The organism is Paenibacillus allorhizosphaerae (assembly GCF_042659105.1).
GTDB classification, from domain to species: Bacteria; Bacillota; Bacilli; order Paenibacillales; family NBRC-103111; genus Paenibacillus_G; species Paenibacillus_G allorhizosphaerae.
This window is the reverse complement of record NZ_JBHSRV010000006.1, coordinates 283,394-340,308: the sequence shown is the minus strand read 5'-3', so window position 1 is coordinate 340,308 and position 56,915 is coordinate 283,394. Positions and strand designations below refer to the sequence as shown.

Below are 56,915 nucleotides of genomic sequence, written 5' to 3'. Positions count from 1 at the left end.
TGCGTACGTTCCTTCAGAAGCTCAAGCGCTTGCTGCGGCGTCAAGTGAGCGAGAAACGACAGCCCGGCGGCAAATTGCGGATATTCCTTGATCGGCGTACGCAAGAGGGATTGCAGCCAATCGAAAAATTCTTCGCGGCCGGCTTCCGTCGGTTCATAGACCGTTCGTTCCGGATGCTTTCCCTCCCGTTCCGTGCCTACCGGTTGGATAAGGCCGTTCTTCACTAACGTTTCCATGACCGCATAGAGGGAGCCTGTGTTCAAACGAATGCTGTCCGATAAGCCGCGATGGCGCATCGTGCTGCCGATTTCGTATGGATGCATCGGTCGTTCATTAAGCAGAGATAAGATCGCGAGAGCGAGCAAATTGCTCCGTTTTGGTTTCGGCATCGAATGCACCTCCTTGTTGTTCCGTTTTTCTTAAACCATAGTATAAACGAAATAAAATGCATTTCAAACTAATTGACAAAAACTACTCTAAAACATATAGTTTAAATAAACTATATCGGAGGGATTTTGATATGAGTGAAATAAATCAAGAAAACAGAAAAGCTCTGATCATCGGTTGTGGCATTGCCGGGCCCGCCGTGGCGATGTTTCTTAAGAAAGCGGGGGTTGAATCGATTGTGTACGAATCGGACCAGCAGCCTGATCACTTCTCCGGTTTGTTCCTTAATGTAGCGCGCAATGGACTGCGCGTCCTGGATGAATTAAACGTCTCTGACCAAATCAAACAACATGGGATAGCCCTCCATGCGATGCGCATGCTGAACGGAAAAGGGAAGCATCTCGGCGATATCGGTCAGCCCTCCGGGCAGCCGCAAGGATACACCATCTTGCGTGGTACGCTGAACAAAATTTTGCGCGATGAAGCCATCCGGCAAGGCATTCCGATCATGTACGGGAAGAAACTTGTTGCGATCGCCAACAACACGGAGACGGAAGTCACGGTACAGTTCGATGACGGAACCTCCGAAACCGGGCAATTTCTAGTCGCTTGCGACGGCATCCACTCCCGGACACGAAAAATCGTTCTGCCTGCCGCCCCGGAGCCGACGTACACGGGTTTGCTGAGCTTCGGAGGGGTACAGCAGAACCGATCGGTCCGGAATGAGGCAGGCGTTCAAACGATGGTTTTCGGCAAAAAAGCGTTTTTTGGTTACATGGTGAGAGAACAGAGCGAAACGTACTGGTTCGGCAATATGGAATATCCCGGAAAACCGACCCGGCGGGCATTAATGAACATTCCGCAAGAGCAATGGCGACGTACGCTAGACGGTTTGTATGCAGACGACATTGCGCCGATTCCGGACATCATTCGGTCCAACCAACAAGAAATCGGCATTTTCCCGATTTATGACATGCCTCCGGTGCCGCAATGGCATCATCGATCGGTTGTATTGATTGGCGACGCGGTTCATGCGACTTCGCCTAATGCAGGGCAAGGCGCGTCGATGGCTGTCGAGGATGCCATGATGTTAGGAAAATGCATTCGCGACATTCCGAATATTCAGCATGCCTTCGCGGCTTTCCAAGCGATTCGCCGGGAGCGGGTCGAACGAATCGTAAAATACTCGCGAACGATCGGACAGCGAAAGCATGCTACGAATCCGGTGCAAGTGTTTTTTCGCGATTTGATGATGCCGATCTTTCTGAAAGCTGCGAATAAGGACGCTCATACCTGGATGTATGATTTTCGGATCGATTGGAATGAGAAGGTGCATGCGTGACGGGAGCGGGCGAGTACCCCCAGCGGCGTAGTCATACAACAAAAAGCGACGACATATTGTAAATCATAATGTGATCGCCCGGGAGAACGCGGGTTGTACGGCTTGGCCGGTTGCTTCACGGTGTAAAAGGATGGGGAAGGAGGCGTGATGCAATGTCTTTTCAGGAAGAGGGAGTGCTCGCGGTCGGATCCGGTCCCATCCTGCTCTCGCTTATTGAGTCATGGTATGAATCCGGTTCATCCAAGCTCGCAGTATTCGTAACAAGCTTCCAGCCGACAGACATGGCAGCCCTCACGAAGCTTGCAGAAGATGCGCAGCGCAGCAACCCGGATGTAACCCTGCATATTGCGGCCGCCGCGGGCGGCGAGGTACCGGATTGGCGGACGATCATACGGCCGTTTTCGTTTATTTTGTATGTGTCGCATTGCGGCGACCTGGAGGAGCTTCGGCAGCTGCAGCATGCCTGTATAGCGGAACGGAAACCGATGCTTCCCGCCATCGTCTTGAAAGGAATCGGCATGGCAGGTCCGCTGCTTCATTCGGACGGAAACGGGAGCTGGGAATCGGCATGGCGGCGCCTCCATCGTACGGTATTCCCCCGGGATGGCGAACCGCATTGTTTTTCTGCTGCGGCTGCGGCCTTATTATCGAATATTCTCGTGCATGAATGGCATATAGCGGCTGCGGGAGCAAAAGAACCGAACTGCGTAAACCAATGTTTTGTACTGAACCCGGCCGCGTTAACCGGAAGTTGGCATCCGGTTACCCCCCATCCTCTTGTATCCGGTTACGAGCCGGCTCGTCCAGTAGAGCTTGAGCTTACCATAGGAGCAAATGATGAGCCCGAGGATCCGGAAGAATGGTATGCCGGTTTCAACCGTCTGACTTCACAGGTGACGGGCGTTTTCCATGTGTGGGAGGAGTGCGATTTAATCCAGCTTCCGCTGGCGCAATGCCTTGTGCAGGCCGCGGACCCACTGTCGGAAGGACCGGCGATGCTTTTGCCGCCGCTTGTCCGCAGCGGACTGACGCATGAAGAGGCGCGGCGCGAATCGGGGTTGGCCGGACTCGAAGCTTATGCCGACCGCATGATCCCGCTGTTGTTTTCCGGATGGTCTTCATCCCGGCACGATGAAATCGGTGTCGGGACGGGGTGTTCCATCGCCGAAGCGGTTGGGCGCGGGCTAACCTCTTGTTTATCCAAAACATGGGGGAAGCGGACGGTTTCTGATGAGCGGGCGATCACGCGTATACATTGCACAGCGGTCGAAGATGTGCGATGCCGGTTTTATTTGCAGGCGCTGAAACGGATAGAAGGCAAACCTCTGATTGCCGTCGGCGAGCCGCTGCTCGGCTTTCCGGTCGTATGGGTTTATTCGGGGTCCTCGTGGTATGGAAGCGTAGACCTTCATTTCACGCTTGCGCTTCGTCGGTCGCTGCAGAAGGCGCTGAGCCAAACCGAAGCGGTAGCGCCTGCTTCAATCGTCTGCGGCCAACAAGAGACACGGACCGTCACGATTGCCGATGGCGAACCGCTAACGTATGCATCGCTGATACAATCGGCTGTTCAACTATTGAAGCAGAGCCATAAACGCCTTCAGCCGTTTGATCTGCGGAACGAATTTTTCCTGGGTACAGGACCGTTCGTAACCTATGGAGTAACAATCGGAGAGGGGGCGTCTCCTTGAATACGGTAGTCGTCATAGGGGAAGGAATGCTTGCGGATAAAGTGTGCAGGCGTTTGTCCGGGTTCTCCGTTGTCCGCAGATCGGATTTCGGTGAAGACATCCCGGCGGCACAGCTGGCACTGGTACTTCAGGATCAAGAACGCTCCTCCTTGCATCTTGAGGCGCAGCAGGCGCTTGAGCCGTTAGGTATTCCTTGGCTATGCGCCTACGTTTCTATGGGGGAAGGAGTCGTTGGGCCGCTGCTTCGTCCGGGGATGATCGGGTGCTTGCAATGCGCGGAAACACGGCGCTCTTTGGCCGGAAGCAACCGTCAAGAGACGGAAGAGATGCTGATGAAGCTCGTTTCACCCGATTATATCCCTAGTTTTGCCAAGGAGATATCTCCGACGGGATTCGGTTATATGGCGCATATGGTTTCGGAGGAAGCGGCCAAGGTGCTGCGCGGTGACCATGCGAATACGGAAGAGCATGTCTACTTGATTAATCTCGGCGACTTGAGCACCACCCTTCATTATGTTCTGCCTGACGGAGCTTGTCCGGTTTGCGGCCGATTGCCGGACGATTCACCGGAAGCGGCCGAAATAGCGCTCAAGTCGTGCCGTAAGCTCGGCAACAGTTACCGCTGCCGTTCGATGAGCGACTTGCAGGAGGTATTGTTCCAGGAGTATTGGGACCGCCGCACCGGGATGTTTAACGACAAGCGATTCGATTTTGCATCGGCTTTTGCCGGGGTGGCCGTAAATCTTCCATTAGGCTATCACGATGAGGTGACGGGAGGCCGTTCGCTTTCGTATGCGGATAGCGGGCTAGCCGCGATTCTGGAAGGTTTGGAGCGATTTTGCGGCATCACTGCCCGCAGCAAACGAACGGTCGTAACGGGCAGCTATTCCCGTCTTCAGGCAGCAGCGCTAGATCCATCCAAGGTGGGGCTTCATACGAAGGAGCAGTACGAGCAACCGGATTTTCCTTTCACACCGTTTGACCCCGAGTCCGAGATGGAATGGGTTTGGGGATACTCGTTCCTGCAGCAGCGTCCGATCCTGGTTCCCAATCTGCTCGCTTATTACAGTCTGGGCTTCGGCGGGGGCTTTGTATACGAGACCTCCAACGGCTGCGCGATAGGAGGAAGTCTGGAGGAAGCTATCTTGTACGGGATTTTCGAAGTGGTCGAGCGGGATTCCTTCCTGATGACCTGGTATGCCCGATTGCAAGTTCCGCGGCTCGATCACAGCACGTCGGGGGACCGGGAGCTGTCGATGATGATCGAGCGGTTTGAGGCGGTCACGGGGTATGAAGCGTACTTGTACGATACGACGATGGAAAACGGAATTCCGAGCATATGGGCAGTGGCCAAGGGTGCAGCGGAGCACAATGCGAACCTGATTTGTGCCGCCGGAGCTCATCTCGATCCGGTTCGAGCGGCCAAAAGCGCCATGTATGAACTGGCGGGCTTGGTTCCGAGGATCGAAGAGCGACGGAGAGAGCGGAGGGCGGAAGCCGAAGCGATGGTTGACGATTCGTTCCTTGTGCAGCACATGGACGATCATGCTTTGCTGTACAGCTTGCCGCAAACGGAAGAGCGGCTTCGGTTTTTGCTGGAGGATCGGCGCCCCGTTCGTACATTCGCTGAATCGTTCCCGGCCGTACCGGCGCATGAAGATTTAACGGATGATTTACAACAAGTGCTTCAGACGTTTCGCAGCTTGCAGATGGACGTCATTGTAGTCGACCAGTCGTCCAGCGAGACACTCCGCAACGGCCTGCATTGCGTGAAAGTGCTGATCCCGGGCATGCTGCCTATGACGTTCGGACATCATCTTAAAAGGCTGACAGGTATCGACAGAGTCCTTGAGGTGCCGAAGAAGCTAGGTTATGCCGATCGCAGGCTGACGCCGCAAGAGCTGAATCCTTACCCGCATCCGTTCCCATAGGCAGATGGCAGACACCTTGCATCATTCGCCGTTATATTTGCACATTTTACTCAAAGCGTCCAATCCCGGAACCTGTTACAATCATACAATTTAGCATGAACCCGGAGGGAGGGCGTTGATATGGGATTGTTTGGTGGTGTAGGTAGCTGCAGCTGTGCAGGTTTGTTCACAAGCACGGCGGTCATTCTCGTACTTTTCATCTTGTTGGTCATTGTTTCTCGTGCATTTGTCATCTAATTTCGGTAAGGTCAGGGGGAAATCCCTCCTGGCTCAGCCTTACATAGGGCAAAGACGGCAGAAATGCCGTTTTTTATTTTGTTTGGAATCCGCTGCGCGATGCCATAGGACATGAGGATGCCCGTTTATGTTAAAATGATAGGCATAGCTGTGAAATCACCGGAAAATCGAGGAAATATTATGTCCAAAGCGGATCATATGCTCGGCATTTTAATGCTGCTCCGAGCCCGAAAAAAAATGTCGGCCCATCAGTTGGCTCAGGAACTGGAAATTCATATTCGAACCGTCTATCGATGTATCGATGCCCTTTGCATTAGCGGCGTGCCGATCGTGTCGGAAACCGGACGCGACGGGGGGTACTATATCCCGGATCATTTTAAGCTGGAACCGCTGTTCTTTGACGTCGACGAACAAAAGTCACTCCTACATGCCGCTCAGTTTGCACGGGAGTCCGGCTATCCTTATGAAAAAGCGTTGAACCGGGCCGTTGCCAAAATTAAGCGGTATGCGGCGTCCGAACAATCCAAACGGCTGGATGCTCAGGAATCCCATCTCGAGGTTGTCCATCCGCCGGCCAATGTGCAGCTCGCTCCCAAGCTGTTGGAGATTGAAAAAGCGGTAGACGCGCAAACCCGTCTCGAGCTTCAATATTACACCGGCTACGAAGGGTCCATGACGATGCGTATATTTGATCCTTACGGCCTCGTCAATTGGAAAGACAAATGGTATGTCGTCGGCTTTTGCCATTTGCGCGGCGAAATCCGCCATTTTCGCGTCGATCGCATTGGCCGGATTCGACTCACCGATTCCGTTTTTGTTCGTCCGTCCTCCTTTTCCGCCCGGGAATCTTTGCTGGAGAGCCTGCTCCCGGAGACGGGCGATGAGTCAAGTGAACATCTCGTTTCGGTTCAAATTCAGGGACTTCCTCAAGCAATGAACGATTTGTGCGGTCACTGGCTGTTCGCCCGCACCCTCGTCGAGCGTACGACGAATTGGGCGCATTTCAAGCTGGACGAGCATAGCTTGTACCTTCATGCACCTTACTATCTTTTATCGTTCGGGGGCAAAATACAAATATTGGAGCCTATGGAGTTGAATGTTTGCCTAATGGAAATCGCCGAATCGCTGGCACAATATTATCAAACGTGACATGGAAACACTGGCCTGGTTTGTCAGTGTTTTTGTTTTATAATAAGGCTATACAGGATTGAAGGAGGGACACAGGTGGCCGGCTCTATCTTTAAACAGGACGTTAAGGAAGCAACTGGATTGGAGTGGGAACAATGGGTCATGAAACTTCAACAGACGGTGAATGCATCGTGGTCGCATGAGCAGATCAAAGATCACATCGGCGAACAATTCGGCGTCACGGACGATTGGGCAGAGTGGCTCGCCGTCATGTACGGCGAATTGCTGGGTCGCATCCCCGTTGGCGTTACGAAGGACGCGGGCGTACAAATTGGCGTTCGAAGAACGATAGACATGACCAAAGAACAAGCTTGGCACTTTCTGACCTCTCCGCAAGGAATGGCTCTTTGGATCGGGAACGTTACCTCATTTCAGTGGCATAAAGGCTCTGAGTTCGTTTCAGAGGAAGGCGTCTCCGGCAAATTGACGGTCGTCACGCCTTTTCAAAAGCTCCGCTTGACATGGAAGCGCCCGGAATGGGACAAGCCGTCGCGATTGCAGATCTATTTGTTATCTACGAGTTCCGGTAAGACGACGATTGCGTTTCATCAGGAAATGCTGGAAGACATCTATATGAGGGACATGATGAAACGTCATTGGGAACAAGTATTGGGTCAAATCAAAAATGAGGCGGAGCTTATGTGATGAACAAATTCAGTCATATCGCATTTGAGAGTGAACTCTTGGGAACAAGACCCGTGCGGCAATACATTCAAAATGGTTCATCGCCTCAATTAATGTAAGCTATAACAATAGCAATCGGGAAGAAATGCCTTGATTTGATCTATGGTATATTTGCGTAGTCAAGTAAATCGAGGAGGGTGAATGATATGCATGATTGCGAACGATTGATTGCAGAACTGAAACAGGAAGCGGCGTTAACGCGAAGCGTGCTCGAACGGGTTCCGCAAGACAAGCTTTCCTGGAAACCGCATGAAAAGTCGATGTCGTTGGGTCAACTGGCTTTGCATACCGCCGGGGTAACGGGAGGCGTAGCCGAGCTATTGGATGAACGCATTCGCGAAGCTCCGGTCGTTCCTTTGCCTGAAGCAGTGTCGCTGGACGAGATTTTATCGGCGCTTGACCAATACGTAACATTGGCCGAAAACAAGCTTCTGGCGTGGGGAGAGGCCGGTCTCACGGAGACATGGAAGCTCACGAGCAAAGGCACTACCATCGTGGAAGCGCCGCGAATCGATATGGTGCGCACCTTGATGCTCAATCACTGGTACCATCATCGGGGACAACTCACGGTCTATCTTCGGCTGCTTGAGGTGCCGGTCCCGGCGATTTACGGTCCTAGCGCCGACGAGAGGTAGAGGAAGAATCTTTGACTGCTTCATGGACAAGTTCCGGGAACGATATGTTTCGGGAACTTGTTTTTGTTTTCTAACGCAACAAATTCTCCCCCAACATCTCGCATCTCGCTCGCTAGATTTATGTGAAAAGCAGTTTAGCTTTTCTTGTTATCCCGCGTAACAAACGCGTTCCTCCAGTATTAATAAACGTTCCGCATAATCCGGGTCCTCTAATAAAGGGCGGCCGATGGCGATACAATCGGCTAATTGATCCTCAAGTATACGGTTGGCAAGAGTGCGGGTATATATTTTTCCGACGGCAATGACCGGAATGTTGAAATGTTGTTTGATCGCAGCCGCGTGTGGCAGCTGGTAAGCGGTGTATACGTCGTTTGGCTGAATGGGGAGAAGCCCGCCCGTCGAGACATGAATCCCATCCAATTCGGGTTCGAGCGGTTTTAGCATTCGCGCCCACGCTTCAGGAGTCAGCCCCCCTTCGCAATAGTCGGTGGCCGAAACCCGTACGATGACGGGATAATCCCTGCCCACTTCCTCCCTAATCGCGAAAAGAACCTCTTTCAAAAACCTTGCCCGGTTCTCCGCAGCACCGCCGTATGCATCCAACCGTGTATTGGATAGCGGCGATAAAAACTGGTGAATTAAAAAACCGTGCGCCGCATGAATCTCGATTCCGTCAAACCCCGCCTCTACGCTCCGTTTCGCCGCCAGCCGGTATTCTTCGATGATGTGTGCAATACCTTCAAGAGACAGTGCCTTCGGAGTGCCGTAATGATCGTCGAACGCAATGGCGCTAGGCGCAACCAATGAATCCGTGACTTCAGGCGAAGATTTTCTTCCGCCGTGCGACAATTGGATAAAAACCGGGGTTTGGTGGGCGTGGACGGCGTCCGTGATTTTCCTCAAAGGTTCCACGTGCCGATCCGTATAAATGCCAATATCGTTTTTCCACAGTCTTCCATTTGATGAAACGGCGGTCGATTCCAAAATAACGAGCCCTACATGTTTGGCTCTTCGGCCGTAATGTTCAATGTGATGGTTAACGGCGTACGCTTCGGGAGTACCCATGTACTGCTGCAATGGCGCCATGATCAGCCGGTTTTTCAAGCTTAACCCGCCTAAGCGGATGGGATCATTTACGGTTAAAGTCATAATGGAGTCTCCTTTGTAATGTGATAGTGATATTTTATTATGGATGAACGGAGATTCACATATCATTATTAATGAAAAATGATTCGTTTAGATTAATTAATAATTTAATTTAGGTATTAAAACTTAAATAATGAGCGATACGTCAAAAGCAAACGCATCGTCTCCGATTTGCTTCTTCCCGGTTACCTCGAACGCTTGATGATGCGGATTGGACACGCCGGTAAAGCGCGCATCATATCGAATCCGGAAGTCTCGACGTTAACAGCTCGCCGAGAATGGATGGAGATGTACCGTAAAAAGAGGCGGCTCTTTGACGGGCTGTCCTCTCTTTAATGAGTTTTATTTTGCGATCGGAAGATGCTAGGGGACATGCCGGTCTTTTTCTTGAATAGATTGGAAAAATATTGCGGATCCGCGTATCCCAAATGATAACAGATTTCGTTAACGGTAAGCGGTGTATCCAGAAGCATCATTTTTGCCGCATCGATTTTTTTCATAAGCACATAATTGTAAACGGTCGTGCCTGTTTCCTTTTTAAACAGCCGGTTAATTTGTTTAAAGGAAAGTCCTATATGCTTGGACAGTTGATTGGAATTAAAGGGGATCTGGATTTGATTATTCAAAAAATGTTTAATTTTTTGTACTTCTTCGGAATAGGAGTTTTTTCTTTCGTTTTTCGTATTCGACAAGCGAATAACAATCTGAAGAAAAATAATCGGCATTATATCAAGCATTTCCTGGGGCTTTTCGCTTTGTGCTAGCTGAATCGCTCTTTGAAACAAAAGTCCTGCCGACATATCGGACACCACAATGCTCTCCGACAGCCTATAAGCATGCAATAATGCAACCGCTAAATCTCCCTTGATATTAAACCAAATATAGTTCCAAGGTTCTTCGCTTTCGGGATTTGCGAAAACCCGGTGATAACGCCCGGCGGGCAAAACGAATACATCTCCTTTTTTGGGGTGAAAAGACGAATCGTCCAAAGTGACATTTCCTTCTCCCGACAACACATACCCGAGTACGGTAATCCTCGATTTTTTTCTGATGTTCAAGTAGTTGGAGTTACAATAATTGATTCCGATCAAAGCTATAGTGATTGGCAGATCGTGATCAGCCGAGGGGAACTGGTAGATTGGACCGCGTTTCATTTCCATTTAGCTCACCGCCTAAGTCCGTCCGATTATAGTGATATCTTGAATTTCTCCAAATCTTATTGATTTCCTCTCTTACGTTCCCCAAGTTTCCTTTTTTGTCTTTATTCCTCATATTAATGTCTTTATTAAAGGGTTCTTTTATCAAAAAAAACATGTAAAGATAAGATTAATAAACGAAAGCGCTGTCATTAGTTTGTAAGGAAATGCAGCGCTTTAACATCACGTGGCTCGTTCATAGTCATATGACTAGAAAGCGGGATCAGGGAAGAATGGAGAGCAAGAACAGAGCTTATGACCTGGCAAATAAAGGGGGAGGTCTTCACAATGGTTAAGGTTAATAAAACGGCAAGTCTCATCTTGGCTACTGTTTTGGTGTTTTGTGCTTCGGCAGGCTGCACAGCAGGCGGGGGTGGCAGTAAAGACAACGGAAATGAAAAGCCAATCGATCGTCAAGAGCCCGTAACATTGACGTTTTATTCTATGCCCGCATTCAAATTGGACCAGATTCAAACCCATATTATCGAGCCTGTGCGCAAGAAGTTTCCGCATATTACGATCGAGGTTGTGGACAACACTTCCGGAAAGAAGATTGATGAAGTTGTTAATCAATTCGTTACGGCGAATGCCATTCCGGATTTTATGCTCACGAATTACAGTACGGTTCGAACCTTAAAGTCGCTGGGAATTGCTTTTGATTTATCTTCTTTAATCAAGGGCAATAAGGTGGATGTTGCTAAATTTATGCCGAGAGCGATTGAGTACTTAAAACTGTACAGCGAACAAAATGAACTGTATTCCCTTCCGTTTTTCATCAATGTGAACACGATGTCTTACAATAAAGACATATTCGATAAGTTCGGAGTGGCCTACCCTCGCGACGGGATGACTTGGGAAGAAATTTCAGATTTGGCCAAAAATTTGACGAGAAGCGTGGATGGCGTGGATTATTTGGGGGTAAACCCTAACAGACCTTACGTTATAGCACCTCAGCTTTCATTGGATGTGATCGACCCGAAGACAGGCAAAGCTGCCGTAAATAACGACGGCTGGAAGCGGGTATTTCAATTGTTCCAAAACATTTACAGCATTCCAGGCAATGTACCCAAAAATCAGAACGATTTTTGGGGAGCCAAAAATTCGTTCTATAGAAATCAAAACCTTGCCATGAATTTACTGTGGTGGGATCAAACCGTCGGCGGCTTGCAGGAGTTGCAAAACGGCAATAAGGAGTTTAAATGGGATTTGATCACGGTGCCCATATTTGCCGAGAAGCCGAAGATGGGGCAGTGGCTGGATCAATTCGATATGACCATATCTTCCCAAAGCAAGCACAAGGAGGTGGCTTTTCAAGTCATCGATTATTTAACCTCCGCAGAATATCAAATGGAGCTGAGCAAGAACGGCTACATTAGCTCATTAAACTACCCGGCTATAAAAGAGCAATTGGGAGCCAACTTGCCGTTTCTGAAAGGGAAAAATGTACAGGCCTTGTTCAAGATGGATTACTCTAAGCCGTTGTCGCGGTTAAATTTCGATGTCAATGAGCTTATGAACCCTTTCTACGTTGGGATGGTTTACAACAATAAAGACGTCAATACGACACTCCGGGAGCTGGAGGAGAAGCTTAATCAGGCCATTCAGGAAAGCGGCAGGTAAAAGCAGGATCGAAGAGAGCGGGCTAACACGGATACGGAGGAGAACATATGGCAGCAATGATTCATGTCAAGAGGCCGAATATTTTACTTATTTTGACGGACGCCGCAAAGGATCAGAGGAGCGATTTATATCCCGGCCAAACTGTATAATGTCACCAGATGTGGAAGTATTACGACTACGCTGTAATTGAGCGGGATCTCGGAGATGCGAAGCAGTTGAACCTGAACGCGCTGCGGATTTGGCTGAAAACCGGCCCGCGAAATTATTTGCACAGATAAATTGAAGGAGAAATAACTTCATTATTTAACGGGAACGGGAGCATCACATCGATAGTAAGAAGCTTGGCTATGTGCTGCTATCAGGGAATGCAATCTATTTAGCTCAGGATGGAGAGGATTCGAATTGAATCATAATCAAAGTGAAACGAACCGTAAACCGAATGTCATTATTATACTTGCAGACGATATGGGCTATTCTGATCTGGGCTGCTATGGCGGATTTGCCGAGACGCCGAATCTTGACAGACTGGCCTACAACGGCATCCGCTTAACCGAGTTTTACAACACGGCGAGGTGCTCGCCGTCAAGAGCATCGCTGCTTACCGGTCTGCACCCGCATCAAGCCGGCATGGCCCACCTTCAGGGCCGCTATGGTCCGTACACGAAGCAACTTAACCAAAATTGCGTCACGATTGCGGAAGTGCTGAAGGAGAATGGCTATGGAACGTATATGTCGGGCAAATGGCACGCAGGCGTCATACCGCCGCACGAGAGAGGCTTCGATAAGGCGTACGTCTATCCGGGAGGAGATTTCTTCAAACAGGAAGGCATTGCCCTAAACGGGGAGAAGCTGCCGGTTGGTGGCGACCCCGATTACTATTCTACCGACGATATGACGGACAAGGCTGTAGGCCTGATTGAACAGCATACCCGGCAAAAGCCCGACCAGCCTTTCTTCTTGTACATGGCTTATACGGCACCGCACTTTCCGCTGCAAGCGAAGGAAGAGGATATCAAGAAATATAAGGGGCGATTCGACGAAGGCTGGGATGATCTTCGCGGGCAGAAATACGAGCGGATGAAGCGAATGGGCCTCATCAAACCCGGCTGCGAGCTATCGCCGGCAGACACCTCGGCAGCGGAACCATGGGAGAATGAACCGCACAAAGAGTGGCGACTGCGGGCGATGGAGGTTTATGCGGCGATGATCGATTGCATGGACCAGAATGTCGGGAAGCTGCTGGCGACGGTCGAGAACTCGGGGCAGCAGGACCATACGCTGATCATTTTCTTATCCGACAACGGGGGCAACGGGGAGTTTCCGGTCATTAAAGATCCGAGCCTACTGCCGGGCGGTCCGGAATATTATGCGCGCAACGGACATTACGGCTATGGCTGGGCTAACCTGTCGAATACTCCGTTCCGTATGTATAAGCACTACATTCATGAAGGCGGTATTGCTTCTCCGTTTATCGTTCATTGGCCGGAGCGGCTCAAAAGCAAAGGAGCGATTTTAGGCACGCCGGTCCAGCTTCCTGATATTATGGCAACGGTCGTTGATGCCACTGGCGCCGTATATCCCGAAACGTACCATGATTTCCCGATCATCCCGATGGAAGGCGTCAGCATGCTGCCGATCTTCGAAGGCGGCGAATTCTCGAAGGAGCTGTTATTCTGGGAGCACGAAGGCAACTGCGGTGTAAGACGCGGCAGCTGGAAATTGGTTAAGTTTTTCTCGAAGCCTTGGGAGCTGTACAATCTGGAGACGGACGGATCGGAACTTCATGACGTGTCCGGTCAATACCCGGAGATTGCCCAAGCGCTCGGCGAAGAATATGTGCGATGGACGCAAAGGGCTAATGTTTACCCGAGAGAGCATTATCAACTGTACGATAAACGGAATGTGCAGAACGAACAGGTCGTCGACCTGACGAACGTGAAACGCCCCGGCTAAGGCGCGGAACCGAATGGCGCAGGCAGCAGTAGAAGCGAGCGATACGTTCGATCCGCAGTTCGACGCCAATCTTAACCGCATTCGTTCGAATTATTTCGGCATGCTGCGGTTGATTGACGACCTGCTCCAGCGGCGCTTGTGAACAGTCTGGAAAGCAGAGGGCTGCTCAAGAACACGATTATTGTTTTTCTGTCCGATCACGGCGACTTTGTAGTGGAATACGGTTTAATTAAAAAAGGATTGGAGCTGCCTGACATGCTGCTGCGTATCCCGCTGCTGTTTACCGGTCCCGGCATCCGGGCCAGCTCAATGCCGCATGACTTTCGGACGAACCTATTAATATGAAAGACGCCAAGTAATTAATATAACTAGAAAAATTCTGAGTAATCTGCCCGTTCGAAAACAAGCGATGGATCGGTTCCATCGCGACGCTATCGTAACCAGTTAGGTCAACGCCTCTATTGAATAGAATCGGTAATAGGGAGGATTATACATATGAACGAATGGGGAAATGGAGCAATTCAATTGCAGATGACCGATATTTCAGACTCCAAATTTAATCAAGTCGATGCTAAAAGGCTCACGTTTCAAGAAGTGGACTGGGCTGGAACACAAATCAACTGTGCAAATTTGGAAGGAGTATCTCTAAACGATGTGAATTTGACGGGGGCCAAAATATCTATTGCAAATATGAGCGATATTGTTTTTGAGAAAGCGCAAATGACCGGTAAGCTTCCCAAATAACTCTGTTTAATGGGATGTCAAGCTTAAAAAAATTACATAAAATTTAGGGAAAATGGATTGACGATGTATAGGGTATCGACTAAGATAAAAATAACTCGGTGAATATTACAATCAAAATTTTGATTATATTTTTCATAATAATGAAAGATTGATTGAAGGTGATTATGGATTCAATAGAGGATGATCCTCATTTTTCGGTTCAGTCATCGGATTGAAGAACAACCATCGGATCACGACGGATTGGGATGCTGCTGATGAGAAATATCGGAAAGGGACAACGCTCCCGCCAAGTGATCGAAAGTTCTGGCAAATCAACTACGTGCGGCCATCGGAAAGCGGTACTACCATTCTGCTCTTCATGGAGGGTCATAATGAGGAAATTTGCGTTGATCTGTGCAAGCGGTATGCTTGGAACGTTGTTTTTGGCGGGATGCGGAAACGAGGCGACGACGACCGGCGAACCGGAGAAAGTAAAGGAAAAGCCCTTGGAACCGGTAACCTTGAAATTTTATCAAAGCGGTGCTTATTTGTCCGATCAAGACTTTAAAGATTTGCTGGCTGAACCCGTAAAGAAGAAATATCCTCATATTACGGTGGAAAATGTACTGACCAAGAACGATTTGCCCCAGCTGGTAGCGGCCGGAGAGCCAGCGGATTTCTTCATCACCTGGAACGGGGGCTTATCGTATTATAAAGACCTGAATGCTTATTTCGATTTGTCGCCGCTTGCGAAGCAGCATAACTTCGACTTGAACCGGTTTGATCCGGGAACGCTCAATGCGATAAAAGCCGTTTCCGATAAAGGAGAGCTGTATGCACTCCCCTATGCGATAAATTTGAATGCGCTATACTATAATAAAGACATCTTCGATAAATTCGGCGTATCTTATCCGAAGGACGGCATGACCTGGGAGAACGCCATTGAGTTAGCCAAGCTTGTCTCGCGGACGGACGGCGGCAACAAGTACCGCGGCCTGGAGATTGATAGCTGGCAGCGTGTTGCATTTCCGTTATCGCTCGTACCCGTAGACGCGAAGACGAATAAAGCGACGGTCAATAACGAGCAGTTTAAAAGGGCGTTTGAAACCGCCAAGCAAATGTTTTCCGTGCCGGGCAACGACTATATCAACAGCAGCTCCGCGGCTTGGGATCGTTTTATTAAAGACAAGAACGTGGCTATGACCGCAACCGTCAACTTATTTTTGCGATTTAAGGATACGCCCGATCTGAAATGGGATGTCGCCCAGTTCCCCAGCTACAGCGACAAGCCGAATACTTATGGCATGTATGATCTGCACGTCATGATTCCGCTGAAATCCAGCAAGTCGCGGGACGACCAAATGCGGGTGATGGAAGTTCTGTTCTCCGACGAAGTCCAGACGGCACTGGTCCGGAAAACCGCCAGAGTGTCTCCGATGAAGGATCCGAAGTATGCCGAAAACTTCGGGGCCGACGTTGCTGTGATGAAGGGGAAAAATGTGGCCGGTATTTTCAAAAGCAAGCCTGCGCCGGCGCCTGAGTTTTCGATCCACTATACGAAGGCAGCCAGTCTGGTCACTGGGGAATACGATAAGTATCTCAAGGGCGGCCAGGACGTGAACACGGCTTTAAGGATCGCGGAAGAAAAAATTACCCAATACATCGAATCGCAAAAATAGGCTGCATGACAAAGGGAATCTTCCATCCTGCTTAGATCGCGGGTGTGGAGGCAATGTGGGTTTTTGAAAATCCCACATTCGAAAACAAACAAGTAAGAGATAACGTAGATCATTACGTTTCAAGGCTGACGATCTAAAATATTGAATAATTTTAAAAACATCTAAAATCACCGTCAGGCTGGCGGTGATTTTTTAATTAAAACGAATAATCCGGGAATGTGGTAAAGTTCTTGTCATTTATGTCCTCAAGTTCTTGTCAAAATTTGAATTCGTATGTAAACCCGTTGGTGGGGAGTTGTTAACTGTTAGCAATTAATGGTTGGAAGGAAATCCCTCCGAGCCAAAATTCAAAGCGGCCTTCGGCGCAGACATGCCGGTTCTAAAAGGAAAGAACATTCAAAGTATAATTAAAAGCCAATCGGCCTCGGCTCCTCCATTCTCGATCCATTACCCGTGACATCCTCAGTAATCGATTTCAGCAATATGCTGACGGCAAAAAGGATATGAACACATCACTGTGGGACGCTGAAGAGCAAACCAATCAGTATATTCTGGAAAATACAAAGTAATTTACACCCAGAACATGATCTCATTCCCCATGCGTTTCGGCTGAAAATGAGGTAACTCCCCTATAACTAAGATATACGCCCCCCATAAGTATGTTGGAAATTATTGATATAATGATGTAACGGTTTTAATTTGAACCAGAACTGTCCAGAGATAACGTTTTTTCGCTTCATGAGAAAACAGGCCTGGTCAAATATTATAAAGCGGCGAAGATTCTTCATACATAACTGAAAGGACAGTCGCGGACAGAGGAAGGAGGCTTTCGGTAGAAGATTGATCCGTTCGAATTCGCTTTGTTTAAGCCATTGCGCGGTTTTTACGAATGTAAAGGAGGATGTGTTCATGCTTAAACGGAATATGTCAAAAATGAAGAGGATCTGTGGAATTTCAGTTTTCCTATCGGCGGCCTTATCGTTAATCGGGACGACCGGTATCAATGTCAATGGTGCAGCAGCTGCAACAAATGATATCGTTGCTTTTCCAGGTGCAGAAGGCGGAGGAAAGTTTGCCACCGGTGGACGCGGAGGTGATGTTGTTTATGTTACTAATCTTAATGACAGCGGACCAGGTTCATTTAGAGATGCAGTAGGCACCTCTAATAGAATCGTTGTTTTTAAAGTTGGAGGAACCATCGAATTAAAAAGCGACGTAGTTGTCAAATCAAATGTGACAGTAGCGGGTCAGACAGCACCCGGCGGCGCAGGAATTACATTGAAAAACTATAAAATCGGTCTTGGCGGCGATAATATTATTCTTCGCTTTATCAGTTCTAGGCCAGGTGAAAGAGGGGTTCCGAAGGATTATGATGCATTTGGAGGTTCAAACGGAAGCAACTCTATAGTAGATCATGTTTCGATAGGCTGGGCAAATGACGAACAATGGGGACTTTATTCAAATAATAACAATTATACGGTACAGTATTCCATCATCGGTCCGTCTAATTCATTTTCATACCATTCTAAAGGGATTCACGGGTTTGGGGTTATGCTCGGTCGGGCTAATGCTTCATGGCATCATAATCTAATTGTTCACAATGTATCTCGAAATTTCAGAGGAAAAGTGGTAGGAACAAATACAATTGATTTTACTAATAACGTTATTTACAATTGGGGCTATCAAACGGCTTATGGAACGCTTGGGCATGAAAATTATGTAAATAACACTTTGAAAATGGGCGTTTCAACCAAAGGCGGCTTTAATTATATAAGTGTTGGCGATAGTGGCACAAGTCCTGAAAACTATTCTATTTATCTAAAGGGGAATCGTTTTCTTACTAGGGACAACACAGATTACAGCACGTTTACCTCAGATAACTGGACAGGAATTAGTTATGGCTCTGGAACAACGGAACAAAATACCCGTTCCGATGTTCCATTCGAAATGGTTGTAAACGGTGTAAACGTTTCCACCGCTGTCTATGCGGAAAGGTCAGAGGATTCCTACAATCATGTGCTGCATTATGCCGGTGCAGCGATAAGTGCGAATCAAAGGACCGATATCGACAAGCAGGTTGTTCTTGAAACAAGGACGGGGAAAGGATCGCTTACAGGTGCAAGACCTTATTCCGAAGCTTCCGATGAACAAAAAGCAGAGCTTGATAAATACCATATCGAGACCGGTATTGTATATAAATATCCCAATGCAGTGTTGAGCGGCGCACCAACCGACACGGATGAAGACGGTATGCCTGATGACTGGGAGAAGGCGAGAGGGCTTAATCCAAACAGTGCTTATTCATCTGATGGTACCCTCGAAACCAGAGGCGACTACTGGGGGAAGGGCTATACAAATATTGAATATTATATCAATGATTTAACAGTTCATGCATTCCCAGCCAATATGGTGCAGCTTTCTCCCAAGAAAGGAAAGTAATCATTTAGAGTATTTAGAGTGGATAGCTTAAAAAATAGCCAATAAAAGCCTAAAAGGTGTAGTTTCCTTTCTTGAGAAAAAGGAGGCTGCACCTTTTTTCTGTCTACTGTATTCGTCTAAAACCTAAAGCGTAATGTACGCCGTTATTCTCCGATTAGGTAGTACTCGGAGAAACAGGTAGCAATGTAGCCGCGTTGTGCTAACTGGCAGTTTACATTATAAAGATGTACTTCGAAAGAAATAATTTCATCTCTACAAACGAACATACGCTCGGTAAAATCGACGTGAAATGGTAATTAATGGGTATATGTTTTTGGGAGGAAATGAAATGGACCAGATAAACGCCTCGTGTCAAATCATTAATCAGGATATTCTCAAAATGATTGTCTAAGGAGCAGACGTGGCGCTGTACTGCGATCCTGGACGAGGTATACATAAATCAACTTACGAGGAGAACTTATTTTGAACCCTATTATAAACGTCCAACTCGAACAGTCCCCAACTAAGATTGCCACAACGATGCATGCCGTACTTCAGTCTACGGATAAAGCAAAACTATCCTTATCTGAAGTGATGCGCTATACCTCGCATGCGTTCCGCATTAACGTTCGATCGAATACGATCGAGACAGACAGCCTCTATCGGTTCCATGGGGGACAGTCCTTGCGGCGCGGCTTTCTTGCTCTGGGTTTTAAGCCGTTAAATTTATGTCCTCCCGTCAAAACGATAACGCCAACTTTATTGACTAATATCATCGATACGATCCGCGAACGAATGTGCTGCGGTATCCCAGTGGTGGGGTGGGACTTTTTTTCCAAACAATTTGGCGTGATCTATGGTTTGGATGATGAAAAACAGATCCTCTACGTGAAGGACAGCAAAAGGGATGGGGCGATCCCCTACGAACAGTTGCCGAATCGCCGCATCTTATGTCTTGCAAGCGTTCAGGAGTCCTTGAATACCGATCGTCAGGACATGTTTAAAATGGCTCTTGAGGCGATCCTTGATCACGCTTACAGCCGGGATGGGCTTTCGTTTATCAACATGGAATCCGGATTTCGCGGCTATGATGCCTGGCTAGAGGCTTTTATTTCCGGGAATAAGATCAGGCATAAAGGCAATGCCTTAAACATTCATATACTGTCAGATGCTAGACGGCATGCGACCGCCTTCCTAGAGATAGTTTCAAAACAATGGGAGGATCACCCTTGCCATGGTGAGCTTGTTAGTCAAATGGCAAAGGAGGCTGCCTCGTCTGTATTGAAGAAAGTTCCGAGTTTGATGAGTACCGGAATAAAATCTCGCTTCCGATGGTGGTTTTCCGCTTGTTTGAGTGAGGACTATGGCGTGCCGGATCACCAGGTTCCAATTCCAAAAATAAATTCGGAACATTTGTTCAAATCCTTGTGGTTACTGCATTCGTTAGGCGTTTACCATATATTTCAATTTACTTTGCGGTCTGTGTCAGCTTCGCCTGGGCCTAGTTCGCGATAGTTCAACGAACTCTAGCTACCTGATTACGAAAACCGGATTCCTTTGTGAAGTAAAGTGTAAACGAGATATATGGTTTATTGCCGGACGGCATGGCAGCGATCATCCGCGGTCTCCGAAGTAATCATGCGTTCGACTTATCGCAGCCGATTTTTTGGTTTAAACGATTCCGTCACTGGTATTTGACAGGGCAGCGCTTATAATTAACCGTGGCGAGGTCGTTCTCGAGTCTTCCAAAGTAAAGCGATGGGACACAAAGCGGATACGGGAGGTAAATGATGCCAGACGAACCGATGGAACAGCTATGCCGCAAATTGAACTTGGGCACAATACTTGCTGCGCCGGAGCCCGTGTTCGGGGGCCTTTTGCATCAAATGATGAAAGTCGAGACCGACCACGGGGCGTATGCCGTTAAAGTCTTAAATCCTCGTATCATGAAGCGGGAAACGGCGGTCGGCAAATTTATATTTTCAGAAAACGTTGCGCGAACAGCTTGCCTTAACCAGATCCCCGCCATTACGACCATTGATAGCCACCCTTGCTTGAATGAAGTAGAAGGCCGTTATTAAGAGCGGAAGAAGCCCGCTGCAGTTCCGATCGGTTGGAAAAAGTACACAGGCAGCGAGCAAAGCTGGACGAATGATTTAATAAATCTGGAGCCTCTGCTGACGAAATGGAAACGGCAAGCGGACGAAGCGTCGGAGCGGTTGCTTACGCGTCAAGTCATTAGTCATAGAGATATGGATTGCAAAAATGTATTGTGGGATCGCCGTCATCGCCCGTTCATTATTGATTGGGAGGCGGCAGGCTGCACGAACCCGCTGCAAGAGCTCGTTAATGTCGCTTTAGCCTGGTCGGGAGCGGATACGGAGGCTTTGGATCAAGAACGATTTGAAGCCGTAATCGAAAGTTACGTTCAAACCGCCGGACCTATCGTTGATGATATTTCCGCTGCGCTGCGAGCGTAAAGGAAAACTGGATTGGCTGGAATACAATATGAAACGGTCATTAGGCATGAAGAGCGATACGATACAGGAGCAAGAGCTCGGGACAAAAGAAGTGATCTGCACGATGAAGGCGTTAATGTACTATGACAAACGGATCCCTGAGTTAAAACATATCCTGACGAAATATGCCGGCTCTTAAGTTGCTTCGTTCGGTCCAGATGGTTCTTCTGCCGCTTCATCATGATGTGGATTGCAAATACCGCCGTATACTCTACGGCATAAACCAATGGAAAGGGTGTTTACGATGAGAACAAGACGGCACGTACTAACGAACATAATCAGGAGGGCTATCGCACGGTAACCCTCCGCAATAACGGAGGAAACCGAATTGAACTCTCGAACGAGGAAATTTTTGTCTTATTACAAGCCGTATTTGGGTTTGCTGTACGCAGACTTGGCGTGCGCATTCATTGTATCGGCCATTACGCTGATCCTGCCGCTATGTATAAGATACATCACGATCAATGTGCTGCAACAAGAGATGCCCGATGCGCTGAACCGAATTTACGCGATGGGCGCTCTGATGGTCGTACTCGTAATCGTTCATACGTTTTGCAACATGTTTATTTCATATCAGGGGCACTTGATGGGCGCCAAGATGGAAAGCGACATGCGTAGCGAGTTGTTCGATCATTTGCAGAAGCTGTCGTTCCGCTTTTACGACGAACAAAAAACAGGCCAACTAATGACCCGGACGACGAACGATATTTTGTCGCTTACGGAATTATATCATCACGGTCCGGAAGATATCGTCATTTCCGCGTTGAAGTTTGCCGGTGCATTCGCCATCCTTATCCATATCGATGTGAAGCTTACGCTCATCGTCTTTCTGTTTTTACCCGTCATGGCGGTTTATGCCTTCTACTTTAATAAGAAAATGAATGTCGCCCTGCGGGAAAGCAAAGACCGGATCGGCGATATTAACGCGCAAGTGGAAGATACCCTGTCGGGCATTCGGGTCGTAAAGTCATTCACCAACGAGCATATCGAAAAAATGAAGTTCGCTTACGCAAACGACCGATTCGTGCAGAGCCGGGGAGCCGGATATAAAAGCGAGACGCTGTTTCACGAAGGGCTGATCGCGTTCACCCAGCTCATTACGATCGCCGTGATCGTCTTTGGCGGAGCCGCTATGGTTCATGCGTCTTTGGACTTGGCCGATTTGCTGACTTTCTTTTTATGCATCGGCATTCTGATCGAGCCGATTCAGAGGCTGGTGAATTTCGCCAGGCTGTACCAGGAGGGCATTACCGGGTTCGACCGGTTTATGGACATTTTGGAAGTCGAGCCGGAAATCAAGGACTCCGACGATGCGTTTGAACTGACGCGCGTTCGGGGAGAGGTGGAGTTTCGAAATGTAAGCTTCAAATACAAAGAGGACCACGATGAAGTATTGAAGAACGTGTCGCTGCATATTCAAGCCGGAGAATACGTTGCCTTCGTGGGCCCTTCCGGCGTCGGCAAAACGACGTTATGCTTTTTGGTTCCCCGCTTTTATGAGGCGAACGAGGGGGAAATCCTTCTGGACGGCAACAATATCAAAGATATCAGCTTATACGCATTGAGAAGGAACATAGGCATCGTCCAACAAGATGTGTATTTGTTTGCCGGAAGCGTCCTGGACAATATTCGCTACGGCAACATGGATGCGAGCCAGGAAGAGATCATCGAGGCGGCCAAGAAGGCGAATGCGCATGATTTCATTATGGAACTGCCGAACGGGTACGATACGGACATCGGTCAACGCGGCGTCAAATTATCCGGAGGGCAGCAGCAGAGGCTGAGCATTGCCCGCGTTTTCTTGAAAAATCCGCCCATTCTTATTTTGGATGAAGCGACAAGCTCGCTCGATAACGAAAGCGAAAAGGCGATTCAAGCGTCACTGGAGAAGCTAACCGATAATCGCACCACGCTGGTCATAGCCCACCGTTTGTCCACCGTCAGAAATGCACAGCGTATCGTTGTGCTTTCCGATAAAGGGATTGAGGAGCAGGGCACGCATGAAGAGTTAATCGCATCGGATGGTACCTATGCGAAGTTATATAATATGCAGCTAAAGCTGTAGGCTACAGGACAAAAACGTCACTACATGATCGTAATGGCGTTTTTGTCGAGCCTTAGGGAGCGGACCGCGAGCGTTCCGTGCGCGGACGGGAAGACGTGAATTTTAACCTCGGAACACTCGCTAACGCTTACGAAAGCTTTCTGATGATGGAATCATCTTCCTCCATGAACGGCCACGCCGGGTACTCGATCGGCAAGCGACTGACTTCGTCGAGCCGGGATAACTCATCCGGCTGCAGCACGATGCCGCTTGCCGCCAAATTATCGTGCAGCTGCTCGGGGCGCTTCGCTCCGACGATGACGCTGGTCACGGCCGGCTGATGAAGCAGCCAAGCCAGAGCGACTCGAGCTACCGTCGTTTCGCGGGCTGCAGCAATGTCGCGGAGCACATCAAGGATCGGGAACACCTTTTCGAGGTCTACCGGCGGGAAAGCGAGTTTGGCATGACGACCAATGCTGTCATTCAAATTGTCCCGGGTATACTTGCCGGATAAAAAACCGCCCGCCAGCGGGCTCCAGACGATTAAGCCCATATTCTGATCCCTCAGCGCCGGGATGATCTCCCGTTCAATTTCGCGCGCAGCCAGCGAGTAATAGGACTGGCTGCTTTTGAACGCATGCAGTCCATGAAGCTGCGAGAGCCCGCGCGTTTTCATCAGGCTCCACCCGGTCATATTGGAAGAGCCGATGTAGCGCACCTTGCCGCTGCGAACCAGATCGTCGAGCGCCCGCAGCGTTTCTTCCCAGTCCGTTAATTGATCCGGGTTATGAATTTGATACAGATCGATATAGTCCGTTCCGAGCCGCCGCAGACTTTCTTCGACTTGGCGGATAATATGCAGCCTCGATAAACCAAGCTCGTTCGGGCCGGGTCCCATCCGACCTCTTACCTTTGTGGCGATGACGGCTTGGTGCCTTTTCGTTTTTAACGTTTTCCCGAGAATTTCCTCCGAACGTCCATCCGCGTATATGTTGGCCGTATCAAAAAAGTTGACGCCCGTATCCATTGCCTGATCGACAAGCAGCCCGGCTTCTTGTTCGTCAAGCGAACCGAAGACGCCCCATTGGCTGCCGCCTCCAAATGTCATCGTACCTAAGGCGATTTCCGACACCAGCACTCCCGTATTGCCAAGCAAATTGTATTTCATTTCTTTTCACCCTCCTGAATTTGGTTTACACTAATGGGGACGGAGGCCAAACGAAATGGACGCAAAAGAACGAAATAATTTTTGGCGTAGGGAGAGATGGCCTATGAAGCTGGAGTCGCTATGGGATGAATATTATGAGCACGTGCGGAATTTCGTCCGGTTAAAAACGAACGATCACGCCGACGCTGAAGATATTGTGCAAAATGTGTTTATGAAGGCTTACGAAGGAATGGCCCTGTTGAAGGACGAGGACAAGCGGCGCGCTTGGCTTTTTCAAATCGCCCGCAACTGTATTGCCGATCATTACCGGAAGGTGCGAAGGACGGAGACGCTGCCGGATGGCGTTGTTGCCGCGGAAGAAGAGCCTGTCCCCGATTATTCGCCGGAAGCGACGGAAGGCATGATGTCGATCCTTGCCCGATTGCCGGATAAATACCGGGAAGCGCTTGAGCTGGCCGACCTCAAAGGGATGTCGCAAAAGCAGCTCAGCGAGCATCTGGATATTTCGTATTCCGGAGCGAAATCGAGAGTTCAGCGAGGCCGCGAGCTGGTGAAAGAAATGATGACCAGCTGCTGCGAAGTTAAGTCGGACCGGTATGGTAATATTATCGACTATAACGTTGTGCTGGACCAGCCGCGTGCAAAGCGAAAATCGAAGCCTCGTTCAGCGAAGTGCAACTAACGATTGCGGGAAATGCTGCGCCTGCTGCGATAAGTCCCGTGGTGACATCCATATGTATACGCAGAGACGCTTTCATCCCGATTACCTAGTGGACTTGAAAGCGTCTTTGCATATGCTTCGGGACGGATTCATTCCCCGCTTTCCTTTTGAAACCGCTCCAACACCTGCAAATAATGCGGGTTATACATGATGCCTACAATGTTCCCGAACGGATCGACGACGGAAGCCGTGACGAAACCGTGGCCGCGGTCCGTGATCGTCTCGTACACGGTCGCCCCCATCGACAGCAGCTTCTCAAGCGTCGCAGCCACATCGTCGACATGCCAGTAGACGATAAGGCCACCGGGTGTAGCCGCCGCACCTTCGGGCGCATAACGTCGATTGATCAGACCCAGCTCATGTTGATAGTCGCCGATGCGAAACTCGCAATATCCGTCCGCTACTTCAAAGTAAGGCTCGATTCCCAGTAGCTCGCTATACCACCGTTTGGCTGCCGCCAGATCATCCGCCCATAAAGTGACGGTAGTAAGTCCTCGTAATGTGTTCGAACTGCTCATCGCCAGTTTCCTCCTCAAAATATAACCAAATTAACGCCCGCAGGCTGACTGCTAAGCTGCTTTGTTAGTTATTATAGCTGCGGAGGGCTGACAACAGTATGTCAGTGTTTTTTGCGAAATTTTGATTTCAGGACCTCGCTTTTGCGATTGGTTTTCGAGTTTGGCTCGACAGCGCATGCCTCGCCGATACGTTCGTTCCGATTACTCCGGCGATAATGAAGGCGGAACCGACGAGATGATACCACGTCACGGCTTCCTGCAAAAATACGGCTCCCGAAGCAATGGATACAACCGTGGACAAGTTGGCGAACACGCTCATTTTGGACGCTTCGATTTTGGAGAGGATGTAGTTGGCCATGAAGGCCGTTGCGAACTGCACGGCACCGAGAGCAACGATGATTGCAACAAAAGCGCCGTTCGCGAGCGGAGCGACGAATGCGCCAAGCGTACCCATGGTCGCATGGGTCGTAAGGGATACAACCAGCATCGAGACAAAGGCGGCGCCCACCATAAAACAGCTGATTTCCGCCGAGCTGAACTGCCGAGTAGCCGCGCGGGCCAATACGCTGTATCCGGCGAAGAGAACGCAAGCGATCAGGAGCAGTACGATCCCGGTCATGGTCGACACATCGATCCCGCTGCCCTTCATCGCGAAGATGAACGAGACGCCGAACGTGGACAAAGCAATGAACAGCTTTTGCAGCAGGGTCGTCTTTTCTTTTAAAAAGACGGAAGCCAGCACCATCGTGGCGATGGGCGTAAAAGCGCTGATGATGCCGCCTTCCGCGGAAGTGGCGTATTGCAGTCCGCATGTTTGCAGCAAGAAATATCCGATGGGGTATAAGGAAGATAGCAGCAGTAAGACAGAAAGCGGTTTGCCGCGGTACCTCAGTTTGACGATACCCAATGCTGCCGGAAGGATCATGATGACAAAAGCGGCGGCAAAACGGTAAGTCAGCGTATCGAGCGGATCGGCGTAAGTTAAGGTCAGCTTGACGAGCAAAAAAGAAAGGCCGATCACGACGGCGTTGAGCACGGCGAGAACGTGGGCCAGCTTCCGTCTCCCAAAGCTTGCAGGCTGAGTTGCATTACGGGCGTTATCGGTTGCCGGCTCTGCCGATTCGCTGCCGTGAACCTGATCAATGTTAGGTCGTATCGTCATGTGCTTTCATCCTCCATCATCGGATGTGGTTTGCCTCCATGCTGCAGGCAAACATTCGATTTGCAATATATGTTACCATTTAGTCACTTTATTATATGTTACTAAAAAGTAACATGTCAATGGCAACCCATCCGTACATTCAATTTTTCTGAAAGCGGGAGTATCGTAGTACGGTTCGGAAGGAAGACAATCATTGAGACAAGAGGGATGCGATCACGTATTACTCCGCATGGCCGGTTGACGGGTTATGATGGTTGCGTCCAAGCAGCGGAATGACGTACAGGAGTCCGATGAAGAAACAGAAACCAGCCAATTCATAGATGATCGTAAGCGGGTGCGCGTTTATTAATATGCCGGACGATTTACCGATTTCTATGTCGAGCATCGATCCGGCATCATCTCAGGCTACTGCATTCACCATGCGCTGATGGACGTCAAAAATTACATGGAGCAAGGTCGGGGCGCCATTTTGCTGGATGGCAAAAGCCGGGTTATCGGGATCGGATGTTTTGTACTCGGATTGGAAGCAAATCGGTTTATGAACAAAGAAATTGCTGTGCTGGGCAACTGCTATTTCGTGGAGGAATACCGGAATAACCGGACGTTTGTGCGTGGATTGCAAGTATTGGCGGATCAGATTCGGGACGCAAACCGCGACGTACAGGAAGTGAGAATTCCTACAGCCGCGGACAATGCTTACACCAACCGGTTGTACCGGAAGCTGGCGACGAAACATCACTCGATTGAATCTTCTTATGGAACGATTAACGTTTACTCGACGCCCTTTACCGCATTCGCCGGCTTCTGCAGCCGATTCCGTTGATCCCGTATCGCTTTACGATCAACAATGCCGGCCGCGTTCTGCGGATGAGCTTACATGACCACATCTTGAAGGTGTGGTTATTTGTTTGCTCAGGAAACAAAATGGAGTATGATAGGGGCGAGCCGTAAATATAACCAATGCTTACTTTGAAACGGAGCCCGCCTGCAAAAAACATATGACCGATGAAAAGGAGGGACGCGATAGCATTTAGCGTCGCGTAACGTTATGCTGCTGCGAACCTATGATCCACGATATCCGTTATCGATGTTCGTCGATTATTTTTGGTATATGCAAGATTATAGTCCTGGACATTCCCGGGAACTCGCACTGCCCGACGGATCGGTGGAGATCGTGATCGATCTAAGGCAAGACAACGTTCGTTTGTACGATAGCGGCCATCGCGAGCTGCTGCTCCGCAGTTCTCTCGTTTGCGGGCCTCATACCGAATATTTCGTGATCGATTCCTCCGGGGAATCAACGGTCATCGGCATCCATTTCAAGCCCGGCGGCATTCGTCCGTTTATGAAACAATCACTTGACGAATTGTTGAACGCGCACGTTTCTTTAGATATGCTTTGGGGAACTAGGGCGGACGAAGTACGTGACGAACTGCTGGAATGCGCGGAACCGGAAATGATGTTTCGAGCGCTTGAACGCAGATTGTTATCGTTGGCCTGCCATCCTTTGGAACGACACGCGGCGGTACAGTATGCGTTGGACCGCCTGCAACGTTCGCACGTCGGCGATATCATCGAAGGCATCGGGATGAGCCACCGAAAATTCAATCAGATCTTCAAAGAAGAAGTAGGAATGACTCCCAAACGGCTCAGCCGATTGTTTCGCTTTCAGGAAGCGTTGAACAGGATCATTAGCGGCGAGGAACTCGTATGGACGGATGTGGCTATCGAATGCGGGTATTATGATCAAGCGCATTTTATTAAAGACTTTCAATCGTTCTCGGGGATCAGTCCGAGCGCCTACCGTCCGATCTCTGGCCGGCATCACAATCACTCCGTAATATCGGAATGAGGTCAAAAATTTACAATACGCAGCTCAAGCCTTCGGCTACAATGAGTACAGGCTGGATGCAGCCTGATTCGATTTCGACGTTGGGAGGAAAAATCCAAATGAGCCATACCCATTACGCGCCTCACGGATATCGCAGCGTAACGCCGTATTTCACGGTAGAAGATCCTCAGAAGCTGATCGAGTTTATCCAACATGTGTTTGCCGGGAGACTAATGAACCGGTCATCGAACCGGGAGGGCACGGTCACGCACGCCGAAATGCAGATTGGCGATACGATCATTGAATTGTCGGCCGGAAGCGACCGGTTTCCTCCGCGTACCAATACGCTTCACGTGTTTGTGGAAGATGCCGACGGTTGTTACGGGCGCGCTTTGCAATTCGGGGCGAAGTCGTTGTACGAGCCGGCGGATATGCCGTATGGCGAGCGAAGCGGCGGGGTGGAAGATCCTTTCGGAAATCATTGGTATATCGCCACTTTTGCCGGCGGGGAAGGTCAAGGGTACTACAAATGATGCTTTATCGGTGAGTGCTGCTGTTAAGGAATCGAAAGAAATACGTACTGCCGCGGTGAGTATGCGGTCATATACAAGGACGCCTTTAAAACCGCTGAAGAAGCGGATGGATGGAGGCGTCTTTTTCTACGGCGGCCCGGGCCCGGATCTGTTAATAATGTTCACGCACACGAATGTTCAGGCACAGTTGACAACAAGATAAAAAAGGAATATGATTTATGTAAAATAATAATGAATGAATTATTCATTTATGGAAAAAGGAGCGAGCAGCTTGAACCCAACCTCAGACAGCAAAAGAGACGCATCCGGCGATGCCCGCCGAGAGCAAATCAAGAGAGCGGCGCTTAAAGTGTTTGCCCGCAGGGGTCTGGATGGCACGAAGATGAGCATGATCGCTGCCGAAGCCGGCGTCAGCGACGGCCTCGCCTATCGGTATTTCAAATCGAAGGATGACATTTTCGAAATGCTGGTGCGCGAAGCGATCGATGGGGCGAATGAAGCGTTCGAAACGATCGGCCGGCTGTCGGTCTCTCCACTCGAGCGGTTCCGTGCGCTTACGAAAGAAATTATTGAGGACGAGAACAACGACTATTTCGTGCTGGTCCAACAGGTCATGTCGGCCGACAGCCTCCCCAAAGAGGTGGCCCAGCTAATAGAGGGTTATTCGACGTTACGGATGATCGATCAGATGGCGCCCGTATTCGCCGACGGTCAGCGGGACGGCGTATTTATTGACGGCGACCCGCGGGAACTCGTCATGTGGTATTTGACGGTGCTGAGCGGCCTCATGCTGGTGGATCGATCCTTATTGAAAGATTACCGTCCGCCGCAGACCGATTTTTTACTGAATCTGATTGTCAAACCACGACAAGAACAAGGGGTGTAACGGTGGTTATCCAACAATCCAACAAAAAACTGGTCCTGATCGGTCTTCTGCTCGGCCTTATTTTTTCGGAGCTTGATCAGACCATTGTGTCTACGGCGCTGCCGACTATTATCCGCGATCTTCACGGGTTGTCTCTGTTCGGCTGGGTTGCTGGAATCTATATGCTGGCGATCACCATCTTCATGCCGCTCTTCGGCAAGCTGGCCGACCTTTACGGGCATAAACGAATCTATATGATTTGCATGGCGCTGTTTATCGCCGGGTCGATTATATGCGGCTTTGCCGGCTCTATGATTATGCTGCTCGCCGGTCGATGCATTCAAGGGATCGGGGCCGGCGGACTTATGCCTTTGGCAATGATCATTATCGGGGACATCTTCCCGCTGGAACAAAGGGCGAAGATCCAAAGTACGGTTGGCCCGCTTCTCATTTTGCCGCAGCTGATCGGACCTGTCATGGGAGGCTATTTCGTCAGCCACGTGAACTGGCACTGGATTTTCTTAGTCAACATTCCGGTAGGCCTCTTCGCCGCTTTTCTAGTGTTCAGGAGCCTCCATCTGCCGATCCGCACCGAGCGTAAAGCGATAGACTGGGCCGGAGCACTCACGATTACGCTTGCCATACTCTCGCTGCTGCTGGCGCCCGTACTAATCGATATTCAAAGCTTGAGCTGGTCGTCTCCGGTCGTACTCGGTCTTCTGGCCCTGTCCGCCGTACTTATCGCATTGTTCATATGGATCGAATCGAAGGCGGAGGAACCGATCATTCCGCTGAGACTGTTTCGCAACCGCTCCGTCGTCGTGCTGTCCGTCATTGTATTCCTGACTATGCTTGGCATCATGGGGGGCACGTCTGCTCTTCCGTTTTTTGCTCAAAATGTGATGGGGCTAACCCCTACCGCCTCCGGTTATCTTAACCTGGGTTTTATGGCCGGCGCCATTCCGGTCAGCATTCTTTGCGGCTTCCTGATCACCCGAATCGCCTATAAGTATCTTTTCATTGCATCGTTTCTATTTCCGATCGGGAGTTATTTCATGCTGTCTCGCATCAGCGTCGATGTGACCGTCATCTACATTCTTGTTGCTTTCTTCATCCTGGGACTTGGCATCGGCGTCCTGTTCGGCTCCGACAATCTGATCGTGCAGGAGTCGGTGGACAAAGAGCATAGCGGGGTCGGATTGGCGACCGTTCAGTTGTTCCAGTCGCTTGGCGCGACGCTCGGGTTCAGCATTTTTGGAAGTTTGCTTTCCAAAGGCATCGGCGACGGCATTGCTGGGTTGTCGGACCACATTCCGGATGCCATGAAGGCATCGATTATGAACGGCGGCATTCCAAGCGAATTGCCTGCTGAGATGGTGCTGAAGGTGAAGACGGTGTACGCGGATGCGTTTCAAATGATTTTTACCATTAGCATTTCCTTTGCCGTTGTTACGTTTCTGGTATGCTGGCTGCTCAAAAACGAGGTCCTGTCGTCCAAAGAACAAGTGCCGGCGTCGAACGTATCCGTTGGCCCGGGAACATAAGTCCGTTTTTTACAATCTTGGTTCGGCGTCGATCGATTATTATTAAATCGGAGGCACAATCATAGGGACGAGAGCCATCGATACGATGGATCGATCGCGCGACGTTCAAAATACGAAGGAGGTACGAACCATTATGAAGCCGCGGATTACCGTATTAACGCTAGGTGTGGACGATTTGGAAAGAGCGGTGACATTTTACCGCGACGGGCTGGGGTGGCCGACGGAAGGCATTATCGGGACGGAGTTCGAGCATGGCGCGGTCGCTTTTTTCGACTTGCAGGCGGGCGTAAGGCTGGCCCTTTGGAAGCGAAAAGATATCGCCCATGAGGCGAAAATTCCGCTGGCGGCTTCGAGCCCTACCGAATTTACGATCGGTCACAATGTAGGCAGTCGAGAAGAAGTCGATCAGATCTTGGAGCTTGCCGCAAAGGCGGGAGCTACAATTACAGATCCGCCGCATGAGGCCTTCTGGGGCGGCTACTCCGGCTACTTTCAAGATCCGGACGGCCATCTATGGGAGGTCGTTTGGAATCCGGCGTGGGAGATTGAGAGTTAGTTTTCCATCGTTGAGAGGTCACGAGTTCATATTTGCAAACCCGATGGCGTGAGTCGCTATCGGGTTTGTTTTGTTGCGAATCATTCTCCGCGACAATACGCCAGTTCCATCGGAAACATTGGCAGGATTTGCCTATTTAACATCGCCCGTTATCTTTCTGGGGTGTGATCATGTATGATGAAGTTGCCGGGCTTCTTTTCGGCGAAGCTTTATTTTGCACATTGCACATGACAATCCAATAAAGGAGGCGGTCTTCTCATGAAAGAAGGCTGGGAAAGGCCGGAAGCACCCGTATCTATCGATCTCAGGCAGCTGAATGAAATGATCCAACCCGCCTTTCCGGGGAAACGGGTAACGGCGGCCGAGCGTATCGGCACCGGATTCAGTAACTCCAATTACAAAATTTATCTGGAAGGAATCGCCGTTCCGTTCGTATTTCGGTTGTTCAGCGGGGACGGGGAGGTCGCAGACAAGGAACTCGCCATTTCCCGTCTCGTGCGCAAAACCGTACCAGTCGCCGACTTTATCTATGCCGATTCGAGCTGCAGCGCATTCGGGAAGCCTTGGGCGGTGCTGGAGTGGAAGGAAGGCGTCCTGCTGCGCGACGTATTTCGAACCGGAACAAGCGAGGAGATGGCTTCGGCGGCTGCCTCGGTAGGAAGCATTCTGGCGCACATACATGCCTTTATGTTCCCGGAAGCCGGTTTTTTCGGCAAAGATTTGACGATCCGTACGCCTTTCCGAATGAACGGCGATCACTTTATTTCATTCATCGAGAACAGTTTATTCCACAACCGATGCGGCCGGTGGCTGGGGGAAGAGCTAACGCAAGCGGTGTGGTCTTTTTGCAGGAAATATGGTCCTTGCTTATCGGAAAGCGGAGAAACGCCGGTGCTCGCTCATTCGGATTTCAACGGTTTAAATATATTGATGCGGCGAGAAACGACAGGCTATTCGGTAGCGGCGGTTCTCGATTGGGAGTTCGCCTTTGCCTGGAGCCGGAACGTCGATATCGCCAACATGCTGCGGTATGAAGAAGACGGTTCGGCCTTTGAACATCATTTTATTTGGGCATATCTTGACCAAGGCGCAAGGCTGGAAAGCAACTGGAAGCTTCTTGCCAAGCTCGAAGACCTCATTGCCTTGTGCGACATGCTGAACCATTCCAGCAAGGATACACCCAATCGGATATGCGATCTTCAGCGCTTAATCGCAGGAACCGTCCAGACCTTTAGATGAACGTTCTTGTCAAAAGCGGATGCACCAAACGCCGTTACACATTTGGCGCCGCACCGTTTTCTTTCACGCGTTCCAGACGTTCGTACGATCTGGCCATGAGCATGGGGAGCTGAAGCTCTTGCGCCAGCCGGAGCGCCTTTTCGAAATGCGCTTTTGCATGTGATGTTTGCTGCCGGGCGGCCAGAATATCCCCGAGACTTAACAGCGCGGAGGCGATCGTTCTTTTGTAACCCAGTTGCTCCGCTATTTCATATGCTTTCTGCGCGTGGGATTGCGCTTGTTCGAACTTTCCAAGCTTCAAATATATATCGCACAGCAAAAGGTGATCAAGTGGCTCATATGGCATGAATCCGGTTTGTTGGCGCAGCGCCAGTGCTCGGTGTGCATAATGCAGCGCCTGGTCCAAATCGCCCTTCATCATGGCATGGTATGCAAAGTGACGAGTAGGCTCTGTTTTCTCGTACAAGCAGCCCGTTCGATCGGCGAGCTCGAACGATTCGGTGTAATGTTCGATTGCTTTTTCATGCTGCTGCCAACGTTCATACACCGTTCCGATGTGAAAAAGCGATTCGCATATTCCCCTCGTATCGCCTACTGCATTCCGCAATTGCAAGGCTTGCTGCTGATAGTCGAGCGCTTCGCGATATTTCCCCCCAGTGTCCACTACGGAGACGCTGGTGTTTAAATCGGCAAAATAGTGTGCAGTTCCAAGCAGACTCAGAGCATTCGCCATTTGTTCGCGATCGCTCGCCTCGTGGGCGAGCCGCGTTGCTTCTTGCAGGATGGCGAACATGTGATCGGCATCTTCGTTGGTGATTACGTATTCTAAGGCGAGAATTTTGCCTTCCAGCAGCAGCAGCTTCAGTCGGAGCTGCTGAGCATCGCTTGCCACAAGCTCGAGTGCGTTCCGCAGCAGGCGCCTTGCATCGGTTGACCGGCCGGTTTTAAAGTAGCTCCAGGCAATACGGCACATCGGTTCGATAGCCGCTGCATACTGTTCGTTTATTTCCTCATTTCTTTTTTTAAATTCCATTGCGGCGTTCCCCTTTCGGATTGGAGTAGATCGAGATATGATGATAGTAAAGCAACGCCATGACCCGAACAATAATCAGATGTTCCGATGTGTTGAGTAATGAACATTGAAGCGCATTTGTTGAGAAAATGAGTGTGCCGGTCCAGGGGAAGGAGTAAGTTATGTCAACGGTAACGAACCGCAAAGACCGACGTACGCAGCGTACGCTTGTGCTGCTGCGGAACGGTTTTATCGAAGCGATGCGCGAGAAGGGCTTTGCTGCGATGAGCATTCAGGATATCACTGACCGGGCTAACGTGAATCGCGGAACGTTCTATATTCATTACGCCGACAAATACATGTTGCTCGACGAAATCGTCCGCGATAATTTCAGGAATATGCTGCAAAAACAAGCGCTATTGCCGGGGAGCCGTTGGGATAAGGAAACGTTGCAGCGGATCATCGTAACCGTGCTGAGCTGTTTCGAAGGCAAGTATCGGCATCGTCCGCCATCCGCCCGATTCCCGGCAGCGCTGCTTGAGCAGACGATTCACGAGGAATTGAACGGCGCTATCTTGCAATTGATCGAGCAGGATAAGGGACGTGAATCGAATCCATCGCAACAAGCGGAAGCGAGGGCGCGAGTCATCGGCTGGGCGATCTTCGGGACGGCCATCCAGTGGAGCCAGGAGCCGGTCGGCGTGCCGATCGATCAAATGGCGAATACGATTCTCTCCGTCATTACCGACGGTGGCCCGACTTCTTGATGTGTAAAGACGGAACGAATAAGCGTGAAGGCATGGCTCTTGGGTGATATCTTTTTCGTTGTCGGGGATTGCCCATCAGCTACAGCTTTGAAAACAATCGTTCCGTTTTCACCAAATAATGCTGGCATCGTTCGGCGCTGCGTTGTTCCATTCCGGCGTAATTATGCCACTTGAGATTGTGAATCCCCATTTTTCGAAATATGCCGCAGCGATAAGCGAAATCGTATCAATGCTCCGGCAAATCGATGCGCGGAAACTGAAAAAAGCAAAGGATTTAATTCAAGTTGTATTCTTCGACTGACTTGACTGCCGCAGCGATTATTAGAGTCGGGTCGGGGCTGGCCCGATTATTTTTTTTCTTCAGAAGTATGGCCTTAAGAGGAACGGCCTTATTTTTGTCGAAGTACTTCTTACAACTTTTTCCTTTCATTCAACCATACAAGGAGGAGAATCTATGAGTAAATTGCAAGAGCAAAGCTATCGTAATCATAAAATGTTTTCGCCTTTGTATCATTTCGGGGTAGCTTTGGTCGCACCTATCGTATGGATCGCGTCGATTGTTTACCTTATTATGGAACGGTTCAGCTTTGCGTCCATCCTGCTATTCGGACTTTCCGTCTCCGTAATGCTGCTCACCGTGCTTGTGCGCTTATTCGCAACCAAGCTGCAGGACCGTATCATTCGGCAGGAAGAGAACTTCCGGCATTTCGTTCTTACGAACAAACCATTGGATGCAAGACTCTCTTTGAACCAAATCATCGCCCTTCGGTTCGCCGAAGACGACGCTTTTCCGGCTCTTTGCTTGAAAGCAGCCGAAACGGGAATGCAGCCGGATGAAATCAAAAAGTCCATCACGCACTGGCGAGCGGATCAACTCAGGGTGTGAGGACTGCTTGAGACTACCTCTCGTCGTATGGAGGCACAACATCGGCCGGTTGTGTTCAGAGGATTGCCCCTAATACGATGCGAAACGCCGCTAAGATCGACTTTAGCGGCGTTTTTTCATGTGTGTGTGCGGACTGCCGAACTCACATCTACATTCGAGCGATCTAATACGCGCAGCGTCAACGATGATATCGCTCAAGCCAACTTGGAACCGAGCCGCTTTACTTTTTCCAGCCATTTGGCGCGCTGTTCCTCGCTTGATGGCCGTACCGGGCTAATTTCGGTGATGCGTACCGGCGTAATCCCGCAAAACTGCAATATATTATGCTTCATCACCCGATGCCCCGCATGCCTGTAGATCCATCGGTTGTACCAGGACGGGGTGTCCATCGTGACGATCAAATGCGCGGACTTGCCCGTCAACAGCTTATCCCACAGCGGTGAATGTTCACGGTATTTGTAGGCGAAGCCGGGCAGGAAGGTACGGTCGATAAATCCTTTCAGAATGGCCGGCATCGCGCCCCACCATGTCGGATAGACGAACACCAGATGATCCGCCCAGCGGATTCGATCCTGCGCCTCGATCAAATCTTTCTCCAGCTCCGTTCTTTGCCTGTAACCGAATTTTAAGTTCGGATCGAAGTGGATTTGGCTCAAGTTAATGGTTTGAATCTCGGCATTACAGCCGGCTGCGCCTGAACTATAAGCCTCCGACAAAGCGGAGCAAAAGCTTTGCGGATCGGGATGGCCGTTAATAACGAGAATTTTTGATTTCATCATGTGGTATTCCTCCTTCGGATAATCGCATAAATGCGGTTGAACGCTGAATTTCACGCCGGTTTGCGGTATGATAGATGGAACCGGAATTACATTCAGTGTAGATCCATTTGGAACATAAATGAATGATCAATGATGCAAAAAACTTGCGAATTTGCGCAAGGAGGGGGCGCACGTGAAAAATCAGGGAGTTGCCGTCTCGATGGTATACCCGATCATGAAAACGCTGGTTCGCAAAGGATATGACACCGAGCAATTTTGCCGTTATGTCTCGTTTGATGCCGGCCTGCTGCAGGATGTGGAGGCGCGCATCCCCGCGGAGGAATTGGAGCGGGTCATGATCGCGGCCGCCGCTTATGCGGAAGACGAACATTTCGGATTGTACCAGGGGCAAGTGATGGAATTCGTCGATATGGGCATTCTCGGTTATGTGATGATGCATTCGCCTACGATCGCCGATGCGCTTGCCGCTTACCAGCGATATAACGTGATTTTGTACAGCGGATTCAAGCTGGAGTGGGAAGTGCAAGGGGACGATGTGCTGCTCCGGCTGTCCTTGCAGCATTCCGGACCGATGTCCCGCCATTGCGCGGAGGATATGGCGTCTTCGGTATATCACTTGATAAGCCGGCTTAGCGACCGACGCATTCCGCTGCGCGGCGTGCAATTCGCTCATGCAGCCCCAGCTGATACGAGTCCGTACTTGCCTGTGCTCGGGATCACGCCCCGATTTGGCGGCGAGCACAATGTTCTGCGCATGAGCAAAGAGGTTATGGACTATCCGGTGCTGTATTCCGATTCGAAGCTGCTTGGCCTATTCGAGGGCATTGCACAGGAAACGAAAGCGGAACTGACGCAGTCCGGCTTGTTGTCGGAGCAGGTCGTTCTGTGGATGAAACGATGCATTCCGTCATTTTTCCCGACGCTGCAGCAAACGGCCGAATCGTTCAGAACAAGCACAAGAACGCTGCAAAATAAATTGAAGCTGGAAAACACCTCGTTTAACGATTTGTCTACCCGCGTACGCAAGGAATTGGCCATAAGCTACTTGAAGCGGCAGGAGCACTCCGTTGGCGAGATCGCTTATGTGCTGCATTTTTCGGAACCGAGCGCATTTCAGAGCGCGTTCAAGAGATGGACCGGGGTAACGCCGGGGCAATATCGGGCCAATGTGAGGAAGGAGCTTTCCGGCGCGAAGCGGTGAGCGTATCGTAAAATTTGATAAAAGGTTAATGAGAAAAACGTTAAAACGCTACTGACAGCATGATGGCAGCAGCGTTTTTGTGTACTTGGCATAAATGCGAAGAAGAGAGAGGAAAACAATCATGCGATTGAACGAAATCAGCGAACAAAGCCGCTTCTGGATTGGCGTCGTATCCGCATCCCATGTGAAGCGAGGGGAGCTCGGGGGATTCGCCCAGCTGTGTCACGGCAAATCGGCGCCTCTACGGCGGATGCGGCCCGGCGATTGGTTGATCTACTACTCCCCGCGAACGGACATGGGCAAAGGGATACCGCTCCAAGCATTCACCGCCATCGGAGAGGCGGCCGACGATAACGTCTATGAATATCCGATGACCGAATCGTTCGTGCCGTTCCGCAGAAATATTCGCTATATTCCGTGCCGGGAAGTGAAGATAAGCGACTTACTGGAACGGCTTAGCTTTACGCGCGGGAATCGAAGTTGGGGGTATTCCTTCCGCTTCGGCCATTTCGAGATCCAACGGGAAGATTTTCTAACCATCGCCGGGTCGATGCTAAGCGACGCAGAAGGTTGAGAGCAGGATCCTCCATAACCTGAGGGATCACCTCTAAAATAACGGGAACTCCGCGCATTCCGTGTACAAATCCGCAATCGTCACTTCCGCAAGCTTGCGCTCCATCGCCTGCTCCGCTTCCGACAGCTTGCTGCACAGAACGCCTTTGAAGCTTTTTCCGACCAGGCATTCCGGGTTCGGGTTGTTTTCCGGAAGGCATACCGGCTGTTTTCCTTCAATCCGGTATATATCGAGCAGCGATATTTGCTCCGGGGGACGAGTCAACACGGAACCTCCGGTCGCTCCGGGCACGGCGGCCACCAGGCCGCCTTTTACTAACTTGCGCAATATTCGGCGGATGATGACGGGGTTCGTGTTCACGCTGCGCGCCATCAATTCCGAATTCACGCGCTGCTGGCCGTAGTTTCCGGCAAGGATTGTCATCATGTGAACGGCGACGGCAAACTGGCTGTTGGTATACATCTTGTTCTCCTTATTTATGCGTTTTGAACGGCCGGGAAACAGTTTATTGTCCTCAGTGTAAAAACTATGGTTCCCTTTGTCAACGCTCCGCCCGCTTGACGGCAGCTGATTCACATTCAAGGTGTAAAGAAACGCTTGACGGCCAAAGAGCGCGTTTGTTACGATGCTAATAATTGGATACCTGATTGGTTACTTATTGAGGCGCAATATTTTTTTTACACCAATTAGTAACCATATTGGTTTCTAATTGAATTCGGAATGGAGGACAATAGATGAATCCCAATCGAAACCGTCAATTTTTGCTCGTGAACCGTCCGACCGGAGAACCGGACGAAGCCGACTTCATGCTTGTCGAACAGCCGATTCCAGTCGCGGGATCAGGAGAAGTGCTTGTTCGAATATTATATCTCTCCATAGATCCGTACTTTCGATTTTATATGAGCGAAGTGACCCCGTTAATTGCCCCGCATCCGCTGCAGGAAGTGTTCGGCGGGGACGGCGTCGGTCAGGTGATCGTATCGAATCATGACCGTCATAAAGTCGGTGATATCGTCAAAGGGAACTTCGGCTGGAAGGAGTATGCGGTTGCCGCAGGGGACCGACTGGAGCGAGTCTCCCCCGAAGCCCCGGCTTCCGCGGCGCTTGGCTTGCTTGGCACGACCGGCTTGACGGCATACTTCGGCCTGATGGATATCGGGAAGCCGGTTCCAGGCGAAACCGTCGTCATCTCGAGTGCGGCCGGGGCCGTCGGTACGGCTGTCGGCCAGATCGCCAAGCTGCAAGGCTGCCGGGTGGTGGGCATCGCCGGCTCCGAACGCAAGGCGCGTTATCTTCTCGACGAGATCGGGTTCGATGCCATCGTCAATTACAACGACGCGGATTGGCGAGCGGCATTGCACAAGGCTTGTCCGGACGGAATCGACGTCTACTTTGACAATGTCGGCGGAGGCGTCTCCGACACGGTTGTCACGCTTTTGAACCGACACGCGCGCATCGCGGTGTGCGGCCAAACCTCGCATTACAATGGGAGCCCGGCCGTGTCGGGAACGAGCATTCCTTTTGCATTATGGAAAACCAGTGCGCTGATGAAAGGGTTCATGCTCTATGACTATGAGAGCCGTTTCGACGAGGCGTTGAGTCAAATGATCAAATGGTTCCGGGAAGGCAAATTGCTGAATCACGAGCATGTGGTCGAAGGGTTTGAACAAGCGCCGAGAGCGCTCATCGGTCTTTTCCGCGGAGACAATATCGGGAAGATGATCGTGAAAGTCGCGGATTTATAACCGTTTCAAAATCTTTTTTTATCGATTTGTCACATCCGGCTTCCCTTGCCCGTCATACCGGTATAAAACCGAAAGGGATGAGATGGATGATGAAATATGATGTAGCTGTTGTGGGTGGAGGCGTAGCCGGATTAACCGCGGCCATTTATGCGGCCAAAGCCGGCAAACGAACGATTGTCGTGGAGAAGCAGGAGCGCTTGGGCGGGCGGGCGGTTACCAATAAAATAAGCGGAGCATATTTCAATCTGGGCGGGCATGCGTTGTACTTTGGCGATGCGCATGAGACGTTCCGCGAATTAGGGCTCAGCTTGCAAGGAAACAAACCTTCGATCGATGCGTACGGGATTTGGAAAGGGAAATTAAGCACCTTGCCTATGGGCGTCGGATCTTTGCTTACCACGCCGCTGTTGTCCTTGAAGGGGAAAATGGAATTTGCCGCTTGGCTGACGAAATTAGGGAAACTGGATATGCGCGCATTTGACCGTATCAGCCTCCGCGAATGGATTGAACGAAACGTGCACGATCCCATGGTACGAAACCTGTTTTATTCCTTGCTGCGTACGGCAAGCTTTGCGGCGGCGCCTGACTTGCAAGCGGCAGGCCCCGTATTGCAGCAGCTGAAAAATGCACTTCAAGGCGTGTTGTATCTCGACCGGGGCTGGGGTACAATGATCGATGAATTAACTCAAAAAGCATTGGGGCACGGCGTCCAAATCCTAGCGAAAAGCAAGGCCGTTTCGGTCGAGCATCGCGGAGGCCTTGTGCAGCACGTCCTTTGCGAGGACGGAACGAAAGTGGAAGCGAACCATATCATTCTCGCGGTGCCGCCTGCCGCCGCTCATCGGCTGGTGCCGCACGCGGAAGCGACCGCGCTTCATACCTGGAAAGAACAAGCGATTGAAATTACGACGGCTTGTTTGGATGTAGCGCTGCGGCGTCTCCCGAAACCGAAACAACAATTGGTATACGGCATCGATCAGACGGTTTTTCTCAGCAACCAATCCCGCGCGGCTACCCTAAGCGACGATGGCGCGCAAGTGATCTCGCTATTGAAGTATCAGGGAACGGACAAAAATCCGGAGAAAGACTTACAGGAATTGGAACAAACCTTAGACATGGTGCAGCCGGGTTGGCGGAGCGAGCTCGTGGAGAAGCAGTTCCTTCCCCGAATGACGGTTTGCCATGATTTTATGCATTTGAAACGTCTGGAGAACCCGGGACCGGCCGTTCCGGAAATCGCCGGGCTGTACGTGGCCGGAGAATGGGCGACGCATGGCGAGATGCTGGTCGATGCCGCCACGGCAAGCGCCAAAAGGGCGGTACAGCACGTTCTCTCGCACACGGATTCGGGGAGGGCAACCACTTATGAGCACAGAGACGTTATATAATACGTATCGAACTCCTCTTTTTTCGATGGCCTATCGGATGCTTGGCAGTGTCATGGATGCGGAAGACATCGTGCAAGAAGCGTTTTTGGCCTATGATCAATTGCCCGATGCCGCTGCGATTCGCAATGAAAGAGCATTTTTATACAAAATCGTAACGAACCGCTGCCTGGACCTGCTGCGCTCATCGGCCAAAAAACGGGAGCTGTACGTCGGTCCCTGGCTGCCGGAGCCGCTGCTCGAGAACGATACTTTGAACGCGGACCCGTCTGACGTTTATTTGCAAAAAGAAACGATTTCCACGGCTTACCTATTGCTGCTGCAACAACTGAACGCGGTGGAGCGAGCGGTATTTCTTCTGCGGGAAATTTTTAACTATTCGTATGACGAAATCGCCGATATGATCGGAAAAAGCAGCGCAAACTGCCGTCAAATCTTTCACCGCGCCCAGAAGAGCATCCACTTCGATCCGGAACAAACCCCGTCGATTTCGGTTGCGGAGGGGCAGATCAAGGAGTTCGTCAATTCCTTATTGCAGGGAAATACGAACAAGCTGCTGGAATTGTTAAGCGAAAACGTGGTGCTCTATTCCGACGGCGGAGGCAAAGTAAAAGCGGCTCAAATCCCTATCGTTGGAATGAAGCGGGTTGCCGCGTTGCTGCAAAATTTGCATCATATGTATACGGGAAAAATCAAGTACGCTTTCGTGCGCGTGAACGGTATGCCGGGAATCCGGCTCATCACGGATGACCAGCTACAATATATATTTTCTTTTGCTTTTCATCGCCATCAAATTCAAACGATCTATACCGTTGCCAATCCGGAGAAACTGAGACATGTATAGAAACATTGACGACAAGCGCATATTTCAATATAATGGGTTCAAGTTCATAAGGCGATGGAGTTCGCCATAACCGCCTGCGAAGGCTAATGACTCCTACCAGTATACTTTACTGGTAGGAGTCTGTTTGTTTTTAGGTGTATAATAAGAGGGAGAGCGGCGTACGTTATGGAAAAAGTTACAGGAAAACGGTCGATTGATGATGAAAGGTTAAGGCATATGGCACGAATGTATGGACTGGTGAAATGGATCATTCTCGGCAGCGGTGCAGGCCTGTTGACAGGAACCGCTTCCGCCTTTTTTCTTGTCGGCTTGGATTATGTAACCGGCCTTCGGATGCAGCAGCCCTGGTTATTGTTCTTCCTCCCGCTCGGCGGTGCCTTAGTCAGTTATCTTTATATTGCATTCGGGAAAAACAGCGCGAAGGGCAATAATTTGATCCTGGAGCAAATTCACGGCGGAGCGGAAACGATTCCGCTTCGCATGGCGCCGCTTGTTTTGTTCGGAACGCTCGTGACGCATCTGTTCGGAGGGTCTGCCGGCCGGGAAGGAACCGCCGTGCAAATGGGAGGCAGCTTGTCCGAATGGTTCGGCAAGCTGCTGCGGGTGAACGCGGCCGATCGGAAACTGCTGTTGATTTGCGGTATCAGCGGCGGCTTCGGTTCCATATTCGGCACACCGTTAGCCGGTACGGTATTCGGCCTGGAAGTGCTCGCAATCGGTTTCATCAGCCATGAAGCGCTTATTCCGGCCTTCGTCGCCAGCTTTGTAGGTAACTTGGTCACAACGTCGTTCTGGGGAGTAGCTCATCTTCATTACGATGCTGGCGAAATTCCCGGCTTGTCTGGGACGGTGTTGAGCAAGGTGATCGTCGCTTCCATTTTGTTCGGATTGACAAGTGTCCTGTTCAGCGAATTGACGCATGCGTTGAAGAAGGGGTACAGCCGATTATTTGGCAATCCCGTCCTCAAGAGTGCGGTAGGCGGTATCGTGATTATAGGTCTTGTTTATTTGCTTGGAACGCGGGATTACTTGGGATTAGGCATTCCCCTGATCCAGCAATCGTTCTATAGTGAAGTTTCTCCCTCTGCGTTTGTTTGGAAATTGTTGTTCACTTCGCTTACGCTGGGGGCAGGATTTCAAGGCGGGGAAGTGACCCCCTTGTTCGCCATCGGCGCGACGCTTGGGAACGCTTTGTCTCATTTCTTGGGGCTGTATGCGCCGTTTCTTGCCGCATTAGGATTTATCGCCGTCTTTTGCGGAGCGACCAACACGCCGATCGCTTGTTTTTTAATGGGGATCGAGCTGTTCGGCTCCGGCGGGGCGATCTATATGTTTATTGCATGTATTGTCAGCTATGCCGTCTCCGGGCACACCGGCATTTATACGTCGCAGCTCATCGGTACGCCCAAATGGAGCGTCCCTAATGTACCCAAGGGAACGACCCTCGGTTCCTTCAAGACGTTAAGGAAAAACATGCGGAATCAGGAGAAGGATCGCGGGTAAGGACATTGTTTTATTTAAGCCTGATACCGACGCCGCTGTCGCATTTTTACAATAAATCACGGCCATCCTGTGATAAACTTAACGTTACGAACTCTGTGAAAAAGGCGGGAATACGCATGACCATACATATTGCATTGCTGCGGGGCATCAATGTAGGCGGAAACAATAAAATCAAGATGGCGGAGCTGCGGGAAGTGCTGGGAAGGATGGGCCTCGCCCGAGTACGGACGTACATTCAGAGCGGCAACATTTTGTTCGAGTCGGATGAACGGGAGGAGACGCTGCGCGGGCGAATTGAGCTCGAGATGGAGAAGGCGTTCGGTCTCACGCTCAAAGTGATCATCCGAACGGCTGAGGAATTAAGGCAGATGGTAGCGAAGCTTCCTTTCACGAACCAGCAAATCGCCGCTGCGAAAGCTTCCGCGATAGGCGAATGCCTGCACGTCTCGATGTTGATGAGCGAGCCGGTCGCGGAGCGGGTAGACAAGCTGAAGTCGTTGGACTTCCAGAACGATCAATACCGAATCATAGGCAGGGACGTGTATCTGTTGTTCGGCAGCAGCATCCGCGATTCGAAGCTCGCCGTTCAAGTGGAGAAGCTGGGCGTTGCGACGACTACGCGCAATTGGAAAACGATTAACAAGCTCGTCGAATTGGCAGATGAATTGGAAAACAAGAATGGATAGCATTTGAACAAAAGTAACCACGTTAGTGGGGAAATGATAGAAGGAATAAGAAAAAACACGTCGTACAGCCGGCGTGTTTATTTGTTATTTTTACAAATTTCGACAATATTCTTGACAATTTTCGGCATTCGGCAGTAAGCTATTACCGTTAAAGGAAAGTAAACAGGGAGCCATCCAACATTCGGAGCTTACTCAAAAACGAAAAAAGGTGATGACGGTTGAAACTGCATAAAAAATATGAGCATCTTACGTTTACGTTTTTAATGGCGCTGGGCATGTCTTGTATCATTTCTTTCTTCGCGATGCTGATTAATGCCGGGATTCATTCCTTTAATATAGAAAGATGGCTTTCCTCATGGGGAATTGCATTTGTGATCGCATTCCCGACAGCTTACTTTTTGCCGCGCTTCATCCGAAAAATTATGTCCAAAATTACTTTTGTGGAAGATGGCATGTAGCGTAGCTGCCCTGTCATAAAGCAATAAAAGCCGCCAAACACCGGGAATTCCGAGTGGCTGGCGGCTTTTTTATGGACTTAAGTATATCAAATTGGGAATATTTGTATAATCATTTTTGGACCCACGATTAACATATAATACTACAACGGAAAGTATAAGTCTATACTTTTTTAGGGTTTTCTCTATACTTAACCATATTGTTGCGAGGAAAAGAGGGATCCCATGATCATCAATTCAACGGAATCGGAAGAAAGAGACTATGTGCAGACGATCGTATCGAAGCTTCGCCAAGCGCTGCAAGCTCTGGAAAATAAGATCGATGCGACCCGTCTTGAAGTGATTGAAGCCAAAAAATACGTCTGGACGAATATGGCCGGACTCGATCCGGCGGAAAGAGCGGCCAACCGGGTCGATATTTCGCTAACGATTGATCAAGGAGAAAGGGCGATCGATCTGCAAAGAAGACTTCAAAAATTAATGCAGTCCCCATATTTCGGCAGGGTGGATTTTATGGCCGACGGCAGCGCGGCAGCGGACGCTTTTTATATCGGTGTCCATTCCTTCAGCGAAGAAGACAGCCAGCGCAATATGATCTATGATTGGCGTTCCCCGGTCGCGAGCATGTTTTATGACTACAATGTCGGCCGGGCGGCTTATGAAGCTCCGGCTGGCGAGGTCGAAGGCGAGATTTGCTTAAAGAGGCAGTATAGGATCAAACATGGCGTCATGGACTACATGATCGAAAGCTCGATGAACATTAACGACGATGTGCTGCAAAAGGAACTTAGCCACACATCGGACGAGAAGATGAAGAACATCGTAGCCACGATTCAGAAAGAGCAAAACGTTATTATCCGTAACGAACATTCCCATGAGCTGATCATTCAAGGCGTGGCCGGATCGGGTAAAACTTCCGTCGCGCTGCACCGGATTGCCTTTTTGCTATACAGGTATAAAGGGACGATCACATCGCAAAATATTCTCATCATTTCTCCGAATAAGGTGTTTTCCGACTATATTTCCAACGTGCTCCCGGAGCTGGGGGAAGAAAAAATCATGGAGATCGGATTCGATGAATTAGCGGCAAGGGAGCTTAAGGGCATTTGCGGGTTCCAAACGTTCGGCGAACAAGTCTCCGGGCTAACCGCCTCGGCCGACGAGGCCTTGATTGCGTGTATTCAATCCAAAGCGGGCCTGAGCTTCGTGCACCGGCTGGAACAGTTCGTACGGCATTGCAGCGAGACATATTTCGTACCTGCCGATCTGTCGCTTTCTTCCGCACGCATTGCCAAAGAAGACATCGCGAGCGCCTATCAGGCAGCCGGCAGCTTGCCGGTGAAACAAAGGCTGGACAAAACGGCATCGATTGTCGCCGGTTCGGCCAGAGACGAGGACGGGCAGAAACTAAAGCCCGCCGCTGCGAACAAAATCAAAACCGCGATCAAAAAGATGTTCAAGACTTTGAACATGATTTCGCTTTATAAGGATTTTTGCGAGTACATCGGCAAACCGGAATGGTTCAAGCTGTACAAGCCGAAGACACTGGAGTTTTCCGATGTATTTCCTATAATATATTTGAAAATATTACTGGAAGGCGCGCACGGTTTTGAATCGGTGAAACATGTATTGGTAGATGAAATGCAGGATTATACCGCGGTGCAATACGCCGTCCTATCCCGCCTGTTCAAATGCAAGAAGACGATTCTAGGAGATGGCAATCAATCTGTTAATCCTTACTCATCATCTTCGATAACCGAGATCAAGCAAGTGTTTCCCGAAGCGGATACCGTCGAATTGTTAAAGAGCTATCGCTCGACGATCGAAATCATTCATTTTGCGCGGCAAATCAATCCGAACAGCAGGATGATTCCGATTGAACGGCATGGCGATAGTCCCCGAATCCAAGCGTCAGGCGACGCGGAGGGGCAGTTGGCGCTGATCCGAACAGCGGCGGCTCAATTTCTGGAGTCGGAGCATCGATCGCTGGGCATCGTATGCAAGACGCAAGCTCAAGCGAAGCAGCTGTATCAAGAGATCAAGGATATGCATAAGGATGTATATTTGCTGGATTTCAGCAGCGAGAAATTTCATGACGGCATCCTTATCGCTTCATCGCACATGGCTAAAGGATTGGAGTTTGATCAAGTGATCGTGCCTTTCTGCGATGCGGCGAACTATACGACGGAGATGGATCGAAGCTTGCTGTATATCGCCTGCACTAGAGCGATGCACAAGCTGACGCTTACTTATTTTGGGGAAGCTTCGCCCTTGCTGCCCGATAGGGGACGACCGCAAGTATAAATATCAAGCATTGCGTATGCGTTAAAAGCACCCCGAGATACCGGTATCGGCCGGTTCTTCAAGGTGCTTTTTTATGTTTGACGCAATTTTTCGGGTGAAAAGCTTTCGGTCGGACCTTCTAGCAGCCTTTACGTTAACGGCTGCAATCGTTACAATCTAATCTAAGCGAAGCGATCGCTTTGCGGACGAATCTCATCAATTGAAAGACGTTGGAGGTAAGGGATCCTAATGAGTCAACGCTATCGAATTACAAGAGCATTTCAGGAAAGGGATCATGACAATTCGGCGCAAGCCATAACGTTGGAAGAATGCAAACAATATTTTGATTCCAAGCCCGATTTTACGTATACCACCGTGTTTACGATCACAGGCTCTACTACCGTGTCCATAGAGGGAGACTTTTTCATGTGGCGCTGCGGCGACGAAAGCATCCCATTCCGCCATTATCAGGGAGATATTTACGTGTCCGGTGCCAATGAAGCGGTGATCCCCAAGATGATGGAGGTGGCTGGCGAGCTGGGAGCGGATGTGGCGGAAGGGTAGAAAGTTTCATACATCCCGTAGACGATCAATGATGCTTTCGGTTGTTTGCGTAGTCGATCAAGACAACGCGCCGTTTTTTGTTTACGCGAATATTGGCTTTATTCGGTTTTCCGGATTGAATAATATCGGAAATTTTCACGCCGTAACGTTTAAACTTGCGATACACCTTCGATACTTTTTTCTTGTAATCTCTAGTTTTGGGAAGATGCTTATCGATTTTCCTCATGATCAACCAACCGTCGCCATGATCGACGATTTTGCCGAGGTGCTTTCGCAAAGATGAAGGTACGCGGTGATAAAGTCTTACTTCCCTACTGTTGCACTTCATGCCTTTCGTTACTCTGGCGACTTTTAAAATGTACCCTTTTCCCATATCGAATACAATTCTATGCTTTCCCGCTCCTATGCATTTATAGGGAAGTTTCAGTTTTTCCAAAGCCTTTTTCTTTGGATAGGAAAGAATCTCCTCTTTTTTGAGTTTGTTCGCCCATTTTTTTATTACGTTTCGTTCCGTTGTCGTTATACATTTTTCACCCATATGATGCACCCCCTTCTATTATTATTTTATACCATTTGATTTAACAGGAAATGGATAATGAACTATAAATGGAATAGTCTGGAAACACAAAAAATAGGGGCATTGGTAGTATAGTAGTATTGGCGCATGACAAAGACCTCCAATGCTTGCATTGAAGGTGGTACATGTATACCGTTTTCCGATAAAAAATGGATAGAGTGGGGATGTTCGTATGCGGAAACTTGTTTTTTTCTTAGGTGCTGCCGGCGCGGGAAAGACGTCGCTCGCCAAAGCGTTAGCAAGGAGGCACCGAGCGGCATTCTTTGACATGGACACATTGTTACAGCCCGCGGCGGAGGCGATCATGACTCTTTCCGGACTCGATCCGAACGACCGCGATTCGCCCGTGTATAAAACGCGCTGCCGGGACCTCGGTTACCGTGTGACGATGGATGCCGCATTGGAAAATCTGGAGCTTGGAACGGACGCCTTTGTCATCGGACCTTTCACGAAAGAGACGGGAGACCCGTCGTGGCTGGAGCAGGAGCTCTCGCGAATCGGCGCTTCGCTGCGCGATGTAGACGTCAAGGTGGCCTACGTCTTTCTCCCCGATGAGGAGCATTACCGTAGGCGGATCGAACAAAGAGGCAGGCCGATCGATGCGTGGAAGCTGGACAACTGGAGCGAATTCAGCCGTTCGCTCGCGCTGCGGGAAATCAAATGGCCGCTTCATGAAGCTTCGATATTGTATTTTGACAATTCCGGCCCGCTAACCGAAGAAAAAATATCGCGTATCGAACGGTTTGTTTTTCCTACTTCGTGAAATAATCCTTCAACCCGGCGGCGATGGCGGCCGCCGCTTTTTGCTGATAGTCGGCAGAGCGGACAATCGCTTCGTCCTTCGGGTTCGATAAGAAACCAAGCTCAACCAACGTGGACGGCTGTGCGTTTTCCCGCAGCACGTGATAATCGCCGAACGAAATGCCGTTGCTTTTTAGCCCCAGCGACTTACTCAGCTGGGTTTCGATTTTTCTCGCGAGCGGCTCGTCCTTCGATTTCGAATAGTAGAACGTCAATGTACCGTTCACCGGCTTCGGGGACGAATTGTAATGGATGCTGATAAAGGCATCCGCCCGTTTTTTCTCGCTGACTTCCACCCTTTCGGATAGGGCGGGATTTTCTTTGTCGTCGGTTCGGGTCATGATGACCTGAGCCCCGGCCTGACGAAGCAAGTCCGCCAAATAGCGGGAAGTTTTCAGATTCAGCGTCTTTTCGCTGGAGCTGTATTTCTTGCCGATCACTCCATGATCTACGCCGCCGTGACCGGGATCGATAACAATGATTTTCCCCTTCAGCCCCTGAGAGCTTTTCGCTTGGGACACCGTCGCCGTCTTCGGACGCTTGTCCGATTCGGCGGCGTTTACATTTTGCAAATAATAGCCCGCCACCCAGCCGGAGATGCGGCCGGAGTTGATTTTGATCCACCCGTACGATTCTTGGGAATAAGAAACGAGGGTGTCTCGCTCTAAAGTCCCGACGATCGTAGACTTCTGGTCCGGTTCGCTGCGTACATTCAGCAGGGAGGCCAACACTTTTGCTTTCTGCATGTCCTCCGCTTGCGCATTCACTTGATGGAGCCAAGCCGCGTTGAACATCATGATGCTGATTAGGCAAATAATCATGAGTGCTTTTAACGTTTTTCGATTCATGGGCCCCCCTCTTACGAACGATGTCAATTAATGTATAAATATAGCAGAAATGGCCTGTCTCTTAAAGTGCAATTTTGCTTATTTTTTCCACGAAAGCCTTGTTGGCGAAATTCCTATTGACGAACGGAAGAAAATAAATTAAGGTTAGCTTACAAGATAAATGAATGAATCATTCATTTATGAATTGCGAGGAGGAATGAATGAAGATGGAAGCGAATACGAAGGGAACGGTATTCGGCAAATACGTGATTATTACCGGCGCCACCAGCGGCATAGGCTTCGCTGCGGCCAAGGAGTTCGCCCAACGTGGCGCAATTGTGGGGATCGTTGCGCGGAATCAGGCGAAAGCGAAAGAGGCGGCCGCGCAATTGAAAGCTGCCGCCGGTCATCATACCAAGGTCGACATCTTTGTTATGGATATGGCTTCTCAAGCGTCGATTCGAAGCGGCGCTGCGGATATTTTGGAGCGATGGCCCCGAATTGACATCTTGATCAATAATGCCGGTGCGATGTTCGTTTCGCGTAAGCTAACGACGGACGGAATCGAGATGACCTGGGCGGTCAATCATCTCGGTCCCTTCCTGCTGACGAAGCTGCTACTGGATCGGTTGAAAGAGAGCGGTCATGCACGCATCATAACGACCGCTTCCCATGGCCATAAGATGGCAAAAGCGGGGATTCGCTTTGATGATCCGAGTGCCAAGCGTCTCTACGGTTTCCCCCTGAACCTGCTGGGCGGCGCCAATGTTCGTTACGGCGAGACCAAGCTCGCCAACGTTATGTTCACGGCGGAATTAGGGAGACGGCTGGAGGGAACGGGGGTCACAGCCGCTTGCTTCGATCCCGGCCTGGTTGCGACGAACTTTAATCAAGACAACGGATGGTTGGCGCGCGTGACGATGGCTGTGATGCAAAAGTTTTCCCGCACGCCCGAACAGGGGGCAGAGACGTTGGTCTGGCTGGCGGACTCCGATGAAATGAATGCCGCTAACGGGGGGTATTACAAGGAGATGCGAGCGGCAATTCCTTCCGAGGCCGCCCGGCATAAGGAGGATGCGAAGCGCTTATGGGAAATGAGCGAAGCGCAAATCGAAATCGTATAAGATGTTTTGCTAAAAATACACCGTTTCTTGTCCATGCCCCCCATGTTATGATGTAGGATATAATCGAAGCCTATAACAAATAATCCTACACATCTGGAACGGGGATATCATCTTGAAAACATTTAAAAAAGTGTATATAGAAATTACGAGCATTTGCAATCTCGCCTGTACATTTTGCCCGCCGACGGAGCGAAAAGCAAATTTCATTAAAGTGGAGGATTTCTCGAAACGATTGGATGAGATTAAGCCGCACACCCATTATATTTATCTTCACGTGAAAGGAGAGCCGCTTCTTCATCCCAAGATCGACGAGCTGCTGGATCTTAGCCACGAAAAAGGGTTCAAGGTCAATATTACGACGAACGGAACGCTGATCGCGAAAAACCGGCATAAGCTGCTGGGAAAGCCTGCGCTGAGACAGATGAATTTTTCGCTCCACAGCTTTGACGGACACGAGGGCTCTACGAACCGAGAAGGATATTTGCGCGAAATTCTTTCCTTCGTCCGCGAAGCGGAGCAGCATAAGATCATTTTTTCGTTCCGTCTATGGAATTTGACGCAGGACAATATAACGAATATGCAAAGGAGCAGAAACCGCCAAACGCTCGAAATCATCGAGAAGGAGTTCGGCTTGGATTACAAGATTGAAGAAAAAGTAGTGCCGGGCGAAGGACTGCGAGTCGCCGACCGCGTCTATTTGAACCAGGACTATGAATTCCAGTGGCCTAGTTTGACGGCGCCGGAGGATGAAGGCAAAGGATTTTGCCATGCGCTTCGCAGCCAGGCGGCCATTCTCGTGGATGGGACTGTGGTGCCATGCTGTCTGGATGGGGAAGGCGTTATCAATCTGGGCAATATTCATCAGACTGCCTTTTCCGATATCGTGAATGGGGAGCGGGCGAATAACCTCGTAGAAGGATTTTCCCGCAGGGAAGCTGTCGAAGAATTATGCAGAAGGTGCGGGTATAGGCAAAGGTTTGGAGCGTAATCGCGGTTGATTTAAGATTGTGGGCTGCCGGTATGAATCGGTAGCTTTTTTTGGCGTTATCGGAGTTTATAGCACTATAATTAAAAATAGGAAAATCCGCATCAGCTTGTTTCTCTTTATTCCAGTTAGCTGTTCCTTATAATGAAGCCTGGAAGCTAAAAGCACCATTCATCTATTGGATAACGGAGGCAGGTATGACAACTTATATTTATATGGTGAGACACGGGGAATCGCCGAAGACGGAAGGATCGGAGAGAACAAGAGGGTTAATGGAGAAAGGCAAGTCAGATGCGTGTCGAATCACGGAATTATTGACAGGAGAGGGGATCGAAGTATACGTTTCAAGCCCATATCGGCGGGCCATTCTAACCATTGAAGAGTCCGCTCGAAGGTCGGGACAAGAAATATTACAATTTGAAGAGCTTAAGGAACAAAAGTTTTCTAACGAAGATATCCGAATGCCCGATAACGAATTAATGCCTTTGTTGAAAAGGTCGTTTTCCGATCCGAGCTTTGCTTTACCGGGAGGGGAGACGAACCACGAGTGTCAGAACCGGGCTATAACCGTGTTGAAACAATTATTAACAACCTATCAAGGACGGCGAATAGCGGTCGGCACGCATGGAGCCGTAATGACTTTAACGATGGGGTATTATGACAAACGGTACGATTTGGATTTTTTACTGAACACGACCAAACCGGATGTATACAGGATGGAATTCATCGGTCAACAATTTGTCGGGGTTAAGAGATTGTGGATATGAAGTAGAGGGTTCCCGTGAGTTTTCTCCCCATACAGATGCTATACTTAATGGGAGCTCATAAATTTACTAACCCGATTCCCGGAAGGGGTGTACGTCATTGGATGCATTGGAGTACTTCGTCACCGACGAGTGGGACGACGCGCGCTGGTCTGCAGCGGAGCGAATCTACGAGCAAGCATTTCCCCTTGACGGCAAAAAAAGCCGCGAGATCATTCGCCGTATGTTTGAAAGAAAGATGTGTCAGCTGCACACGATCGCACAAGACTCGGAAATGGTCGGCATGGCGCTAACCGGAATCGATCGGCAAGCCGGCGCGCTCATCATCGATTATTTGGCGATTCGCCAAGAGGTACGCGGCCGCGGGTATGGCGGGCTCATGCTGGACCGGATTAAGCCGTGGACCCGCTCGGTTACGGAGTGCAAAGGGATCATCGTCGAGGTCGAATCCGAACCGACGGAGGAGAACCGCCGGCGAATCCGTTTCTGGGAAACAAACGGCTTCCATCTCACGGCTTACGTTCATCAGTACATCTGGGTACCCGAGCCTTATCAGGCGATGTATTTGAACTTCGATGAGACGAACGGGCTGCCGGAGGACGGGAAGACGCTGTTTCGCAGCATTGCAGGATTTCATGAAAAGGCGTATCGTCGCAAGTGAACGGCTCGTATGGATTTGACTTACTCACGCGGATTGATTTGCATGCCAAAATGCTGTCGTAACAGCTCCTCGTATCTCGCTTCGTCAATCGATTCTTTTGTAACGATGCCGTGATTCCATTGTGTGAAAGAACGGTTGGTCAATGTCATGTTGCCGGCGTCTGTCCGTTTCGTGAGCAGCGGATGTTTATTGAATGGAGATTGCTCATGCGCGGCGATGATGTTCTGGATCTCGCTGCATTCGGATAGATCGGCGATAGGCTTGCGGGAATCGAAAGCATATCCGGTGTTCCAGTCGGTATCTTTATATTTGAGCTTCATTTCCAGTACAAAATCCCCATGCTCGCTATCCTCTTGCCTGATCCGAAACTGGCCGTTGCTGGAACTTACGGTTTCACCGGTTAACGGCACGGGGGTTAGCGGCAAATTTCCTCCAAACCCCGTGTCGACAACATACGTCTTATTCTCGTGCGTTAAAAGAATCGCGGCATGCGTTCTTCCGAATGGGGCATATTCCCGCATGGTTTTGTTAAATACAATGCCGCGCGTCAAGACTGCGTCAAAGCCATTCTCGATAAGGAACAATTGCAGGAGCGAATTTAATTCGTAACAAAGACCGCCTTGTTCCTTTATCAACATGTCGTCGATGAGCTGCTCGGCGCATATATCGCTCGTACGATGCTCGATAATGCGCAAATTTTCAAACGGAATCGCTTTTGCCGTTTTTTCCAGAATGGAATTCAAGCTTTCAAAAGAGAGCGGATCGTTGGCCGGAAACCCGATTCTTTGACGAAATAGAGTGTTCAGCTTGCTCAAACGTCTTCCCTCCCTATCCTGTATGTTGTTTAAAAATGATTCCAGACGACCGTTTGGCTTACCGGAAACCGTCCGGACGGACGTGCCGGAGTCGCCGCCTTACCGATCGCGACCAACAGGACCGGTACGTATTGTTCCGGAACGTTGAATGCTTCGACGAATTGGCCTGGGTTATACCCGCCCATCGGGCAAGAATCGAGCCCTTTCGCTCTCGCCGCGAGCATGAGCTGCATGGCGGCCAGCGATGCATTGCGAATCGCTTCATCGCGCGGGACGGTTGGTATGTTGGCATACGCCGATTCGATTTGGTTAATCAGGTTCGCTTTAATCTCCTCCGGCATCATACCGGCTTGCACGGCAGAGCCAAAGACGGCCTCGGCATTCCGATTCGCCTGCAGGTTTCCGAGCACGGCGACGACGACGGACGCATCGACGACCTGCTTTTGCCCGTTCGCAATAGGCAGCAGCTTTTGTTTGGCCGCTTGGTCGGTGATCGCGAGAAATTTCCAGTGCTGAAGATTCCAGGCCGACGGCGCGCTGCCGGCGATTTCCAGCAGCTCCATGATCTCTTGCTCGCTTAATTTATAACTCGCATCGTAATGCTTGACGGCACGGCGTTCCCGGACGGTTTCGAAAAAATCGGCTTTTACAGTAGATGTCATATGAATATTATTCAGCTCCTTGTCGAATGGATCGTTCCCTGAATTATATTGTTTCCAGCCTCATTAAGCCTTTATCCGGTCGGAATGAAGCGATCCCTGCTTTATTTTTTTTCGCCCGAGGCTCAAATTTGCTCCCGTAACCCCCACTATAATGAGCGCCGAACCGATGAGATGATATAACGTGATATCCTCTCCAAGGAACATTGCCCCGACCGCGATGGAGACGATGGTCGACAAATTGGAAAATACGCTCATTTTGGAAGCTTCCATCTTGGACAAGGCGTAGTTTGCCGTCAATGCGGTCACGAGCGAGGATAATACCCCGAGGTACACGATCGATACGAGAAAGGGACCGGATGCGAGCGGCGCGACGAGCAGATCGAGCGTGCCCGCGGCCGCGTGACTGGCGAGCGATACGGCGAAAAATGTGACGAAGCCGATGCCGAGCATCATATAGGTGATTTCCGCCGGGCTGAACGTTCGAAGCAGCGAGCGGGCCAGCACATTGTATCCGGCAAATGCGAGACACGATAAAAACAAAAGGAACATCCCCGTCACGTTCGTCCAATCGATGCTGCTTCCCTTCATCACAAAAATGAACAAAACGCCGAATACCGACAGGAAAATGGACAGCCTCTGCCGCACGGTTGTCGCTTCTTTCAAAAAAATGAAGGCGAGCAGCATCGTCAGCACCGGCGTGAAGGCATATAATATGCCTCCTTCGGAAGAAGTGGCGTGCTGCAGTCCGAACGTCTGAAATGTAAAGAACCCGAGCGGATACGTGACGGCCAGCAGAAGCGCTTTGTATAACGGCTTGCCGCGATAATGGAGCCGAACCCGGCCGAGCAAGACCGGTATCGTCATGACGGCAAACGACAGGGCGAAACGAAAAGCTAACGTATCGATCGGGTTGGCGTATTCGAGCGCCATCTTTGTAAACAGGAACGATAATCCGATGATGGACGCATTCACGACCGTCAGCAAATAAGCCAGTTTGATTCCTTGTTGTTCCATGATCGGTTCCTCCTTTCGAATGGAAGTCGGGATCGCGTTCGCGAACGATATCCGGTAACGCCATCGTATGACGAAATACGGGTTCGAACAATACGTTTTTTCCACAACTGTATCGATACAGTTGTCTCGTTTATTATAATGGGAGGAGAAAGCAAGGGGACGGTATGAAAAAATATGTGTCTATTCTTTCGGAGATGGAGCAGCAGTTCGCGGAAGGTCGGTATCGTCCGGGTCAAAAGATGCCTTCCGTCCGCAATGCCGCGAAGGCTTACGAGTGCAGCATCAGCACCATCATCCGGGTCTATGCGGAATTGGAGAAGCGCCACGCGATCTATTCAATCGCGCAAAGCGGCTACTATGTCGTCGGAGACCGGCAGCAGGGCGAGGAGAACGATACGATCGATTTCGCATCGGCGTCTCCGGACGTCAACGTATTTCCGTACCTGGATTTTCAGCACTGCTTGAACCAGGCGA

The 56,915-nt window shown here is 50.0% G+C and carries 60 protein-coding genes and 1 riboswitch (2 of these 61 running past the window's edge); of the genes, 45 read left to right on the top strand and 15 right to left on the bottom strand.

What is annotated here, in order from left to right; genetic code table 11:
* Positions 1–389 carry the 5' portion of a PadR family transcriptional regulator gene (locus ACFQI7_RS23070; RefSeq protein ID WP_218102107.1) on the bottom strand. 229 nt of this gene lie to the left of the window's left edge, so only the first 389 of its 618 coding nucleotides appear in the window; it begins with the start codon at positions 387–389; its stop codon lies off the left edge, out of view.
* Between the two features lie 131 nt (positions 390–520).
* On the opposite strand from ACFQI7_RS23070, the gene ACFQI7_RS23065 reads away from it, so the two are divergent.
* The 7 genes from ACFQI7_RS23065 (at position 521) to ACFQI7_RS23035 (ending at position 8,092) form a co-directional block, all read left to right on the top strand.
* Positions 521–1,729, top strand: a complete 1,209-nt coding sequence (locus ACFQI7_RS23065; protein ID WP_218102106.1) for an FAD-dependent oxidoreductase — start codon at positions 521–523, stop codon at positions 1,727–1,729.
* A gap of 152 nt (positions 1,730–1,881) precedes the next feature.
* A complete protein-coding gene (locus ACFQI7_RS23060; RefSeq protein ID WP_218102105.1) occupies positions 1,882–3,417 on the top strand; it encodes a hypothetical protein in 1,536 nt (511 codons plus the stop codon).
* Positions 3,414–5,348: a TOMM precursor leader peptide-binding protein gene (locus tag ACFQI7_RS23055; RefSeq protein WP_218102104.1), complete on the top strand. Its 1,935-nt coding sequence runs from the start codon at positions 3,414–3,416 to the stop codon at positions 5,346–5,348. Before ACFQI7_RS23060 ends, ACFQI7_RS23055 begins: the two co-directional genes overlap by 4 nt.
* 120 nt (positions 5,349–5,468) lie before the next feature.
* On the top strand, positions 5,469–5,585 hold the full coding sequence (locus ACFQI7_RS23050; protein WP_230415507.1) for a YjcZ family sporulation protein: 117 nt from the start codon (positions 5,469–5,471) through the stop codon (positions 5,583–5,585).
* Between the two features lie 180 nt (positions 5,586–5,765).
* Entirely contained in the window at positions 5,766–6,734 is a 969-nt protein-coding gene (locus ACFQI7_RS23045; protein ID WP_218102103.1) for a helix-turn-helix transcriptional regulator, read from the top strand.
* Positions 6,735–6,809: 75 nt separating this feature from the next.
* Positions 6,810–7,418 carry an SRPBCC family protein gene (locus ACFQI7_RS23040; RefSeq protein WP_218102102.1) on the top strand — a complete coding sequence of 203 codons (609 nt, stop codon included), beginning with the start codon at positions 6,810–6,812 and terminating at the stop codon, positions 7,416–7,418.
* Between the two features lie 185 nt (positions 7,419–7,603).
* Positions 7,604–8,092 (top strand): DinB family protein, encoded by a 489-nt coding sequence (locus ACFQI7_RS23035; RefSeq protein ID WP_218102101.1) that lies wholly within the window; start codon positions 7,604–7,606, stop codon positions 8,090–8,092.
* 147 nt (positions 8,093–8,239) lie between these two features.
* Here ACFQI7_RS23035 and ACFQI7_RS23030 read toward each other — a convergent pair whose 3' ends face one another.
* Entirely contained in the window at positions 8,240–9,241 is a 1,002-nt protein-coding gene (locus ACFQI7_RS23030) for an oxidoreductase (RefSeq protein WP_218102100.1), read from the bottom strand.
* Positions 9,242–9,570: 329 nt separating this feature from the next.
* Complete coding sequence (locus tag ACFQI7_RS23025; RefSeq protein ID WP_218102099.1) at positions 9,571–10,398, bottom strand: AraC family transcriptional regulator; 828 nt, start codon at positions 10,396–10,398, stop codon at positions 9,571–9,573.
* A gap of 324 nt (positions 10,399–10,722) precedes the next feature.
* Here ACFQI7_RS23025 and ACFQI7_RS23020 point away from each other — a divergent pair, with 324 nt between their 5' ends.
* From ACFQI7_RS23020 to ACFQI7_RS22965, 12 genes are all read left to right on the top strand, one after another.
* A complete protein-coding gene (locus ACFQI7_RS23020; protein WP_218102098.1) occupies positions 10,723–12,054 on the top strand; it encodes an ABC transporter substrate-binding protein in 1,332 nt (443 codons plus the stop codon).
* Positions 12,055–12,456: 402 nt separating this feature from the next.
* Positions 12,457–14,007 (top strand): arylsulfatase, encoded by a 1,551-nt coding sequence (locus ACFQI7_RS23015; RefSeq protein ID WP_218102097.1) that lies wholly within the window; start codon positions 12,457–12,459, stop codon positions 14,005–14,007.
* Positions 14,008–14,020: 13 nt separating this feature from the next.
* Positions 14,021–14,149 (top strand): hypothetical protein, encoded by a 129-nt coding sequence (locus tag ACFQI7_RS23010; RefSeq protein ID WP_268966854.1) that lies wholly within the window; start codon positions 14,021–14,023, stop codon positions 14,147–14,149.
* Complete coding sequence (locus tag ACFQI7_RS23005) at positions 14,146–14,352, top strand: sulfatase-like hydrolase/transferase (protein ID WP_218102096.1); 207 nt, start codon at positions 14,146–14,148, stop codon at positions 14,350–14,352. Before ACFQI7_RS23010 ends, ACFQI7_RS23005 begins: the two co-directional genes overlap by 4 nt.
* Before the next feature lie 150 nt (positions 14,353–14,502).
* Positions 14,503–14,751 carry a pentapeptide repeat-containing protein gene (locus tag ACFQI7_RS23000; RefSeq protein ID WP_218102095.1) on the top strand — a complete coding sequence of 83 codons (249 nt, stop codon included), beginning with the start codon at positions 14,503–14,505 and terminating at the stop codon, positions 14,749–14,751.
* A gap of 371 nt (positions 14,752–15,122) precedes the next feature.
* The gene (locus ACFQI7_RS22995) at positions 15,123–16,409 is read left to right on the top strand and encodes an ABC transporter substrate-binding protein (RefSeq protein ID WP_218102094.1); all 1,287 of its coding nucleotides are present in this window, start codon (positions 15,123–15,125) and stop codon (positions 16,407–16,409) included.
* 909 nt (positions 16,410–17,318) lie between these two features.
* Positions 17,319–18,848 (top strand): pectate lyase family protein, encoded by a 1,530-nt coding sequence (locus ACFQI7_RS22990; protein ID WP_218102093.1) that lies wholly within the window; start codon positions 17,319–17,321, stop codon positions 18,846–18,848.
* Between the two features lie 462 nt (positions 18,849–19,310).
* Positions 19,311–20,342 (top strand): hypothetical protein, encoded by a 1,032-nt coding sequence (locus tag ACFQI7_RS22985; RefSeq protein WP_218102092.1) that lies wholly within the window; start codon positions 19,311–19,313, stop codon positions 20,340–20,342.
* A gap of 371 nt (positions 20,343–20,713) precedes the next feature.
* Positions 20,714–20,908 (top strand): hypothetical protein, encoded by a 195-nt coding sequence (locus ACFQI7_RS22980; RefSeq protein WP_218102091.1) that lies wholly within the window; start codon positions 20,714–20,716, stop codon positions 20,906–20,908.
* A 27-nt stretch (positions 20,909–20,935) separates the two neighbouring features.
* Positions 20,936–21,307 carry a phosphotransferase gene (locus tag ACFQI7_RS22975; protein WP_218102134.1) on the top strand — a complete coding sequence of 124 codons (372 nt, stop codon included), beginning with the start codon at positions 20,936–20,938 and terminating at the stop codon, positions 21,305–21,307.
* A 28-nt stretch (positions 21,308–21,335) separates the two neighbouring features.
* Positions 21,336–21,485: a hypothetical protein gene (locus ACFQI7_RS22970; protein WP_218102090.1), complete on the top strand. Its 150-nt coding sequence runs from the start codon at positions 21,336–21,338 to the stop codon at positions 21,483–21,485.
* 189 nt (positions 21,486–21,674) lie between these two features.
* Positions 21,675–23,411: an ABC transporter ATP-binding protein gene (locus ACFQI7_RS22965; RefSeq protein ID WP_218102089.1), complete on the top strand. Its 1,737-nt coding sequence runs from the start codon at positions 21,675–21,677 to the stop codon at positions 23,409–23,411.
* Between the two features lie 127 nt (positions 23,412–23,538).
* Here the strand turns inward: ACFQI7_RS22965 and ACFQI7_RS22960 are convergent, their stop codons facing one another.
* On the bottom strand, positions 23,539–24,558 hold the full coding sequence (locus ACFQI7_RS22960) for an aldo/keto reductase (RefSeq protein ID WP_218102088.1): 1,020 nt from the start codon (positions 24,556–24,558) through the stop codon (positions 23,539–23,541).
* Between the two features lie 103 nt (positions 24,559–24,661).
* Here ACFQI7_RS22960 and sigZ point away from each other — a divergent pair, with 103 nt between their 5' ends.
* Positions 24,662–25,240, top strand: a complete 579-nt coding sequence (gene sigZ / locus ACFQI7_RS22955) for an RNA polymerase sigma factor SigZ (RefSeq protein WP_218102087.1) — start codon at positions 24,662–24,664, stop codon at positions 25,238–25,240.
* A gap of 128 nt (positions 25,241–25,368) precedes the next feature.
* On the opposite strand, the gene ACFQI7_RS22950 is transcribed toward sigZ, so the two are convergent.
* From ACFQI7_RS22950 to ACFQI7_RS22940, 3 genes are all read right to left on the bottom strand, one after another.
* Complete coding sequence (locus ACFQI7_RS22950; protein ID WP_218102086.1) at positions 25,369–25,797, bottom strand: VOC family protein; 429 nt, start codon at positions 25,795–25,797, stop codon at positions 25,369–25,371.
* 127 nt (positions 25,798–25,924) lie between these two features.
* Entirely contained in the window at positions 25,925–26,959 is a 1,035-nt protein-coding gene (locus tag ACFQI7_RS22945) for a DMT family transporter (protein ID WP_218102085.1), read from the bottom strand.
* A 220-nt stretch (positions 26,960–27,179) separates the two neighbouring features.
* Positions 27,180–27,344, bottom strand: coding sequence for a hypothetical protein (locus ACFQI7_RS22940; RefSeq protein ID WP_218102084.1), 165 nt, complete (start codon positions 27,342–27,344; stop codon positions 27,180–27,182).
* Positions 27,345–27,404: 60 nt separating this feature from the next.
* On the opposite strand from ACFQI7_RS22940, the gene ACFQI7_RS22935 reads away from it, so the two are divergent.
* The 7 genes from ACFQI7_RS22935 (at position 27,405) to ACFQI7_RS22905 (ending at position 33,527) form a co-directional block, all read left to right on the top strand.
* Complete coding sequence (locus ACFQI7_RS22935) at positions 27,405–27,782, top strand: hypothetical protein (protein WP_218102083.1); 378 nt, start codon at positions 27,405–27,407, stop codon at positions 27,780–27,782.
* Between the two features lie 225 nt (positions 27,783–28,007).
* Complete coding sequence (locus tag ACFQI7_RS22930; RefSeq protein WP_329958277.1) at positions 28,008–28,811, top strand: helix-turn-helix domain-containing protein; 804 nt, start codon at positions 28,008–28,010, stop codon at positions 28,809–28,811.
* A gap of 98 nt (positions 28,812–28,909) precedes the next feature.
* Positions 28,910–29,323: a VOC family protein gene (locus ACFQI7_RS22925; RefSeq protein WP_218102081.1), complete on the top strand. Its 414-nt coding sequence runs from the start codon at positions 28,910–28,912 to the stop codon at positions 29,321–29,323.
* 271 nt (positions 29,324–29,594) lie between these two features.
* Positions 29,595–30,209, top strand: a complete 615-nt coding sequence (locus ACFQI7_RS22920; protein WP_218102080.1) for a TetR/AcrR family transcriptional regulator — start codon at positions 29,595–29,597, stop codon at positions 30,207–30,209.
* Positions 30,210–30,211: 2 nt separating this feature from the next.
* Positions 30,212–31,732 (top strand): MDR family MFS transporter, encoded by a 1,521-nt coding sequence (locus ACFQI7_RS22915; protein WP_218102079.1) that lies wholly within the window; start codon positions 30,212–30,214, stop codon positions 31,730–31,732.
* A gap of 133 nt (positions 31,733–31,865) precedes the next feature.
* Positions 31,866–32,288: a VOC family protein gene (locus tag ACFQI7_RS22910; RefSeq protein WP_218102078.1), complete on the top strand. Its 423-nt coding sequence runs from the start codon at positions 31,866–31,868 to the stop codon at positions 32,286–32,288.
* A gap of 258 nt (positions 32,289–32,546) precedes the next feature.
* The gene (locus ACFQI7_RS22905) at positions 32,547–33,527 is read left to right on the top strand and encodes a phosphotransferase family protein (protein ID WP_218102077.1); all 981 of its coding nucleotides are present in this window, start codon (positions 32,547–32,549) and stop codon (positions 33,525–33,527) included.
* A gap of 34 nt (positions 33,528–33,561) precedes the next feature.
* Here the strand turns inward: ACFQI7_RS22905 and ACFQI7_RS22900 are convergent, their stop codons facing one another.
* Positions 33,562–34,560 (bottom strand): tetratricopeptide repeat protein, encoded by a 999-nt coding sequence (locus tag ACFQI7_RS22900; RefSeq protein ID WP_218102076.1) that lies wholly within the window; start codon positions 34,558–34,560, stop codon positions 33,562–33,564.
* A gap of 161 nt (positions 34,561–34,721) precedes the next feature.
* Here ACFQI7_RS22900 and ACFQI7_RS22895 point away from each other — a divergent pair, with 161 nt between their 5' ends.
* Positions 34,722–35,306, top strand: coding sequence for a TetR/AcrR family transcriptional regulator (locus tag ACFQI7_RS22895; RefSeq protein ID WP_218102075.1), 585 nt, complete (start codon positions 34,722–34,724; stop codon positions 35,304–35,306).
* A gap of 454 nt (positions 35,307–35,760) precedes the next feature.
* On the top strand, positions 35,761–36,192 hold the full coding sequence (locus tag ACFQI7_RS22890) for a DUF6526 family protein (RefSeq protein WP_218102074.1): 432 nt from the start codon (positions 35,761–35,763) through the stop codon (positions 36,190–36,192).
* Positions 36,193–36,386: 194 nt separating this feature from the next.
* Here ACFQI7_RS22890 and ACFQI7_RS22885 read toward each other — a convergent pair whose 3' ends face one another.
* Positions 36,387–36,968: an NAD(P)H-dependent oxidoreductase gene (locus ACFQI7_RS22885; RefSeq protein WP_218102133.1), complete on the bottom strand. Its 582-nt coding sequence runs from the start codon at positions 36,966–36,968 to the stop codon at positions 36,387–36,389.
* 175 nt (positions 36,969–37,143) lie between these two features.
* Between ACFQI7_RS22885 and ACFQI7_RS22880 the strand changes: the two genes are divergently transcribed.
* Positions 37,144–38,172, top strand: coding sequence for an AraC family transcriptional regulator (locus ACFQI7_RS22880; protein ID WP_230415503.1), 1,029 nt, complete (start codon positions 37,144–37,146; stop codon positions 38,170–38,172).
* Positions 38,173–38,293: 121 nt separating this feature from the next.
* Positions 38,294–38,746: an EVE domain-containing protein gene (locus ACFQI7_RS22875; protein WP_218102073.1), complete on the top strand. Its 453-nt coding sequence runs from the start codon at positions 38,294–38,296 to the stop codon at positions 38,744–38,746.
* 33 nt (positions 38,747–38,779) lie between these two features.
* Here ACFQI7_RS22875 and ACFQI7_RS22870 read toward each other — a convergent pair whose 3' ends face one another.
* Positions 38,780–39,208 (bottom strand): Rrf2 family transcriptional regulator, encoded by a 429-nt coding sequence (locus ACFQI7_RS22870; protein WP_218102072.1) that lies wholly within the window; start codon positions 39,206–39,208, stop codon positions 38,780–38,782.
* 272 nt (positions 39,209–39,480) lie between these two features.
* On the opposite strand from ACFQI7_RS22870, the gene ACFQI7_RS22865 reads away from it, so the two are divergent.
* The 8 genes from ACFQI7_RS22865 to ACFQI7_RS22830 all read left to right on the top strand — a co-directional run bounded on the left by ACFQI7_RS22865 (position 39,481) and on the right by ACFQI7_RS22830 (position 48,211).
* Complete coding sequence (locus tag ACFQI7_RS22865) at positions 39,481–40,491, top strand: NADP-dependent oxidoreductase (RefSeq protein WP_218102071.1); 1,011 nt, start codon at positions 39,481–39,483, stop codon at positions 40,489–40,491.
* A gap of 86 nt (positions 40,492–40,577) precedes the next feature.
* Positions 40,578–41,879, top strand: coding sequence for a phytoene desaturase family protein (locus ACFQI7_RS22860; RefSeq protein WP_218102070.1), 1,302 nt, complete (start codon positions 40,578–40,580; stop codon positions 41,877–41,879).
* Positions 41,857–42,720, top strand: a complete 864-nt coding sequence (locus ACFQI7_RS22855; RefSeq protein WP_218102069.1) for an RNA polymerase sigma-70 factor — start codon at positions 41,857–41,859, stop codon at positions 42,718–42,720. Before ACFQI7_RS22860 ends, ACFQI7_RS22855 begins: the two co-directional genes overlap by 23 nt.
* Before the next feature lie 41 nt (positions 42,721–42,761).
* Positions 42,762–42,823, top strand: a riboswitch (Fluoride riboswitch).
* A 113-nt stretch (positions 42,824–42,936) separates the two neighbouring features.
* Complete coding sequence (locus ACFQI7_RS22850) at positions 42,937–44,223, top strand: voltage-gated chloride channel family protein (protein WP_377517647.1); 1,287 nt, start codon at positions 42,937–42,939, stop codon at positions 44,221–44,223.
* A gap of 116 nt (positions 44,224–44,339) precedes the next feature.
* Entirely contained in the window at positions 44,340–44,909 is a 570-nt protein-coding gene (locus ACFQI7_RS22845) for a DUF1697 domain-containing protein (protein ID WP_218102067.1), read from the top strand.
* A 218-nt stretch (positions 44,910–45,127) separates the two neighbouring features.
* Positions 45,128–45,367, top strand: coding sequence for a DUF2798 domain-containing protein (locus tag ACFQI7_RS22840; RefSeq protein ID WP_218102066.1), 240 nt, complete (start codon positions 45,128–45,130; stop codon positions 45,365–45,367).
* Between the two features lie 222 nt (positions 45,368–45,589).
* Entirely contained in the window at positions 45,590–47,668 is a 2,079-nt protein-coding gene (locus ACFQI7_RS22835; protein WP_218102065.1) for a HelD family protein, read from the top strand.
* 228 nt (positions 47,669–47,896) lie between these two features.
* Complete coding sequence (locus ACFQI7_RS22830; protein WP_218102064.1) at positions 47,897–48,211, top strand: hypothetical protein; 315 nt, start codon at positions 47,897–47,899, stop codon at positions 48,209–48,211.
* A gap of 25 nt (positions 48,212–48,236) precedes the next feature.
* Here ACFQI7_RS22830 and ACFQI7_RS22825 read toward each other — a convergent pair whose 3' ends face one another.
* Entirely contained in the window at positions 48,237–48,584 is a 348-nt protein-coding gene (locus tag ACFQI7_RS22825) for a hypothetical protein (RefSeq protein WP_218102063.1), read from the bottom strand.
* 376 nt (positions 48,585–48,960) lie between these two features.
* Here ACFQI7_RS22825 and ACFQI7_RS22820 point away from each other — a divergent pair, with 376 nt between their 5' ends.
* Positions 48,961–49,551 (top strand): AAA family ATPase, encoded by a 591-nt coding sequence (locus ACFQI7_RS22820; RefSeq protein WP_218102062.1) that lies wholly within the window; start codon positions 48,961–48,963, stop codon positions 49,549–49,551.
* Here the strand turns inward: ACFQI7_RS22820 and ACFQI7_RS22815 are convergent.
* Entirely contained in the window at positions 49,541–50,437 is an 897-nt protein-coding gene (locus tag ACFQI7_RS22815) for an N-acetylmuramoyl-L-alanine amidase (RefSeq protein ID WP_218102061.1), read from the bottom strand. The genes ACFQI7_RS22820 and ACFQI7_RS22815 overlap by 11 nt on opposite strands.
* 200 nt (positions 50,438–50,637) lie before the next feature.
* On the opposite strand from ACFQI7_RS22815, the gene ACFQI7_RS22810 reads away from it, so the two are divergent.
* The 4 genes from ACFQI7_RS22810 to ACFQI7_RS22795 all read left to right on the top strand — a co-directional run bounded on the left by ACFQI7_RS22810 (position 50,638) and on the right by ACFQI7_RS22795 (position 53,950).
* The gene (locus ACFQI7_RS22810) at positions 50,638–51,540 is read left to right on the top strand and encodes an SDR family NAD(P)-dependent oxidoreductase (protein ID WP_218102060.1); all 903 of its coding nucleotides are present in this window, start codon (positions 50,638–50,640) and stop codon (positions 51,538–51,540) included.
* A gap of 112 nt (positions 51,541–51,652) precedes the next feature.
* A complete protein-coding gene (locus tag ACFQI7_RS22805; protein ID WP_218102059.1) occupies positions 51,653–52,528 on the top strand; it encodes a radical SAM/SPASM domain-containing protein in 876 nt (291 codons plus the stop codon).
* 194 nt (positions 52,529–52,722) lie between these two features.
* A complete protein-coding gene (locus ACFQI7_RS22800) occupies positions 52,723–53,292 on the top strand; it encodes a histidine phosphatase family protein (protein ID WP_218102058.1) in 570 nt (189 codons plus the stop codon).
* A gap of 97 nt (positions 53,293–53,389) precedes the next feature.
* Positions 53,390–53,950 (top strand): GNAT family N-acetyltransferase, encoded by a 561-nt coding sequence (locus ACFQI7_RS22795; RefSeq protein ID WP_218102057.1) that lies wholly within the window; start codon positions 53,390–53,392, stop codon positions 53,948–53,950.
* 20 nt (positions 53,951–53,970) lie between these two features.
* Here ACFQI7_RS22795 and ACFQI7_RS22790 read toward each other — a convergent pair whose 3' ends face one another.
* The 3 genes from ACFQI7_RS22790 to ACFQI7_RS22780 all read right to left on the bottom strand — a co-directional run bounded on the left by ACFQI7_RS22790 (position 53,971) and on the right by ACFQI7_RS22780 (position 56,441).
* Complete coding sequence (locus ACFQI7_RS22790; protein WP_218102056.1) at positions 53,971–54,765, bottom strand: arylamine N-acetyltransferase family protein; 795 nt, start codon at positions 54,763–54,765, stop codon at positions 53,971–53,973.
* 29 nt (positions 54,766–54,794) lie between these two features.
* Positions 54,795–55,427, bottom strand: coding sequence for a nitroreductase family protein (locus ACFQI7_RS22785; protein WP_218102055.1), 633 nt, complete (start codon positions 55,425–55,427; stop codon positions 54,795–54,797).
* 63 nt (positions 55,428–55,490) lie between these two features.
* Positions 55,491–56,441, bottom strand: a complete 951-nt coding sequence (locus ACFQI7_RS22780; protein ID WP_218102054.1) for a DMT family transporter — start codon at positions 56,439–56,441, stop codon at positions 55,491–55,493.
* A gap of 164 nt (positions 56,442–56,605) precedes the next feature.
* On the opposite strand from ACFQI7_RS22780, the gene ACFQI7_RS22775 reads away from it, so the two are divergent.
* Positions 56,606–56,915: the 5' portion of an aminotransferase-like domain-containing protein gene (locus tag ACFQI7_RS22775; protein ID WP_218102053.1), read on the top strand. Its footprint extends 1,028 nt past the window's final position; only the first 310 of its 1,338 coding nucleotides appear in the window; the start codon lies at positions 56,606–56,608; the stop codon falls past the right edge of the window.

Excerpts from the sequence above, each read along its gene's own strand:
- ACFQI7_RS23065 (WP_218102106.1), top strand. The coding sequence starts at position 521 with ATGAGTGAAATAAATCAAGAAAACAGAAAAGCTCTGATCATCGGTTGT.
- ACFQI7_RS23060 (WP_218102105.1), top strand. The coding sequence starts at position 1,882 with ATGTCTTTTCAGGAAGAGGGAGTGCTCGCGGTCGGATCCGGTCCCATC.
- ACFQI7_RS23050 (WP_230415507.1), top strand. The coding sequence starts at position 5,469 with ATGGGATTGTTTGGTGGTGTAGGTAGCTGCAGCTGTGCAGGTTTGTTC.
- ACFQI7_RS23045 (WP_218102103.1), top strand. The coding sequence starts at position 5,766 with ATGTCCAAAGCGGATCATATGCTCGGCATTTTAATGCTGCTCCGAGCC.
- ACFQI7_RS23035 (WP_218102101.1), top strand. The coding sequence starts at position 7,604 with ATGCATGATTGCGAACGATTGATTGCAGAACTGAAACAGGAAGCGGCG.
- ACFQI7_RS23030 (WP_218102100.1), bottom strand. The coding sequence starts at position 9,241 with ATGACTTTAACCGTAAATGATCCCATCCGCTTAGGCGGGTTAAGCTTG.
- ACFQI7_RS23025 (WP_218102099.1), bottom strand. The coding sequence starts at position 10,398 with ATGGAAATGAAACGCGGTCCAATCTACCAGTTCCCCTCGGCTGATCAC.
- ACFQI7_RS23020 (WP_218102098.1), top strand. The coding sequence starts at position 10,723 with ATGGTTAAGGTTAATAAAACGGCAAGTCTCATCTTGGCTACTGTTTTG.
- ACFQI7_RS23010 (WP_268966854.1), top strand. The coding sequence starts at position 14,021 with ATGGCGCAGGCAGCAGTAGAAGCGAGCGATACGTTCGATCCGCAGTTC.
- ACFQI7_RS23000 (WP_218102095.1), top strand. The coding sequence starts at position 14,503 with ATGAACGAATGGGGAAATGGAGCAATTCAATTGCAGATGACCGATATT.
- ACFQI7_RS22995 (WP_218102094.1), top strand. The coding sequence starts at position 15,123 with ATGAGGAAATTTGCGTTGATCTGTGCAAGCGGTATGCTTGGAACGTTG.
- ACFQI7_RS22990 (WP_218102093.1), top strand. The coding sequence starts at position 17,319 with ATGCTTAAACGGAATATGTCAAAAATGAAGAGGATCTGTGGAATTTCA.
- ACFQI7_RS22980 (WP_218102091.1), top strand. The coding sequence starts at position 20,714 with ATGATGAAAGTCGAGACCGACCACGGGGCGTATGCCGTTAAAGTCTTA.
- ACFQI7_RS22970 (WP_218102090.1), top strand. The coding sequence starts at position 21,336 with ATGAAACGGTCATTAGGCATGAAGAGCGATACGATACAGGAGCAAGAG.
- ACFQI7_RS22960 (WP_218102088.1), bottom strand. The coding sequence starts at position 24,558 with ATGAAATACAATTTGCTTGGCAATACGGGAGTGCTGGTGTCGGAAATC.
- sigZ (WP_218102087.1), top strand. The coding sequence starts at position 24,662 with ATGAAGCTGGAGTCGCTATGGGATGAATATTATGAGCACGTGCGGAAT.
- ACFQI7_RS22950 (WP_218102086.1), bottom strand. The coding sequence starts at position 25,797 with ATGAGCAGTTCGAACACATTACGAGGACTTACTACCGTCACTTTATGG.
- ACFQI7_RS22945 (WP_218102085.1), bottom strand. The coding sequence starts at position 26,959 with ATGACGATACGACCTAACATTGATCAGGTTCACGGCAGCGAATCGGCA.
- ACFQI7_RS22940 (WP_218102084.1), bottom strand. The coding sequence starts at position 27,344 with ATGCTCGACATAGAAATCGGTAAATCGTCCGGCATATTAATAAACGCG.
- ACFQI7_RS22935 (WP_218102083.1), top strand. The coding sequence starts at position 27,405 with ATGGAGCAAGGTCGGGGCGCCATTTTGCTGGATGGCAAAAGCCGGGTT.
- ACFQI7_RS22930 (WP_329958277.1), top strand. The coding sequence starts at position 28,008 with ATGCTGCTGCGAACCTATGATCCACGATATCCGTTATCGATGTTCGTC.
- ACFQI7_RS22925 (WP_218102081.1), top strand. The coding sequence starts at position 28,910 with ATGAGCCATACCCATTACGCGCCTCACGGATATCGCAGCGTAACGCCG.
- ACFQI7_RS22910 (WP_218102078.1), top strand. The coding sequence starts at position 31,866 with ATGAAGCCGCGGATTACCGTATTAACGCTAGGTGTGGACGATTTGGAA.
- ACFQI7_RS22905 (WP_218102077.1), top strand. The coding sequence starts at position 32,547 with ATGAAAGAAGGCTGGGAAAGGCCGGAAGCACCCGTATCTATCGATCTC.
- ACFQI7_RS22900 (WP_218102076.1), bottom strand. The coding sequence starts at position 34,560 with ATGGAATTTAAAAAAAGAAATGAGGAAATAAACGAACAGTATGCAGCG.
- ACFQI7_RS22895 (WP_218102075.1), top strand. The coding sequence starts at position 34,722 with ATGTCAACGGTAACGAACCGCAAAGACCGACGTACGCAGCGTACGCTT.
- ACFQI7_RS22890 (WP_218102074.1), top strand. The coding sequence starts at position 35,761 with ATGAGTAAATTGCAAGAGCAAAGCTATCGTAATCATAAAATGTTTTCG.
- ACFQI7_RS22885 (WP_218102133.1), bottom strand. The coding sequence starts at position 36,968 with ATGAAATCAAAAATTCTCGTTATTAACGGCCATCCCGATCCGCAAAGC.
- ACFQI7_RS22875 (WP_218102073.1), top strand. The coding sequence starts at position 38,294 with ATGCGATTGAACGAAATCAGCGAACAAAGCCGCTTCTGGATTGGCGTC.
- ACFQI7_RS22870 (WP_218102072.1), bottom strand. The coding sequence starts at position 39,208 with ATGTATACCAACAGCCAGTTTGCCGTCGCCGTTCACATGATGACAATC.
- ACFQI7_RS22865 (WP_218102071.1), top strand. The coding sequence starts at position 39,481 with ATGAATCCCAATCGAAACCGTCAATTTTTGCTCGTGAACCGTCCGACC.
- ACFQI7_RS22860 (WP_218102070.1), top strand. The coding sequence starts at position 40,578 with ATGATGAAATATGATGTAGCTGTTGTGGGTGGAGGCGTAGCCGGATTA.
- ACFQI7_RS22855 (WP_218102069.1), top strand. The coding sequence starts at position 41,857 with ATGAGCACAGAGACGTTATATAATACGTATCGAACTCCTCTTTTTTCG.
- ACFQI7_RS22850 (WP_377517647.1), top strand. The coding sequence starts at position 42,937 with ATGGCACGAATGTATGGACTGGTGAAATGGATCATTCTCGGCAGCGGT.
- ACFQI7_RS22845 (WP_218102067.1), top strand. The coding sequence starts at position 44,340 with ATGACCATACATATTGCATTGCTGCGGGGCATCAATGTAGGCGGAAAC.
- ACFQI7_RS22835 (WP_218102065.1), top strand. The coding sequence starts at position 45,590 with ATGATCATCAATTCAACGGAATCGGAAGAAAGAGACTATGTGCAGACG.
- ACFQI7_RS22830 (WP_218102064.1), top strand. The coding sequence starts at position 47,897 with ATGAGTCAACGCTATCGAATTACAAGAGCATTTCAGGAAAGGGATCAT.
- ACFQI7_RS22825 (WP_218102063.1), bottom strand. The coding sequence starts at position 48,584 with ATGGGAAAAGGGTACATTTTAAAAGTCGCCAGAGTAACGAAAGGCATG.
- ACFQI7_RS22820 (WP_218102062.1), top strand. The coding sequence starts at position 48,961 with ATGCGGAAACTTGTTTTTTTCTTAGGTGCTGCCGGCGCGGGAAAGACG.
- ACFQI7_RS22815 (WP_218102061.1), bottom strand. The coding sequence starts at position 50,437 with ATGAATCGAAAAACGTTAAAAGCACTCATGATTATTTGCCTAATCAGC.
- ACFQI7_RS22810 (WP_218102060.1), top strand. The coding sequence starts at position 50,638 with ATGAAGATGGAAGCGAATACGAAGGGAACGGTATTCGGCAAATACGTG.
- ACFQI7_RS22800 (WP_218102058.1), top strand. The coding sequence starts at position 52,723 with ATGACAACTTATATTTATATGGTGAGACACGGGGAATCGCCGAAGACG.
- ACFQI7_RS22785 (WP_218102055.1), bottom strand. The coding sequence starts at position 55,427 with ATGACATCTACTGTAAAAGCCGATTTTTTCGAAACCGTCCGGGAACGC.
- ACFQI7_RS22780 (WP_218102054.1), bottom strand. The coding sequence starts at position 56,441 with ATGGAACAACAAGGAATCAAACTGGCTTATTTGCTGACGGTCGTGAAT.